At 71.1% G+C, this 55,492-nt stretch carries 51 protein-coding genes (2 of these 51 only partly in view); 25 read left to right on the forward strand and 26 right to left on the reverse strand.

Features of this window, described 5'->3' with window-relative positions:
• On the forward strand, window positions 1-159 hold the final stretch of the coding sequence (locus ACZ5K7_RS39535; RefSeq protein ID WP_468921768.1) for a flotillin family protein. It extends 1,332 nt beyond the left edge of the window; the window shows 159 of its 1,491 coding nt (coding positions 1,333-1,491); the start codon falls outside the window, past its left edge; its stop codon occupies window positions 157-159.
• Window positions 160-261: 102 nt separating this feature from the next.
• Here the strand turns inward: ACZ5K7_RS39535 and ACZ5K7_RS39540 are convergent, their stop codons facing one another.
• Window positions 262-675, reverse strand: a complete 414-nt coding sequence (locus ACZ5K7_RS39540) for a MarR family winged helix-turn-helix transcriptional regulator (RefSeq protein WP_351703788.1) — start codon at window positions 673-675, stop codon at window positions 262-264.
• A gap of 62 nt (window positions 676-737) precedes the next feature.
• Here ACZ5K7_RS39540 and ACZ5K7_RS39545 point away from each other — a divergent pair, with 62 nt between their 5' ends.
• Window positions 738-1,538 (forward strand): alpha/beta fold hydrolase, encoded by an 801-nt coding sequence (locus tag ACZ5K7_RS39545; RefSeq protein ID WP_351703785.1) that lies wholly within the window; start codon window positions 738-740, stop codon window positions 1,536-1,538.
• A 19-nt stretch (window positions 1,539-1,557) separates the two neighbouring features.
• Window positions 1,558-2,007, forward strand: a complete 450-nt coding sequence (locus ACZ5K7_RS39550; protein WP_351703782.1) for a type II toxin-antitoxin system PemK/MazF family toxin — start codon at window positions 1,558-1,560, stop codon at window positions 2,005-2,007.
• 89 nt (window positions 2,008-2,096) lie between these two features.
• Here ACZ5K7_RS39550 and ACZ5K7_RS39555 read toward each other — a convergent pair whose 3' ends face one another.
• Window positions 2,097-2,924 (reverse strand): TIGR02452 family protein, encoded by an 828-nt coding sequence (locus ACZ5K7_RS39555; RefSeq protein WP_468921772.1) that lies wholly within the window; start codon window positions 2,922-2,924, stop codon window positions 2,097-2,099.
• Between the two features lie 278 nt (window positions 2,925-3,202).
• Between ACZ5K7_RS39555 and egtA the strand changes: the two genes are divergently transcribed.
• Genes egtA through egtD form a run of 4 tightly spaced genes read left to right on the forward strand, consistent with a single transcriptional unit; the run spans window position 3,203 to window position 7,711 of the window.
• Window positions 3,203-4,531, forward strand: coding sequence for an ergothioneine biosynthesis glutamate--cysteine ligase EgtA (egtA, locus tag ACZ5K7_RS39560; RefSeq protein WP_351703776.1), 1,329 nt, complete (start codon window positions 3,203-3,205; stop codon window positions 4,529-4,531).
• Window positions 4,528-5,856 (forward strand): ergothioneine biosynthesis protein EgtB, encoded by a 1,329-nt coding sequence (egtB, locus tag ACZ5K7_RS39565; RefSeq protein WP_468921775.1) that lies wholly within the window; start codon window positions 4,528-4,530, stop codon window positions 5,854-5,856. The genes egtA and egtB overlap by 4 nt, the downstream gene beginning before the upstream one ends.
• Entirely contained in the window at window positions 5,856-6,752 is an 897-nt protein-coding gene (gene egtC, locus ACZ5K7_RS39570) for an ergothioneine biosynthesis protein EgtC (protein WP_468921778.1), read from the forward strand. The genes egtB and egtC overlap by 1 nt, the downstream gene beginning before the upstream one ends.
• Window positions 6,749-7,711: an L-histidine N(alpha)-methyltransferase gene (gene egtD, locus ACZ5K7_RS39575; RefSeq protein ID WP_351703767.1), complete on the forward strand. Its 963-nt coding sequence runs from the start codon at window positions 6,749-6,751 to the stop codon at window positions 7,709-7,711. The genes egtC and egtD overlap by 4 nt, the downstream gene beginning before the upstream one ends.
• 179 nt (window positions 7,712-7,890) lie before the next feature.
• Here the strand turns inward: egtD and ACZ5K7_RS39580 are convergent, their stop codons facing one another.
• Both ACZ5K7_RS39580 and ACZ5K7_RS39585 read right to left on the reverse strand, forming a co-directional pair.
• Window positions 7,891-9,153, reverse strand: a complete 1,263-nt coding sequence (locus tag ACZ5K7_RS39580; protein ID WP_468921781.1) for an extracellular solute-binding protein — start codon at window positions 9,151-9,153, stop codon at window positions 7,891-7,893.
• 136 nt (window positions 9,154-9,289) lie between these two features.
• Entirely contained in the window at window positions 9,290-9,781 is a 492-nt protein-coding gene (locus ACZ5K7_RS39585; RefSeq protein WP_351703761.1) for an FBP domain-containing protein, read from the reverse strand.
• 71 nt (window positions 9,782-9,852) lie between these two features.
• Between ACZ5K7_RS39585 and ACZ5K7_RS39590 the strand changes: the two genes are divergently transcribed.
• The 3 genes from ACZ5K7_RS39590 (at window position 9,853) to ACZ5K7_RS39600 (ending at window position 11,991) form a co-directional block, all read left to right on the forward strand.
• Entirely contained in the window at window positions 9,853-10,422 is a 570-nt protein-coding gene (locus ACZ5K7_RS39590) for a TetR/AcrR family transcriptional regulator (protein ID WP_351703758.1), read from the forward strand.
• A gap of 75 nt (window positions 10,423-10,497) precedes the next feature.
• A complete protein-coding gene (locus ACZ5K7_RS39595) occupies window positions 10,498-11,676 on the forward strand; it encodes a GDSL-type esterase/lipase family protein (RefSeq protein ID WP_468921785.1) in 1,179 nt (392 codons plus the stop codon).
• Window positions 11,677-11,775: 99 nt separating this feature from the next.
• Window positions 11,776-11,991, forward strand: coding sequence for a dodecin (locus ACZ5K7_RS39600; protein WP_351703752.1), 216 nt, complete (start codon window positions 11,776-11,778; stop codon window positions 11,989-11,991).
• Window positions 11,992-12,018: 27 nt separating this feature from the next.
• Here ACZ5K7_RS39600 and ACZ5K7_RS39605 read toward each other — a convergent pair whose 3' ends face one another.
• Window positions 12,019-12,510, reverse strand: a complete 492-nt coding sequence (locus ACZ5K7_RS39605; RefSeq protein WP_351703749.1) for a phosphatase domain-containing protein — start codon at window positions 12,508-12,510, stop codon at window positions 12,019-12,021.
• Window positions 12,511-12,640: 130 nt separating this feature from the next.
• Here ACZ5K7_RS39605 and rpmF point away from each other — a divergent pair, with 130 nt between their 5' ends.
• Window positions 12,641-12,811: a 50S ribosomal protein L32 gene (gene rpmF, locus ACZ5K7_RS39610; RefSeq protein WP_468921790.1), complete on the forward strand. Its 171-nt coding sequence runs from the start codon at window positions 12,641-12,643 to the stop codon at window positions 12,809-12,811.
• A 43-nt stretch (window positions 12,812-12,854) separates the two neighbouring features.
• Window positions 12,855-13,853 (forward strand): LLM class flavin-dependent oxidoreductase, encoded by a 999-nt coding sequence (locus tag ACZ5K7_RS39615; protein ID WP_468921792.1) that lies wholly within the window; start codon window positions 12,855-12,857, stop codon window positions 13,851-13,853.
• On the opposite strand, the gene ACZ5K7_RS39620 is transcribed toward ACZ5K7_RS39615, so the two are convergent.
• Entirely contained in the window at window positions 13,854-16,328 is a 2,475-nt protein-coding gene (locus ACZ5K7_RS39620) for an ATP-dependent Clp protease ATP-binding subunit (protein ID WP_468921794.1), read from the reverse strand.
• Window positions 16,329-16,491: 163 nt separating this feature from the next.
• On the opposite strand from ACZ5K7_RS39620, the gene ACZ5K7_RS39625 reads away from it, so the two are divergent.
• The 3 genes from ACZ5K7_RS39625 to ACZ5K7_RS39635 all read left to right on the forward strand — a co-directional run bounded on the left by ACZ5K7_RS39625 (window position 16,492) and on the right by ACZ5K7_RS39635 (window position 20,690).
• The gene (locus tag ACZ5K7_RS39625) at window positions 16,492-16,686 is read left to right on the forward strand and encodes an antitoxin (RefSeq protein WP_351703737.1); all 195 of its coding nucleotides are present in this window, start codon (window positions 16,492-16,494) and stop codon (window positions 16,684-16,686) included.
• A 244-nt stretch (window positions 16,687-16,930) separates the two neighbouring features.
• Window positions 16,931-19,267, forward strand: coding sequence for an ATP-binding cassette domain-containing protein (locus ACZ5K7_RS39630; protein WP_468921797.1), 2,337 nt, complete (start codon window positions 16,931-16,933; stop codon window positions 19,265-19,267).
• A 43-nt stretch (window positions 19,268-19,310) separates the two neighbouring features.
• Window positions 19,311-20,690: a DUF3500 domain-containing protein gene (locus tag ACZ5K7_RS39635; protein WP_468921799.1), complete on the forward strand. Its 1,380-nt coding sequence runs from the start codon at window positions 19,311-19,313 to the stop codon at window positions 20,688-20,690.
• On the opposite strand, the gene ACZ5K7_RS39640 is transcribed toward ACZ5K7_RS39635, so the two are convergent.
• From ACZ5K7_RS39640 to ACZ5K7_RS39660, 5 genes are all read right to left on the reverse strand, one after another.
• On the reverse strand, window positions 20,645-21,508 hold the full coding sequence (locus tag ACZ5K7_RS39640) for a lysophospholipid acyltransferase family protein (protein ID WP_468921802.1): 864 nt from the start codon (window positions 21,506-21,508) through the stop codon (window positions 20,645-20,647). The genes ACZ5K7_RS39635 and ACZ5K7_RS39640 overlap by 46 nt on opposite strands.
• Entirely contained in the window at window positions 21,508-22,281 is a 774-nt protein-coding gene (locus tag ACZ5K7_RS39645; protein WP_468921805.1) for a GNAT family N-acetyltransferase, read from the reverse strand. Before ACZ5K7_RS39645 ends, ACZ5K7_RS39640 begins: the two co-directional genes overlap by 1 nt.
• A gap of 308 nt (window positions 22,282-22,589) precedes the next feature.
• Window positions 22,590-23,339 (reverse strand): succinate dehydrogenase/fumarate reductase iron-sulfur subunit, encoded by a 750-nt coding sequence (locus tag ACZ5K7_RS39650; protein WP_351703725.1) that lies wholly within the window; start codon window positions 23,337-23,339, stop codon window positions 22,590-22,592.
• Complete coding sequence (locus tag ACZ5K7_RS39655; protein WP_351703722.1) at window positions 23,336-25,285, reverse strand: fumarate reductase/succinate dehydrogenase flavoprotein subunit; 1,950 nt, start codon at window positions 25,283-25,285, stop codon at window positions 23,336-23,338. Before ACZ5K7_RS39655 ends, ACZ5K7_RS39650 begins: the two co-directional genes overlap by 4 nt.
• A gap of 2 nt (window positions 25,286-25,287) precedes the next feature.
• Window positions 25,288-25,959: a succinate dehydrogenase gene (locus tag ACZ5K7_RS39660; RefSeq protein WP_468921877.1), complete on the reverse strand. Its 672-nt coding sequence runs from the start codon at window positions 25,957-25,959 to the stop codon at window positions 25,288-25,290.
• Between the two features lie 119 nt (window positions 25,960-26,078).
• Here ACZ5K7_RS39660 and ACZ5K7_RS39665 point away from each other — a divergent pair, with 119 nt between their 5' ends.
• Window positions 26,079-26,963, forward strand: a complete 885-nt coding sequence (locus ACZ5K7_RS39665; RefSeq protein ID WP_450972645.1) for a LysR family transcriptional regulator — start codon at window positions 26,079-26,081, stop codon at window positions 26,961-26,963.
• Between the two features lie 120 nt (window positions 26,964-27,083).
• Here the strand turns inward: ACZ5K7_RS39665 and ACZ5K7_RS39670 are convergent, their stop codons facing one another.
• The 6 genes from ACZ5K7_RS39670 to ACZ5K7_RS39695 form a co-directional block, all read right to left on the reverse strand.
• Window positions 27,084-28,001, reverse strand: a complete 918-nt coding sequence (locus ACZ5K7_RS39670; RefSeq protein ID WP_351703716.1) for a carbohydrate ABC transporter permease — start codon at window positions 27,999-28,001, stop codon at window positions 27,084-27,086.
• On the reverse strand, window positions 27,998-28,930 hold the full coding sequence (locus ACZ5K7_RS39675; RefSeq protein WP_450972644.1) for a carbohydrate ABC transporter permease: 933 nt from the start codon (window positions 28,928-28,930) through the stop codon (window positions 27,998-28,000). Before ACZ5K7_RS39675 ends, ACZ5K7_RS39670 begins: the two co-directional genes overlap by 4 nt.
• Window positions 28,927-30,303, reverse strand: a complete 1,377-nt coding sequence (locus ACZ5K7_RS39680; RefSeq protein ID WP_468921811.1) for an ABC transporter substrate-binding protein — start codon at window positions 30,301-30,303, stop codon at window positions 28,927-28,929. Before ACZ5K7_RS39680 ends, ACZ5K7_RS39675 begins: the two co-directional genes overlap by 4 nt.
• A 25-nt stretch (window positions 30,304-30,328) precedes the next feature.
• Window positions 30,329-31,426, reverse strand: a complete 1,098-nt coding sequence (locus ACZ5K7_RS39685; protein WP_468921814.1) for an enolase C-terminal domain-like protein — start codon at window positions 31,424-31,426, stop codon at window positions 30,329-30,331.
• 48 nt (window positions 31,427-31,474) lie between these two features.
• Window positions 31,475-34,684, reverse strand: coding sequence for a discoidin domain-containing protein (locus ACZ5K7_RS39690; RefSeq protein WP_468921880.1), 3,210 nt, complete (start codon window positions 34,682-34,684; stop codon window positions 31,475-31,477).
• Between the two features lie 277 nt (window positions 34,685-34,961).
• On the reverse strand, window positions 34,962-35,789 hold the full coding sequence (locus ACZ5K7_RS39695) for a FadR/GntR family transcriptional regulator (RefSeq protein ID WP_468921816.1): 828 nt from the start codon (window positions 35,787-35,789) through the stop codon (window positions 34,962-34,964).
• A 246-nt stretch (window positions 35,790-36,035) separates the two neighbouring features.
• On the opposite strand from ACZ5K7_RS39695, the gene ACZ5K7_RS39700 reads away from it, so the two are divergent.
• Entirely contained in the window at window positions 36,036-36,359 is a 324-nt protein-coding gene (locus tag ACZ5K7_RS39700) for an L-rhamnose mutarotase (RefSeq protein ID WP_351703832.1), read from the forward strand.
• A 25-nt stretch (window positions 36,360-36,384) separates the two neighbouring features.
• Here the strand turns inward: ACZ5K7_RS39700 and ACZ5K7_RS39705 are convergent, their stop codons facing one another.
• From ACZ5K7_RS39705 to ACZ5K7_RS39715, 3 genes are all read right to left on the reverse strand, one after another.
• Window positions 36,385-38,529, reverse strand: coding sequence for a putative bifunctional diguanylate cyclase/phosphodiesterase (locus ACZ5K7_RS39705; protein ID WP_351703701.1), 2,145 nt, complete (start codon window positions 38,527-38,529; stop codon window positions 36,385-36,387).
• Entirely contained in the window at window positions 38,526-39,338 is an 813-nt protein-coding gene (locus ACZ5K7_RS39710) for an SAM-dependent methyltransferase (RefSeq protein ID WP_351703698.1), read from the reverse strand. The genes ACZ5K7_RS39705 and ACZ5K7_RS39710 overlap by 4 nt, the downstream gene beginning before the upstream one ends.
• Before the next feature lie 346 nt (window positions 39,339-39,684).
• Entirely contained in the window at window positions 39,685-40,656 is a 972-nt protein-coding gene (locus ACZ5K7_RS39715; protein ID WP_351703695.1) for an SCO0930 family lipoprotein, read from the reverse strand.
• Between the two features lie 770 nt (window positions 40,657-41,426).
• On the opposite strand from ACZ5K7_RS39715, the gene ACZ5K7_RS39720 reads away from it, so the two are divergent.
• The 3 genes from ACZ5K7_RS39720 (at window position 41,427) to ACZ5K7_RS39730 (ending at window position 43,378) form a co-directional block, all read left to right on the forward strand.
• Window positions 41,427-41,555: a hypothetical protein gene (locus ACZ5K7_RS39720; protein WP_351703692.1), complete on the forward strand. Its 129-nt coding sequence runs from the start codon at window positions 41,427-41,429 to the stop codon at window positions 41,553-41,555.
• A 31-nt stretch (window positions 41,556-41,586) separates the two neighbouring features.
• A complete protein-coding gene (locus ACZ5K7_RS39725) occupies window positions 41,587-42,351 on the forward strand; it encodes a bestrophin-like domain (RefSeq protein ID WP_351703689.1) in 765 nt (254 codons plus the stop codon).
• Between the two features lie 229 nt (window positions 42,352-42,580).
• Window positions 42,581-43,378 (forward strand): hypothetical protein, encoded by a 798-nt coding sequence (locus ACZ5K7_RS39730; protein WP_468921822.1) that lies wholly within the window; start codon window positions 42,581-42,583, stop codon window positions 43,376-43,378.
• Between the two features lie 82 nt (window positions 43,379-43,460).
• On the opposite strand, the gene ACZ5K7_RS39735 is transcribed toward ACZ5K7_RS39730, so the two are convergent.
• A complete protein-coding gene (locus ACZ5K7_RS39735) occupies window positions 43,461-44,411 on the reverse strand; it encodes a hypothetical protein (protein ID WP_468921825.1) in 951 nt (316 codons plus the stop codon).
• Window positions 44,412-44,761: 350 nt separating this feature from the next.
• Here ACZ5K7_RS39735 and ACZ5K7_RS39740 point away from each other — a divergent pair, with 350 nt between their 5' ends.
• On the forward strand, window positions 44,762-45,436 hold the full coding sequence (locus tag ACZ5K7_RS39740; RefSeq protein WP_450972639.1) for a class F sortase: 675 nt from the start codon (window positions 44,762-44,764) through the stop codon (window positions 45,434-45,436).
• 55 nt (window positions 45,437-45,491) lie between these two features.
• Here ACZ5K7_RS39740 and ACZ5K7_RS39745 read toward each other — a convergent pair whose 3' ends face one another.
• Window positions 45,492-46,325, reverse strand: coding sequence for a polysaccharide deacetylase family protein (locus ACZ5K7_RS39745; RefSeq protein ID WP_468921828.1), 834 nt, complete (start codon window positions 46,323-46,325; stop codon window positions 45,492-45,494).
• 150 nt (window positions 46,326-46,475) lie between these two features.
• Window positions 46,476-49,748: a bifunctional lysylphosphatidylglycerol synthetase/lysine--tRNA ligase LysX gene (lysX, locus tag ACZ5K7_RS39750; protein WP_468921830.1), complete on the reverse strand. Its 3,273-nt coding sequence runs from the start codon at window positions 49,746-49,748 to the stop codon at window positions 46,476-46,478.
• A 126-nt stretch (window positions 49,749-49,874) separates the two neighbouring features.
• On the opposite strand from lysX, the gene ACZ5K7_RS39755 reads away from it, so the two are divergent.
• Entirely contained in the window at window positions 49,875-50,330 is a 456-nt protein-coding gene (locus ACZ5K7_RS39755) for a universal stress protein (protein WP_468921832.1), read from the forward strand.
• Here the strand turns inward: ACZ5K7_RS39755 and ACZ5K7_RS39760 are convergent.
• Window positions 50,266-51,519 carry an MFS transporter gene (locus ACZ5K7_RS39760; protein WP_468921835.1) on the reverse strand — a complete coding sequence of 418 codons (1,254 nt, stop codon included), beginning with the start codon at window positions 51,517-51,519 and terminating at the stop codon, window positions 50,266-50,268. The genes ACZ5K7_RS39755 and ACZ5K7_RS39760 overlap by 65 nt on opposite strands.
• Before the next feature lie 103 nt (window positions 51,520-51,622).
• On the opposite strand from ACZ5K7_RS39760, the gene ACZ5K7_RS39765 reads away from it, so the two are divergent.
• Both ACZ5K7_RS39765 and ACZ5K7_RS39770 read left to right on the forward strand, forming a co-directional pair.
• On the forward strand, window positions 51,623-52,573 hold the full coding sequence (locus ACZ5K7_RS39765; RefSeq protein ID WP_468921838.1) for a LysR family transcriptional regulator: 951 nt from the start codon (window positions 51,623-51,625) through the stop codon (window positions 52,571-52,573).
• Window positions 52,574-52,633: 60 nt separating this feature from the next.
• A complete protein-coding gene (locus ACZ5K7_RS39770; protein WP_468921841.1) occupies window positions 52,634-54,046 on the forward strand; it encodes an amino acid permease in 1,413 nt (470 codons plus the stop codon).
• Here the strand turns inward: ACZ5K7_RS39770 and ACZ5K7_RS39775 are convergent.
• A complete protein-coding gene (locus ACZ5K7_RS39775) occupies window positions 54,043-54,858 on the reverse strand; it encodes an alpha/beta fold hydrolase (RefSeq protein ID WP_468921844.1) in 816 nt (271 codons plus the stop codon). The two genes, ACZ5K7_RS39770 and ACZ5K7_RS39775, sit on opposite strands and share 4 nt — an antisense overlap.
• Window positions 54,859-54,956: 98 nt before the next feature.
• Between ACZ5K7_RS39775 and ACZ5K7_RS39780 the strand changes: the two genes are divergently transcribed.
• Entirely contained in the window at window positions 54,957-55,430 is a 474-nt protein-coding gene (locus ACZ5K7_RS39780) for a MarR family winged helix-turn-helix transcriptional regulator (RefSeq protein WP_351703660.1), read from the forward strand.
• Between the two features lie 6 nt (window positions 55,431-55,436).
• On the opposite strand, the gene ACZ5K7_RS39785 is transcribed toward ACZ5K7_RS39780, so the two are convergent.
• Window positions 55,437-55,492 carry the 3' portion of a CapA family protein gene (locus ACZ5K7_RS39785; RefSeq protein WP_468921847.1) on the reverse strand. 1,126 nt of this gene lie beyond the right edge of the window, so the window shows 56 of its 1,182 coding nt (coding positions 1,127-1,182); its start codon lies beyond the right edge, outside the window — the gene reads right to left on this strand; its stop codon occupies window positions 55,437-55,439.

Raw genomic sequence — 55,492 nt, forward strand, 5'->3', positions numbered from 1 at the left:
AAGGCGCTCACCATGGGCGGTACCGGACTGGGGCTGGCCCGCCAGCTGCTGGCGTCGATGAACCAGAACGGGCATGCCTCGAACGAGACTTCGCCGGTCCTCAACGGGGTCACGGCCCCGAAGACGCAGAAGGTGCCGGTGGAGCGGGACGGCGAGTAGCCGAGAGCGGAGGACAGGCGAGCAGCCGAGAGCGAGAGACCGGCGAGCAGCCGAGAGCGGAAGACAGGGGTGCCCCCGGCCTGGCCGGGGGCATCTCCGTGTTCACTCCTGCTCGTTGAGCCGCCGCAACAGCTCCAGCAGGGTGGTCCGCTCCGCCGCCGTCAGCCCCGCGAAGCATCCGGCGAGGACCTCGCCGGCCACCCCGTGCCCGGCCGCCAGCATCCGCTCGCCGTCCGGGGTCAGATGGTGCTGGAGGCGCCGCCCGCGGCCCGGCCGGCGTTCCACCAGGCCCTGCGCGGCCAGGCGACCCACCAGCGTGCCGAAGGCCTGCTCGCTCTGGAAGGTGGCGGCAGCCAGTTCGCGAGCCGAGGCGCCGGGCAACCGGTCGATGGCGCGCAGCGCGTCCCACTGCGCGAGGGTGGTGCCGACGGCCGAGAGCGCGCTGTCCATGGCCCGGTGCTGCCGGTACTGGGCCTGTTTCACCGCTCTTCCGAGAACTTGCAGGTCATCGTGCATGGGCCAAGTCTAACTCATGACTAAGCTTGTTTATATAAAGATGTTTAGTTAGAATCCTCGACATGACGACGAACCGCACCGCCCAGGTGTATCCCGATCTGCCCATCTCCCTGACCGAGGCCGGCTCCGGCCGTCCGGTGCTCGTTCTGCACGGAGGCGGCGGCCCCGCCACCGTCGCCGGTCTCGCCGCCCGCCTCGCCGAGTCCGGCCGCGTCCTCACCCCGGTCCACCCCGGCTGGGACGGAACCCCCCGCCCCGACTGGTTCACGAGCGTGGAGGACCTCGCCGTCGCCTATCTGCACCTGCTCCAGGACAGCGAGTCGAGCGACGTCCTGGTGGTCGGTTCTTCGCTGGGCGGCCAGCTCGCCGCCGAGATGGCGATACGCGACACGGCCGGGCTGATCAGCGGCCTGGTCCTGATCAACGCGGTCGGCGCGGACATCGAAGGCGAGCAGGTCACCGACTTCTTCGCGCTGGATCCGCGCGCCCAGGCCGAGCACTCCTGGCACGACCCGGACCGCTTCTACGTCGACCCGGCCACCCTTCCCGACGCCGAACTCGCCCGCCGCCAGGCCAACATGGCGACCATGCGACTGCTCACCGACGGCGGCCGGATGACCAGCCCGAAGCTGCTGCCCCGGCTGGGGCGGGTGGCGCAGCCGGTGCTGGTGATCTGGGGCGAGAGCGACCGTGTCGTCACCCCCGCCTACGGAGCCGCCTACGCGAAGGCCTTCCCCCAGGGCCGGTTCGAGCCGATCCCGGGCGCCGGCCACCTTCCGCACATCGAACGCGCCGACGTCACCGCCGAGTTGGTCGAGGCCGAACTGCGCCGTACCGGGACCCCGCCTGTTCTCGCAGGCTGAGGCCCCTTAGGGTGCCCTCGTGACTGCGCTTACCGACGACGAGAACATCCCCGGCCGTTACGGCCCCACCGCGACCACCGAGGCCGACCCGCGCGAGGTCGGCAGGGTGCGCACCGAATACTCCCCCGCCCACGACGGCGACCCCGATCCCGGTGAGATCGTCTGGACCTGGGTGCCCTTCGAGGAGAACGACGGGCGGGGCAAGGACCGGCCGGTGCTGGTCGTCGCCCGGGAGGCGGCCGGCACCCTGCTCGCCGTACAGCTGTCGAGCAAGCGGCACGACAACGACCGCGAGTGGGTGGCGATCGGCAGCGGCCCCTGGGACCGGTCGGGGCGCGACTCCTGGGTGGACGTGGACCGCGTGCTGCGGCTGCATGAGGACGGCATGCGCCGGGAGGCGTGCGCGCTGGACCGGGGCCGCTTCAATCTCGTACGCAACCGGCTGCACGAGCGCTACGGCTGGAAGTGAGCCGCTGGGCCTGTCCGGCGGATCATGCCGCGGACGCGGCGCCCGAGATGCGCTGTTGTTCTCCTGCGACCTGGTCCGCCGGACAGGCTCTAGACGTCGAGGGCGGCTTCCCGGAACACCTCGGTGAAGGCCGCCCGGACCACCGATCCCGGCGTACGGTCCAGGACCCCGAACACCACGTGCTCGAAGGTCCGGGCGAACCGTCCGTCGGGGCCCAGCAGCCCCTGGAAGGCGCCCGCGACCTGCCGGGGGTCGTTCTGGAAGACCCCGCAGCCCCAGGCGCCCAGGACCAGCCGCCGGTAGCCGTGCGCGGCGGCCACCTCCAGGACCCGCTCGGCCCGGGTGCCGAGGGCGCCCGGCAGTTCAACGGCGCGTTCCGGCGCCGTACGGCGGATCACGCCCGCGTTGGGCGCTGCGGACGTGAGGAATCCGGCGCGGTACGGCTCCGTGAGAAGACGGCCGCGATCGTCGCGGAAGACCGGAACGGCCGGGGAGTGGATCACCCGGTCCGAGTAGAACGGGTCGCGGTGGGCACGGTGGTGGTCGTAGAAGGCTCTGGCGTGCAGCTGGCAGGCGTAGAGCGCGGAGGCGCGGCACAGGGCCTCCTCCTGCGCCTGGGCGCCGTTCAGATAGCCGCCGCCCGGGTTTCGCGCGGAGGCGAAGTTCAGGACCGCGACCGGGGCTTCGGCCAGCCGACGGGCGGCCTCCAGGCTGCTCTCGCCGGTGACCTCGACGACCGTCCGCACCGCAGTGGTCGCCGGAACCGGTACCGGTTCCGGGCCGTGGATCCGCGTCCCGGCCTGTGCGGCCGCGATGTCCGCCGTCAGGAGGACCTCCCGGCCGTCGGCGGTCCGATAGGCCCCCGCCGCCACGATCTGCTCGGTCTCCTGGGCGATCCCGCGCAGGCGCGCACTCATGGCGCCACCCCCGTGGACGCCATGACCGCGGCCCGCGCGGTCTCCCCCGTCGTGCTCATGCAGGCATCCTGGGTGATGCTGGTGATGCGGCGCAACGGAGTTTCCCGCGCCCGAAACGGTTCTGGAACGTGCAGGGAAGCAGAGGTTACCGATCTAGAACGTCCCGATAGGTGCCCTTGTGCGAATCGGCGCGAAGGTCTTGGGTGGGACGGACGTGCCGTCCCGGACCCATCCACGGCCGGGCCGGCGGCATGGTGGAATCTCAGGAGGATCCCTACATGTCCGACTCGATATCCGACGGCGGCGACTGTACCGACGGCTCGGTGAAGACCGACTTCTCGGACGACCGCACCGCTGTCACCGAAGCCGAGGTGGAGGCCCTGGTCAAGGGCATCTGCTTCAAGACCGGCCCACCCCGCACGCTCGGGGTCGAAGTGGAATGGCTGGTCCACGAGCTGCGGCAGCCGCAGCTCACCGTCACACCAGAACGACTCGAAGCGGCCTACGCCGCACTGCGCACGGTGCCCCTGGGGTCGGCGCTCACCGTCGAACCCGGCGGTCAGCTGGAGCTGAGCTCGCCGCCCGCCGCCTCCCTGATGGAGTGCATCGGCACCGTCTCCGCCGATCTGGACGCCGTACGGGCGGTCCTGGCCGAGCTGGGTCTCGGTCTCGTCGGCGCCGGCCACGATCCCTGGCACCCGCCCCGCCGCTTCCTGCGCGAGCCGCGCTACGACGCGATGGAGGCCTGCCTGGACCGGACCGGCCCGGCCGGGCGCCACATGATGTGCAGCTCGGCTTCCGTACAGGTCTGCCTGGACGCCGGCCAGGAGGAGCCCGGCCCGCTGGGGCACACCCGCCGCTGGTGGCTGGCCCACCAGCTGGGCCCGGTCCTGGTGGCCGCCTTCGCGAACTCCCCCCTGGTGGGAGGCCGGCCCACCGGCTGGGTCTCCACCCGGCAGCTGCTGTGGATGGAGATCGGCGCGGGCCGCGCGGGAGCGCCCCCGCTGGCCGGCGACCCGCGCACGTCCTGGGCCCGGCACGTGCTGGACGCCCCGGTGATGTGCGTACGGCGGGACAGCGGCCCCTGGGAGGTGCCCGAGGGCCTCACCTTCCGGGAGTGGACCCGGTCGGGGTCGCCCACCGGCGCGGATCTCGCGTATCACCTCACCACGCTGTTCCCGCCGGTCAGGCCACGCGGTCATCTGGAGCTGCGGATGATCGACGCGCAGCCCGGCGACGACGGCTGGATCGTGCCGCTCGCGGTGACGGCGGCCCTGTTCGACGACCCGGAGGCCGCCGAGACGGCGTACCGGACGGTGAAACCACTGACCGAGCGGGCGGAGCCGCGGCCCGCCCCGCACAATCCGCTGTGGATCGACGCGGCCCGGACCGGGCTCGGCGACCCGGAGCTGCACGAGGCCGCCGTCGCCTGTTTCGCCGCGGCGCTGGAGGCCCTGCCCCGGCTGGGCGCGACCCCCGAGGTCGTGGCCGCCGTGGCGGCATACAACGACCGGTATGTCCGCCAGGGCCGCTGCCCGGCCGACGACCTACTGGACCCTCTGCGCGGCACATCGGGCCGCGCCCACGGGAAGGACATCCCCGCATGACCGCCCCCGAGACGGACATCGACATCGAGACCCTGCGGGACCGGGCCCTGAAGTCCCTGATCACGGCCCGGGACCGCACCACGCTCCTGACCAGCTGCGTGGAGGAGCCCGACCTCACCGCCCAGCACTCCCCGCTGATGTCCCCGCTGGTCTGGGACCTGGCGCACATCGGCAACCAGGAGGAGCTCTGGCTGCTGCGCAACGTCGGCGGCCGGGAGGCGATGCGTCCCGAGATCGACAGCCTCTACGACGCGTTCGAGCACCCGCGTTCCGAGCGGCCCACGCTGCCGCTGCTGGCGCCCGCCGAGGCCCGGCGCTATGCGGCCGAGGTGCGCGGGCGGGCCCTGGACCTGCTGGAGGGCTCGGCGTTCAGCGGCGGCACCAGGCTGACCGAGGCGGGGTTCGCCTTCGGGATGATCGCCCAGCACGAACAGCAGCACGACGAGACGATGCTGATCACCCATCAGCTCCGCACCGGCCCGCAGGCCCTGACCGCGCCGGACCCGGACCCGGCGCCGCCGTTCACCGGCCCGGCCGAAGTCCTGGTCCCCGGCGGCCCGTTCACCATGGGCACCTCCACCGAGCCGTGGGCGCTGGACAACGAACGCCCCGCGCACCGGCGGGAGGTGGCGCCCTACTGGATCGACACCACCCCGGTGACCAACGGCCGGTACCTGGCGTTCATCGAGGACGGCGGCTACGAGACCGAGCGCTGGTGGACGCCCGAGGGCTGGGCGCACATCCGGGAGCACTCGATCGTCGCCCCGCAGTTCTGGCACCGTGAGGGCGGCCAGTGGCTGCGGCGCCGGTTCGGGGTCACGGAGGTCGTGCCGCCCGAGGAGCCGGTGCTGCACGTGAGCTGGTACGAGGCGGACGCCTACGCCCGCTGGGCCGGCCGTCGGCTGCCCACCGAGGCCGAGTGGGAGAAGGCCGCCCGGCACCACCCCGGCGAGAACCGGTCCCGGCGCTACCCGTGGGGCGACGCCGAACCGGCGCCCGCGCACGCCAACCTCGGCCAGCGGCATCTGCGCCCCGCACCGGCGGGCAGCTACCCGGAGGGCGAGTCGCCGCTGGGCGTACGGCAGTTGATCGGCGACGTCTGGGAGTGGACGTCCAGCGACTTCCTCCCCTACCCCGGCTTCTCCGCCTTCCCGTACAAGGAGTACTCGGAGGTGTTCTTCGGCCCCGAGTACAAGGTGCTGCGCGGCGGCTCGTTCGCCGTGGACCCGGTGGCCTGCCGGGGGACGTTCCGCAACTGGGACTACCCGATCCGGCGGCAGATCTTCTCCGGCTTCCGCACCGCCCGTACCGCGGAGACCGTCTGATGTGCCGTCATCTGGCGTATCTGGGACCCGAGGAGCCGCTCGGCCGGCTCCTCGTGGAGCCCGGGCACTCCCTGTACCGCCAGTCGTGGGCGCCCCGGCGGCAGCGGTACGGGACGGTCAACGCCGATGGCTTCGGGGTGGGTTGGTACGCCCCGGAGGATCCGCAGCCGGCCCGCTACCGGCGCGCCGGACCGATCTGGGCCGACCCGTCCTTCGCCGACCTGGCCCGGGTGGTGCGCACCGGCGCGCTGCTGGCCGCCGTACGGGACGCGACCCTGGCGGGTGCGGACGGGGAGGCCGCGGCGGCGCCGTTCGCCGCCGGCCGCTGGCTGTTCAGCCACAACGGGGCGATCCCCGGCTGGCCGCAGGCCGTGGCGTCCCTCGTCCCGCTGCTGCCCCCGGTCGACCTGCTGTCGATGGAGGCGCGCACCGATTCGGCGTTCGTCTGGGCGCTGGCCCTGCACCGGCTGCGGTCCGGCACGGCACCGGGCACCGCTCTTGCCGAAACGGTTCTCCAGGTCGCCGAGGCGGCCCCGACCGCCCGGCTGAACCTCCTGCTCACCGACGGCGACACCATTGCCGCCACCGCCTGGGGCGACAGCCTCCACTACCTCTCGGAACCCGGCCACCGCACCGTCGTCGCCTCCGAGCCGTTCGACGACGACCCGCGCTGGCAGGAGGTCCCCGACCGCACGCTGCTCGTCGCGAGCCGCCGGGGCGTCACCCTCGCCCCGGTCGGAAACCCGGCCGGGAAACCGGCCGAGGACGGCCGCGCCCAGGACACCCGGATCCAGGCCGACCCGGTCGAGAACCCGGTCCAGGCCCCGGCGTCCTCCCCCACTCTCCACTCCGTTCGAGCGGGGGCACCCCCATCCCCGAAGGAGCCCTGTACGTGAGTCCCCTCCGTGTCACCCGCACCCTTCCCGAGGACGCGACGGACGCCGCGCTGCGCGCCGATGTCCTGAACGGCCTCACCGCCACCCCCAAGACACTGCCGCCCAAGTGGTTCTACGACGCCCGGGGCAGCGACCTCTTCGAGCAGATCACCGAGCTGCCCGAGTACTACCCGACCCGGGCCGAGCGGGAGATCCTGCTCACCCGGTCCGGCGAGATCGCCGCCGCGAGCGGTGCCCGCACCCTGGTGGAGCTGGGCTCCGGCTCCTCCGAGAAGACCCGCCTGCTGATCGACGCGCTCACCTCTCTCGAGGTGTACGTCCCGGTCGACGTCAGCGAGAGCGCGCTGACCCAGGCCGGGCAGGCGCTCATCGAGGAGCGGCCGACGCTGTCCGTGCACGCCCTGATCGCCGACTTCACCGGCCGGATGAGCCTGCCCGAGACCCCGGGGCCGCGGCTGCTGGCGTTCCTCGGCGGCACGATCGGCAATCTGCTGCCCGCCGAGCGGGCCCGGTTCCTGGCCTCGGTGCGGGGGCTGCTGACGCCCGGTGACACGCTGCTCCTCGGCACCGACCTGGTCAAGGACGAGGACGTGCTGGTCCGGGCGTACGACGACGCGGCCGGGGTGACGGCCGAGTTCAACAAGAACGTCCTGGCCGTCGTGGACCGGGAGCTGGGCGCCGACTTCGACCCGGACGCCTTCGAGCATGTCGCCCTGTGGGACGCGGACGAGGAGTGGATCGAGATGCGGCTGCGGTCGCTGACCGACCAGACGGTGAAGATCCCCGCGCTCGACCTCGCGGTCGAATTCGCAGACGGCGAGGAACTGCGCACCGAGGTCTCGGCGAAGTTCCGCGAGGAGGGCGTGCGCGGCGAACTGGCCGCGGCGGGCTTCGAGTTGACCCACTGGTGGACGGACGAGGCGGGCCGCTTCGCGCTGTCGCTGAGCACGGCCGGGTAATGCCGGTGACCTCGGTGGATGTGACTGCCGTCGACAGTTGTCACCTACCGAGGCCTGTAGTCACCGTGATCACCTCTCGGCAACAGTGCCTGAGACCGCCCGGGTGGTGAACCTGGTCAGCATCGGGTGCCGGCGCGCACACATACCGCCGGCGCCCGATGTCGATACCGCCGTGTTGCTCACCCGAAGTCCGGCGCGAGCAGTTCGGTGATCCGCCGGGAGGCGCGGCGGGCCTCGGTCGCGGGGTCCGACCCGCTGAGCACTTTGGTCATGTAGCCCTTGATCGGGTTGTCGGCCTCGACCGCCGGCCAGTCCGGGGTGTGGGGGGTCGCCCGTCCCTGCGCGGCTCCCGCCGCCATGGCGGCGACCCCCTCCGACCCGGCGACCGCGCCGGCCAGCGTGGTCTTGTTGGGCACGTAGTTCATCGTGCGGGCCAGTTCGGTGTCCCACTTGGCTCCGGCGAGGGCGCCGACGACGGCGGTCGCGTCGTAGGGCCGGTCGGTGTTCTGCGGTACGACGAGATCGGAGCCGCCGGTGAAGACCGCGCCGGGATGGTCGGCCGTGCGGCCCGGCACCGGGAAATAGCCGATCTTTTCCTTGAGTTCGGGGTTGTCCTGCACGATGGACTGGGCGAGGCCGGGCACCGCGACGATCTGTGCGACCTGACCGTCCGCGAACACCTGGCCCTGGGGCGGGTGTTCCTCGTCGGCGTCCACGGGCCCCTTGCCGAGGGCCTGGAGGCGCCGGTAGAAGTCCATCCCGCGCAGTGCGGCCGGGCTGTCCAGGGTGCCCTTCCAGCCGGCGTCCGTCTGCTGGGCGAGATCACCGCCCTCGTCCCAGACGAACCCGGAGAGCGTGTACCAGTCCTGTCCGGCCAGGTAAATTCCCTGGTTCCCGCCCGAGTTGAGCTTCTCGGTGTCGGCCAGCCACTCGTCGCGGTTCTTCGGAGGGGAGGTGATGCCGGCCTTCTCGAAGAGGTCCTTGCGGTAGATGACGACACGGTTGGCCGCGTACCAGGGGATGCCGTACTGACGCGATTCGTCCCGGCCGGGTTCGGCGAGGCCGGGCAGCCAGTGCTCCTTGCCCCAGTCCCGCATCGACTCCAGGGTGAGGTCGGTGAGCCGGCCGTCTTCGACGTACTGCGGGACCTGGGTGTTGCCGACCTCGATGACGTCGGGAGCGTCCGTGGAGTCGGACTTGAGCGCCTCCTGCACCTTGTCCACGATCCCGGTCCACTGCTGGATACGGATGTCGAGGCGGATGTCCTTGTGGGTGCGCTCGAAGTCAGCGGTGAAGCGGTGCAGGAACTCCTGCGACGCGCTGTTCTGCATCAGCCAGACCGTGATGGTGTGCCGCCCGCCCGATCCGCCCGGCAGGACGCCACAGGCGCTGAGCAGCGCGGCGGACACGCAGATGAGGGCGAGCGGGCGACGACGTCTCACGAGGGGGTTCCTGTTCTGTCTGGCGGACAGGGGAGAAGGCCCGACGTGGGGGAACGAGCACGGGTGCTCGTACGGGTGTACGGGATTTTGGTATGGACCAATGCGCAGGGTCAAGGGCCGCACCCGCAGGACCGGCTCAGGCAGTGACCCTGGCGACGAACGCCGCGAGGTTCGCGACGGTCCGTTGGATCTTCTCCTCCAGGGTGAGCGACTCGGGCAGGCGCGAACCGACGCCCGCATCCTTCCTGCCCCGCACGTACAGCGAGCAGGCGAGATCGCCGCATATGTAGACGCCGACGGAATTTCCCTGCTGTCCGGCCTTGCCCGCCTTCGCGGCGACCATCAGCGAGACGCCTCCGGTGTGGGTGGTCAGGCACATCGAGCACATGCTGCGCCGCGTCTGCCAGGACGTGGGGCCGGACGAGCGCAGGGCGAGCGCCACCGGGCGGCCGTCCAGCTCGACGACAAGGTAGGCCCGGTCGGGCGCCTGGGGGTCCCGCCAGCCGAGGAAGTCCAGGTCGCCCCACGGCCGGTCGGCCAGATCGTGGGGAACGGAGAGGCGCTTGGCCTCGCCCTTGGTGCAGTTCACGAAGGCCGCGCGGATCTCCCGCTCGTTCAGGGGTCTCATGAGCCGTAGGCTAATTTGCCTAAACCCTTTAGGCAAATGCATTATCGTTGTCGCCAGACAGGAGGAAGGCTATGGCTAGAGCAGGGCTGACCCCGGAGCGACTGACCGTGGCGGGGGCGGAGCTGGCCGACGAGGTCGGCTTCGACCAGGTGACCGTCTCGGCACTCGCCCGGCGGTTCGACGTCAAGGTCGCGAGTCTGTACTCGCATCTGAAGAACTCCCAGGAACTCAGGACCAGGATCGCCCTGTTCGCCCTGGAGGAACTCGCCGACCGGGTCGCCGACGCCTTGGCCGGGCGGGCCGGCAAGGACGCCCTGGCCGCCTTCGCGGACGCCTACCGCGACTACGCCCGGGAACACCCCGGCCGGTACGACGCCGCCCGGCTCCGGCTCGATCACGAGACCGCGGCCGCCAGTGCCGGGGTGCGGCACGCCCAGATGACGCGGGCGATCCTGCGCGGCTACGACCTGACGGAGCCGGACCAGACACATGCGGTCCGAATGCTCGGCAGCGTCTTCCACGGCTACGTCAGCCTCGAGCTCGCCGGGGGTTTCGAGCACAGCGCGCCCGACGCACGGGAGTCGTGGGCCTGGATGGTGGACTCCCTCGACGCTCTGCTGCGGACCCGGGCCACGTCCTGACCGGCGGCGGTCCGGGGCACCTCGCACCGCCCCCCTTCAGAACCATCCGGACACATTGATCAACAGGCTGAGGCGATGAGCACCGAACACGACTGGATCACCACACCTGTCACCGTGGACATCCTGCGCGGCTTCCTCGACGTGGAGGCGACCGCGCAGGGTCTGCTGCCGCACCGGCTGCCCGCCCGGGCGCGCCGGCAGATCCCCGACCACCAGCTGGCCATGGCCGAGGCCCAGCCCTCCGGCGTGCGGCTCGCCTTCCGCACCCGGGCCACCGCCGTCGAACTGGACACGCGGCCCACCAAACGGGTGTACCGCGGGTTCCCGGCCCCTGCGGACGGCGTGTACGACCTGCTCGTCGACGGCCGCCTCACGGCCCAGGCGACGGTGGCCGGCGGCAACGTGCACACGATCACCGACATGTTCACCCAGTCCTCCGAGCTGACGGAGGGGCCGGCCGGCACCGCCCGGTTCGCCGGTCTCCCCGCCGGTGACAAGGACGTCGAGATCTGGCTCCCGCACACGGAGATCACCGAACTGATCGCCCTGCGCACCGACGCCCCCGTCGAGCGGGCTCCGGAGAGCGGGCGCAGGGTGTGGCTGCACCACGGCAGTTCCCTCAGCCACGGCTCGAACGCCACGCATCCGACCGGCATCTGGCCCGCCCTGGCAGCCGCCCAGGGTGAAGTGGAGCTGGTCAACCTGGGGTTCGGCGGCGGTGCGCTGCTGGACCCGTTCACCGCGCGTGCGATGCGGGACACCCCCGCGGACCTGATCAGCCTGAAGATCGGCATCAACGTCGTCAACGCCGACGCGATGCGCCTGCGCGCCTTCGTCCCCGCGGTGCACGGCTTCCTCGACACCGTCCGCGAGGGGCATCCGACCACGCCGCTGCTGGTCGTGTCGCCCCTGCTGTGCCCGGTCCAGGAGGACACTCCCGGACCGCTCGCGCCCGACTTCGACGGCAAAACCCTGCGGTTCAAGGCGACCGGCGATCCGGCCGAACGCGCCGCCGGGCGCCTGACGCTCAACGTCATCCGTGCCGAACTCGCCCGGATCGTCGGACAGCGGGCGGCCGACGACCCGAACCTGCACTACCTCGACGGCCGTGACCTGTACGGCGAGCGGGATTACGCGGAGTTCCCGCTGCCCGACGAGGTCCACCCCGATCAGGCGGGGCACCGGCGCATCGCCGAGAACTTCGGGCGGCTCGCATTCGGCGCCGACGGCCCCTTCGCCGTCGAGACCGGCTGACCGGCGACCGGCGACCGGCGACCGGGGTCACGATCACCGACGCCTCGCGCTCCGCTCCCGGATGCGGCACCTTGGAGTGACGACGAGAGGAGCATCCCGATGCCGAACCACACCTACCGGGTCACCGAGATCGTCGGCACCTCGCACGAGGGCATCGACCAGGCCATCCGCAACGGTGTCGCACGCGCCGGCCAGACCCTGCGCAACCTGGACTGGTTCGAGGTGACCCAGGTCAGGGGCCAGATCGAGAACGGGCAGATCGAGCACTACCAGGTGGGCCTGAAGGTGGGCTTCCGCATCGACGACGAGGGCTGAGGGCCGCGGGACCCGTGGCGGGCGGGCTCAGGTCCGCCCCTCCCCCTCCTGGGCCTGCTCCAGCGCGGCCGAGCGGTCGGCCCAGCGGGCCCGCACCACGGTGAACCCGGCCCGTTCGGCGTCGTCGCAGACCAGCTCGTCGTCATCGACCAGGACGCGGACCTCACGCCGTTCCGCGAGGCGGCGCAGGATCTCCAGCTTGGTGTGCCGGGCAGGCCTGCGATCGGCGTTGCGCCGCATGTGCACGCGCCCCTCGGGCAGCCCGTGGGCGGCGAGCCAGTCCAGGGTGTCGCGCCGGCAGCGGTCGGGCCGCCCGGTGAGATAGACGATCTCGCACTCCTCCGCGGTCGCCACGGCCAGCGCGATCCCCTCGGCGAGCGGCGGATCGTGCGGCGCGGCCGCGAAGAACGCGTCCCAGTCCCGGGGCCTGCGCTCCAGGAACCGCTGCCGGTGCGCGGTGTCGGCGAGGGTGTTGTCGATGTCGAACACGGCGATCGGACGCTTGCTGCTGTCGGTCACGCGGCAACCCTAGTCGGGCACCGGCATCGATCCTGGGCGCCGGGTACCAATTGCTCATGGGATCCATTTTCATATAGCGTCCTCGGTGCCGTCAGTCGGCACCGCCACAGCAGCACCGAGGAGGATCCCCATGGCCGTACCCAAGCGGAAGATGTCGCGCAGCAACACCCGCCACCGCCGCGCCCAGTGGAAGGCGAGCACCCCGGCGCTCGTCCCGGTGGCCGTCGACGGTGTCCGGCACCTGGTTCCGCAGCACCTGGTCAGGGCCTACGAGCGCGGTCTGCTGCGCCCCGGGGACTGACCGGCGGCGGGAATCCTGGGGCCGCCGCGGTGTTGAACCCCCTGTGAACGCGCTGATCGCCCGGACCCGGTTCTCCGTCCTCGACCGCTCGCGCACCCGGGAGGGACACGCCCCCGGTGCGGCGCTGCGGGACACCGTGGCACTGGCGCGGGAGGTGGAGGCGCTCGGCTATCACCGGTTCTGGGTCTCGGAGCATCACGGGGTGCCCGGGGTCGCCGGTTCGGCGCCGACCGTGCTGGCCGCGGCCGTCGCCGCCGCGACCCGCACCATCCGGGTCGGCACCGGTGGTGTCATGCTGCCGAACCACCAGCCCCTGGTCGTGGCCGAGCAGTTCGGGGTGCTGGAGTCGCTGTTCCCCGGGCGGATCGACATGGGGCTCGGCCGGTCGGTGGGTTTCACCGACGGGGTCCGCAAGGCGCTGGGGCGCGACAAGGACGACGCCGAGGACTTCGCGGCGCAACTCGGCGAGCTGCTCGGCTGGTTCGAGGGCACCTCGCCGACCGGGGTGCGGGCCCGCCCGGCTCAGGGGCTGCGGGTGCCGCCGTTCGTGCTCGCGATGGGTGAGGGCGCCGACATCGCGGCTCGCGCCGGGCTGCCGATGGTCATCGGCGATCTGCGCAACCGGGAGAAGATGCGACGCGGCATCGACCACTACCGCGACCGCTTCCGCCCCTCCCCGTGGGCGGCCGAGCCCTATGTCGTGATCTCCGGGACCGTCGCCGTCGCCGGTACCCCCGAGGCGGCCCGCCGGCTGCTCGTCCCCGAGGCCTGGTCGATGGCGTACTCCCGCACCCACGGGACCTTCCCGCCGCTGCCCCCGGCCGAGGCGGTCGAGAGCAGGGCGATGACCGTGAAGGAGCGCGGCTTCTACGAGTCCGGGCTCACCGGGCACCTCGCCGGTACCGAGGAGCAGGTCGCGGACGAGCTGGAGTCGGTCCTGAAGGAGACGGCCGCCGACGAGGTCCTGGTCACCACCAGCAGCTACGACCGCCCGGCCCTGCTGGACTCCTACCGGCGGCTGGCCGCGCTGGTGCGGGCCTGATCAGCCGACCTCGGCCGGCTTGTCGGACCTGGTCACGATCTGGCCGTCGGCCGCGTCCACCACCGCCCGGTCGCCCGCCGTGAGCTGGCCGGAGAGCAGCAGGTCGGCGAGGCGGTCGTCGACCTCGCGCTGGATGGTGCGGCGCAGCGGACGGGCGCCGTAGTCGGGTTCGTGACCGAGGTTGGCCAGCAACTCAGCGGCAGCGTCGGTGACTTCGAGGCCGACCTCCTGGGCGTGCAGGCGGCGCCGGGTGTGCTCCAGCAACAGGTCGACGATCTGGCGCAGTTGGGTGCGGTCCAGGCCGCGGAAGACGATGATCTCGTCGATGCGGTTGAGGAACTCCGGCCGGAAGTGCTGCTGAAGGGCCGGCATCACGGCCTCACGGACCTTGGTGTAGTCCTCGGTGCCGGCGGCCAGGATGCGGTCGGCGCCGATGTTCGACGTCATGATGACGACGGTGTTCTTGAAGTCGACGGTGCGGCCCTGGGAGTCGGTGAGCCGGCCGTCGTCAAGCAGCTGGAGCAGGGTGTTGAAGACGTCCGGGTGCGCCTTCTCCACCTCGTCGAGGAGCAGCACGGCGTACGGCTGCCTGCGCACCGCCTCGGTGAGCTGACCGGCCTCCTCGTGGCCGACGTATCCGGGCGGGGCGCCGACCAGCCGGGATACCGTGTGGCGCTCCTGGAACTCGCTCATGTCAAGACGGATCATGCGGGTCTCGTCACCGAAGAGGGCGGCGGCCAGGGCGCGGGCCAGCTCGGTCTTGCCGACGCCGGTCGGGCCCAGGAAGAGGAAGCTGCCGACCGGACGGTTGGGGTCGCTCATGCCGGCCCGGGCACGGCGGACCGCGCGGGCGACGGCGGTGATCGCCTCGTCCTGGCCGACGACCCGCTCGTGCAGATGCTCCTCCAGCTTCATCAGCCGCTCCCGCTCCTCCTCGGTGAGCTGGGCGACCGGGATGCCGGTGGTACGGGAGACGACCTCGGCGATGTCCTCGGCGGTGACCTTGGGCGCGTGCTCCTCGGCCGTGCCCGCCTGCTCCAGTTCGGCCTCGGTCTCCCGGATCCGGTCGCGGACCTCCTTGGCGCGCTCGTACTCCTCGTCGGCGACGGCCTGGTCCTTCTCCCGGTTCAGGGCGGCGATCCGGTCCTCGATGTCCCGGGTGTCGGTGGCCGGGGTCTTCGAGCGCAGCCGGACCCGGGCGGCGGCCTGGTCCATCAGGTCGATCGCCTTGTCCGGCAGGAAGCGGGAGGTGATGTACCGGTCGGAGAACTCGGCCGCCGCGACGACCGCCTCGTCGGTGATGCGGACCTGGTGGTGGGCCTCGTAACGGTCGCGCAGGCCGCGCAGGATCTCGATGGTGTCGTCGACCGTGGGCTCGCCGACCAGGATGGGCGCGAACCGGCGTTCCAGGGCCGCGTCCTTCTCGATGTGCTTGCGGTACTCGTCGATCGTGGTCGCGCCGATCAGGTGCAACTCGCCGCGGGCGAGGGCGGGTTTGAGGATGTTGCCCGCGTCCAGGGACCCGTCGCCGCCCCCGCCGGCGCCGACGACGGTGTGCAACTCGTCCAGGAACAGCACCAGTCCGTCGCTGTGCTCGCGGACCTCTTCGAGGAGTTTCTTCAGCCGCTCCTCGAACTCGCCCCGGTACTTGGTTCCGGCCACCATCCCGGCCAGGTCCAGGGAGACCAGCCGCTTGCCTTCCAGGGTCTTGGGCACGTCCCCGCCGACGATCCGCTGCGCGATGCCCTCGACGATGGCGGTCTTGCCGACGCCGGGGTCACCGATCAGGACGGGGTTGTTCTTGCTGCGCCGGGAGAGCACCTCGATGGTCTGCTCGACCTCGTCGTCCCGCCCGATCACCGGGTCCAGACGCCCGGCCCGGGCGTCCTCGGTGAGATCACGGCCGTACTCGTCGACGGTCGGCGTGGTGCTGGGCTTCTTCCGCTCCGCCGCGCCCTCGACCGGCATCCGGGTCGGTTCCCAGCCGCTCTCGCCGAGCGTCCGCCCGGCCGTCGACTCCGGGTTCGCGGCGAGCGCGCGCAGCAGGTGCTCGGGGCCGATGTAGGAGGCGCCCTCGGCGCGGGAGATCTGGTAGGCGTCGAGCAGGGCGCGCTTGGCGGCCGGGGTGAGGGTGGTGGGCTCCGTCTTCTCACCGCCGCCGTGGCCGGCGGTGAGCCGCTCGCGGAGCTGGTCGGGGTCCGCGCCCGCCTCGGTGAGCAGCCGCCGGGTGGAGTCGTGCGTGGTGGCCGCGGCCAGCAGGTGCCTGGCGTCCAGTTCCTCACTGCCCTCGACGGCGGCGAGATCGCGGGCCTCGGCCACCAGCTCGCGCGCCCGTTCGGACAGCAGGCTGCCGATGTCGACGCGTTGCGGGCGGCGGGCCGGTGTGCCCGGTCCGGATCCGCCGAAGAAGCGGGACATCAGCTCGTCGAAGTCTTCGAAGGGACTGCGTCCGAATCCGAAACCGGGATTGCTCATGGGGCCCGGGCCTTTCTGCGGTCAGCTCTGCGATCGGCGGGATTCCGCGTCTTCCAACCTCGCACAGGCAGGCCGGGCCCGCACGGGGACGCCCGCCGAGATGCGGACCGGGCCGGGGCCGGTGACGCTGGTGGGGAAGCCTCAACCAGCGAGGAGGGCTGCGATGTCCATGCTGGACAAGCTCAAGGGGATGCTCAAGGGCCACGAGGACCAGGCCAAACAGGGCGTCGAACGGGGCGGCGACATGATCGACCAGCGGACCGGGAACAAGTACCAGTCCCAGGTCGACATGGGCCAGAAGAAGGCGGACGACTACATCGAGCAGGAGCGGAACCGGAACAACCCTCCGCATCCCTGACGGACCGCACGGGCTAGGGCCTGTCTGACAATTCCCGTCTGCCTAGCGACGCCATGCACGCACTCTCGCCGCACCGGGCGCAGACCCAAGTACGTCCAGTACGAGGGCCTACGCCCGGCACGCCGAGAGCACGCACCTGACGCCGCGAGGCCGCCCTCCGGGCGACGACGGGAATGGTCAGACAGGCCCTAGACTCGCGGGGTTTGTCCCTGCCCGGCGAGTCGTCCGTACGGAGTCTCCCCCGATGCACAGCTCCCACGATCCGTACGTCCGCGTCCGTGGCGCCCGTGAGCACAACCTCAAGGGCGTCGACGTGGACATCCCGCGGGACGTGCTGGCCGTCTTCACCGGTGTGTCCGGTTCGGGGAAGTCGTCCCTGGCGTTCGGCACGATCTACGCCGAGGCCCAGCGGCGCTACTTCGAGTCGGTCGCACCGTACGCGCGCAGGTTGATCCACCAGGTCGGGGCGCCGAAGGTCGGTGAGATCAGCGGGCTGCCGCCGGCGGTCTCGCTCCAGCAGCGCCGCTCGGCCCCGACCTCGCGCTCCTCGGTCGGCACCCTCACCAATCTCTCCAACTCCCTGCGCATGCTCTTCTCGCGTGCCGGGGACTATCCGCCGGGCGCCGAGCGGCTCGACTCCGACGCGTTCTCCCCGAACACGGCGGCGGGCGCCTGCCCGGAGTGCCACGGTCTGGGCCGGGTCCACCGTACGACGGAGGAGTCGCTGGTCCCCGACCCGTCGCTGTCGATCCGGGACGGCGCGATCGCCGCCTGGCCGGGTGCCTGGCAGGGCAAGAACCTGCGGGACATCCTGGACGCGCTCGGTCACGACGTGGACCGGCCCTGGCGCGACCTGCCGGCCGGGGAACGGGAGTGGATCCTCTTCACGGACGAGCAGCCGGTGGTCACCGTGCACCCGGTCCGGGACGCCGACCGCATCCAACGGCCGTACCAGGGCACGTACATGAGCGCCCACCGGTACGTCATGAAGACCTTCTCGGACTCCAGGAGCCCGGCGCTGCGGGCGAGGGCGGAGGGCTTCCTGACGAGCGCGCCCTGTCCGGTGTGCGGCGGCAGGAGGCTGCGGCCGGAGGCGCTCGCCGTGACCTTCGCGGGCCGTACGATCGCGCAACTGGCCGGGCTTCCCCTGACCGAGCTGGCCGGACTGCTCGGCGGCGGCCCGCCGTCGGAGACCGCGCGGGTGCTCACCGAAGACCTCACCGCCCGCATCGCACCGGTCGTCGAGCTCGGCCTCGGCTACCTGAGTCTGGACCGGTCGACCCCCACGCTCTCGGCGGGTGAGCTGCAACGCCTGCGCCTGGCCACGCAGTTGCGCTCCGGGCTGTTCGGTGTCGTGTACGTCCTGGACGAGCCGTCGGCCGGACTGCACCCGGCGGACACCGAGGCGCTGCTCACGGTGCTGGCGCGGCTGAAGGCGGCCGGGAACTCCGTCTTCGTGGTGGAGCACCACCTGGACGTTGTGCGCGGTGCCGACTGGCTGGTGGACGTGGGTCCGGGCGCCGGTGAGCACGGCGGCCGGGTGCTGCACAGCGGGCCGGTGGCGGAGCTGGCCGGGGTCGCGGAGTCCGCCACCGCCCGCTACCTGTTCGCGGCGGAGCCCGCTCCGGCACGTCGACTCCGCGCCGCCGAGGGGTGGTTGAAGGTCGGGCCGGTCACCCGGCACAACCTGCGCGCGGTCAGCGCCGAGTTCCCGCTCGGTGTCCTCACCGCCGTCACCGGAGTCTCCGGCTCGGGCAAGTCGACACTGATCGGCGAGATCACCGAGGAACTCGACGGGGTCGGCCGGCTGGTCTCCGTCGACCAGAGGCCGATCGGCCGCACCCCGCGCTCCAACCTGGCCACCTACACCGGCCTGTTCGACGTCGTACGGAAGGTGTTCGCGGCCACCGACCGGGCGCGGGAGCGTGGTTACGGCGCGGGGCGGTTCTCCTTCAATGTGGCCGGAGGACGCTGCGAGACCTGTCAGGGCGAGGGTTTCGTCAGCGTGGAGCTGCTCTTCCTGCCCAGCACCTACGCGCCCTGCCCGGAGTGCGGCGGGGCCCGCTACAACCCCGAGACGCTCGCCGTGCCCTACCGGGGCCGGAACATCGCCCAGGTGCTGGACCTGACCGTGGAAAGCGCGGCGGAGTTCTTCGCGGACATCCCGGCCGTGGCACGCAGCCTGCGCACCCTGCTCGACGTGGGGCTCGGCTATCTGCGACTGGGCCAGCCCGCCACCGAGCTGTCCGGTGGCGAGGCCCAACGGATCAAGCTGGCAAGCGAGTTGCAGCGCGGCCGGCGCGGCCACACCCTCTACCTCCTGGACGAGCCGACGACGGGACTGCATCCGGCCGACGTCGAGGTGCTGATGCGCCAGCTGCACGGGCTGGTGGACGCCGGGCACACGGTCGTGGTGGTCGAACACGACATGGCGGTCGTGGCGGGCGCGGACTGGGTGATCGACCTGGGTCCGGGCGGCGGGGACCGGGGCGGCCGGATCGTCGCGGCGGGCCCGCCGGCGGAGGTCGCGCGGGCCGAGGGCAGTGTCACGGGGCCCTATCTGTCCCGGTCCCTGCCCTGATGATCTTCAGGAATGCTTCAGGTTGCCCCTGGAGTTTGGGCGTATGCATGGACACCACCCCCGCACCCCCGAAGCCGAGCGCACCCGCCGCTGGTTCATGAACAAGGCGTTGCTCGCCGGCGGTGCCGCCGCGCTGGCGACCATGACCGGCTGCTCCAACGGCTCGTCCGACACGTCGAGTTCGGCCTCCGGCGCCCCCAGCGGCGGTATGCCCTCCGGCGGCCCCGGCGGCATGGGCCCTGGCCAGTCCGAGGTCAAGTACAAGGACTTCGTGGGCCTGACGACGGACGGCAAGGTCGTCGACGACCTGTACTCCATCCACTCCACCGACGTCTCCACGGACAAGGTCGTCAAGGCCGCGCAGGCCTTCCTCGACGGCCTCAGCACGAAGGAGCGCACCTCGTGCACCTTCGACGTGGCCGACGACGAATGGCTGGCCTGGAGCAATGTCGACGGCTACGAGCGCAAGGGCGTCCGGATGGGCGACATCACGGACACCAAGCGGGAGCTGGGCTATGCGCTGCTCGGCGCGGCGCTGTCCGCGAAAGGGCTCACCCAGACCCGCAACATCATGAAGCTGAACGCGTTCCTGGGCGACTACAGCGGCGGCAACCGGGAGACCCTCACCGAGGGCGCCTACTTCTTCACCTTCATGGGCACCCCGTCCACGAGCAAGCCGTGGGGTTTCCAGTACGAGGGCCACCATGTGGCGATCAACTACTTCGTCCTGGGCGACCAGGTCGTCATGACGCCGACCTTCATGGGCTCCGAGCCGACCTCGGCCACCTACCAGGGCGAGAAGATCACCCTGTTCAAGCCGGAGACCAAGGCCGGTCTGACCCTGGTCCGCTCCCTCACCGCCGCCCAGCGCGCCAAGGTGATCGACGCCGAAGTCAGCAAGTCCGGCACCGACATGAAGGCGGGCGCCGGCGCCGACAACCTCGAGCTCGCCTACCAGGGCCTGCCCGGCTCCGCACTCACCTCGGCCCAGCGGGACAAACTCCTCGACCTGGTCGGCGTCTACGTCGGCTACATGGACGACGGCCACGCCGGGGTGAGGATGAAGGAGGTGAAGGAGCACCTGGACCAGACGTACTTCTACTGGCTCGGCGGGACCAAGGACACCTCGGCCTTCTACTACCGGGTGCACAGCCCGGTCGTCCTCATCGAGTACGACGCCCAGTCGCCGCTGGCCTACGGCACCACGACCGGCGGAGGCAGCCAGCCCTCGGGGCAGCCCACTGGTCAGATGACCGGGCAGCCCACGGGTGGCATGCCCACCGGCCAGCCGGGCGGCGGCGGTGGCATGGGCGGTCCGGGCGGCACGCCGACCCAGCAGCACATCCACACCATCATCCGCACGCCCAACGGCGGCGACTACGGCGTCGACCTGCTCAAGCTCCACTTGGAGACCGACCACTGAGAGCCCTTGCCGGGGCTCACCAGAGCCGCGTGCGTCCAGGCCGGCCCGTGGGTCACCGGCTGGGCGGCGCGGGCGAGGGTGCGACGGTCCGGGTGGCGGCCGGCCGGTATCAGCGGTCGTATGTCCACCTCGGCCACCAGGCCGCGGGTCGACACCACTCGCCACAGGGAGGCCAGCAGCGTGTCCTCGCCGACATAGGCGGGCACGGTGCTGGCCTCGCCTGCTTCCAGCCGGTAGTGCAGCCGCACCGGCTGCACGGGCGCGCCGGCGTCCAGGGCGGCCTGGAACACGGCCCGGCGGAACCGGCCCTGGGCCCGGCCGCACCAGGTGCTGCCCTCCGGGAAGGCGACCACCGCGGCGCCCTCCCGCAGCGCGCCCGAGATCCGGCCGACCGTGTCCGGCAGTGCGCGCAGCCGGTCCCGGTCGATGAACAGCGCTCCGGCGCCGGCCACCAGCGCGCCGGCCACCGGCCACTCGCGGATCTCCTTCTTGGCGAGCATCCGCGCGGGCCGGACGGCGGCCAGCAGCGGGATGTCCATCCAGGAGATGTGGTTGGCGACAAGCAGCACCCCACCGGTGCCCGGGGCGCTGCCGGTGATCCGGACCCGGACCCCGGCGGCCCGGACGACCAGCCGGGAGAACCGGCGCACCCACTCGGTGGGGATCCGCCCGCCGAGCGGGAGCAGCATGATCGCGACCAGCATCAGGGTCACGACCGCGGCGAACCGCAGCACGGCGCGGGGAACCACCATGAGCGACCTCGCGGACTCCACGCACGCGCCGGGGGTGCAGGGCGCGCTGGGCAGCCAGACGCTCATCAGGCCGGGACGAGCGAGAGGAAGTGCCGCAGATAGCGCGCGTTGACCCGGCGCATCGACAGCAGGACGTACATGTCGGCTACCCCGAAGTCGGGGTCGTGCGCGGGCTCGCCGCACACCCAGGCGCCGAGGCGCAGGTAGCCGCGGAGCAGCGCGGGCAGTTCGGCACGGCCCTCCGGGGCCGGCCCCTCGGGCACCCACGGACGCAGCGGGCGTACCCGCAGTTCCTCCGGGGCGAGGTGCTTGGCCTGCACCCGCTCCCAGGTGGCGGCCGCGAGGGCACCGCCGTCGGCGAGCGGGACGGAGCAGCAGCCGGCCAGCCACTCGTGGCCGCGGTCCACCATGTACCGGGCTATGCCGGCCCAGATGAGGCCGATGACGGCGCCGTCGCGGTGGGCGGGGTGCACGCAGGAGCGGCCGACCTCGACCAGCCCGGGGCGGATGTCGGCGAGTGGGCTGAGGTCGAACTCGCCCTCGGAGTAGAGGCGGCCGGCGACGGCGGCGCGCTCGGGCGGCAGCAGTCGGTAGGTGCCGACGACTTCGCCGGTGAGGGCTTCCCGGATCAGGAGGTGGTCGCAGAACGCGTCGAAGGCGTCCACGTCCAGACCCGGTTCCGGCCCGTCGAGCCGGGCGCCCATCTCTCCGGCGAACACCTGGTAGCGCAGTCGCTGCGCGGCCCGGACGTCGTCCTCGTCACGGGCGAGCTGCACCAGATAGCCGGAGTCCCCGGGCGGGGCGGCGAGAGCAGGGGGTGAGGCGGGCATGGCGGTCATGGAGGTCTCCTGCGCCGAGCGGTAGCTGAGGAAATCTGCACCTGCTTTCTTCCTTGGCAGGCTGGACTCGGCGTGACGCGCGCGGGACCCGTGGATGTGCGGCTGCTGAATGCCGGGATTCGGTGGGTGGCTCACCCCCGCGCGTGTCCTTTTGGACGCGCTGAAGCAACGCTACCGTGACCCGGCCGCGCCATTGCACGCCCCTGGCGCGACGGTCGGTAACGGCGAAACGGGGCCGGGGAGCACCAGCCCCGGCCCCGCCCGTCCGCTCTTGTCGGCGAACGTTCATTTACGCGCCTCCTACGGCGCTACCGCTTTCCCGCCTTACGGGTGGCCCGCAGCCACTCCTTGTTCATGCTCGTGATGGACACCAGCGGGATCCCCTTCGGGCAGGCTGTCGCGCACTCCCCGGTCAGCGTGCAGCCGCCGAAGCCCTCGTCGTCCATCTGGGCCACCATGTCCAGCACCCGCGTCTCCCGCTCGGGCGCCCCCTGGGGCAGTACGTTCAGATGGTTGATCTTGGCGGAGGTGAACAGCATCGCCGCCCCGTTGGGGCAGGCCGCCACGCACGCCCCGCACCCGATGCACTCCGCGTGCTCGAACGCGAAGTCGGCGTCGGCCTTCGGCACCGCCGTGGCGTGCGCCTCCGGCGCGGCGCCGGTCGGCGCGGTGATGTACCCGCCGGCCTGGATGATCCGGTCGAACGCGGACCGGTCGACCACCAGGTCCTTGATCACCGGGAAGGCGGACGCCCGCCACGGCTCGATGTCGATCGTGTCGCCGTCCTTGAAGGACCGCATGTGCAGCTGGCAGGTGGTGGTCCGCTCCGGACCGTGCGCGTCCCCGTTGATCACCAGGGAGCACGCGCCGCAGATCCCCTCACGGCAGTCGTGGTCGAAGGCGACCGGGTCCTCACCGTTGAGGATGAGCTCCTCGTTGAGGGTGTCGAGCATCTCCAGGAAGGACATGTCGGAGGAGATGCCGTCCACCTCGTACGTGGACATCGCGCCGTCGGCGTCGGCGTTCTGCTGCCGCCAGACGCGCAGGGTGAGCTTCATGCGTAGCTCCGCTGGGTGGGGTGGACGTACTCGAAGACCAGGTCTTCCTTGTGCAGCACCGGGGCGTCCCCGGTGCCGGTGAACTCCCAGGCGGCCGCGTAGGCGAACTCGTCGTCCTTGCGGGCGGCCTCGCCGTCCGGCGTCTGGGACTCCTCCCGGAAGTGGCCGCCGCAGGACTCGGCGCGGTGCAGCGCGTCGAGGCACATCAGCTCGGCCAGTTCCAGGTAGTCGACGATGCGGTTGGCCTTCTCCAGGGACTGGTTGAACTCCTCGCCGGTCCCCGGCACCTTGATGCGCCGCCAGAACTCCTCGCGGATCTGCGGGATGCGCTCAAGTGCCTTGCGCAGTCCCGCGTCCGTCCGGGCCATGCCGCAGAACTCCCACATCACTTCGCCGAGTTCCCGGTGGAAGGAGTCGGGGGTGCGGTCGCCGTCGACGGAGAGCAGCAGGTTCAGCCGGTCCTCCGTCTCGGCCAGCACCTCCTGCACGACGGGGTGTTCGTCCGTCACCGCCTCCTGGTGGGGGTTGCGGGCGAGGTAGTCGTTGATGGTGGCCGGGAGGACGAAGTAGCCGTCGGCCAGGCCCTGCATCAGCGCACTCGCGCCGAGCCGGTTCGCGCCGTGGTCGGAGAAGTTGGCCTCGCCGACCGCGAACAGTCCGGGGACGGTGGTCTGGAGGTCGTAGTCGACCCACAGCCCGCCCATCGTGTAGTGCACGGCGGGATAGATCCGCATCGGCACCTGGTACGGATCCTCGTCGGTGATCCGCTGGTACATGTCGAAGAGGTTGCCGTACTTGGCCTCGACGGCCTTGCGCCCCAACCGCGCGATGGCGTCGGCGAAGTCCAGATAGACGCCCTGCCCGCCGGGTCCGACGCCCCGCCCCTCGTCGCAGACGTTCTTCGCGGCGCGGGAGGCGATGTCACGGGGGACGAGGTTGCCGAAGGACGGGTAGATGCGCTCCAGGTAGTAGTCGCGCTCGTCCTCGGGGATCTGGTTGGCGGGCCGGGTGTCGCCCTTGGCCTTGGGCACCCAGATCCGGCCGTCGTTGCGCAGCGACTCGCTCATCAGGGTGAGCTTGGACTGGTGGTCGCCGGTGCGCGGGATGCAGGTGGGGTGGATCTGGGTGAAGCACGGGTTGGCGAAGTAGGCGCCGCGCCGGTGTGCCCGCCAGACGGCGGTGGCGTTGGAGTTCATGGCGTTCGTCGACAGGTAGAAGACGTTGCCGTAGCCACCGCTCGCCAGGACGACGGCGTCCGCGAAGTAGGTGTCGATCTTCCCGGTGATCAGGTCCCGGGCCACGATCCCGCGCGCCCGCCCGTCGACCACGATCACGTCGAGCATCTCGGTACGCGGATGCATCTCCACGTTCCCGGCGGCGATCTGCCGGCTCAGCGCCTGGTAGGCGCCGAGCAGCAGCTGCTGCCCCGTCTGCCCACGGGCGTAGAAGGTGCGGGACACCTGGACACCGCCGAAGGACCGGGTGTCGAGCAGACCGCCGTACTCGCGGGCGAACGGCACGCCCTGCGCCACGCACTGGTCGATGATCTCCACGGAGATCTGCGCGAGCCGGTGGACGTTGGACTCCCGGGCCCGGAAGTCGCCGCCCTTGACGGTGTCGTAGAACAGGCGGTGGACGGAGTCGCCGTCGTTGCGGTAGTTCTTCGCCGCGTTGATCCCGCCCTGCGCGGCGATGGAGTGCGCGCGGCGCGGGGAGTCCTGGTAGCAGAACTGGACGACGTGGTAGCCCTGTTCGGCGAGGGTGGCCCCCGCGGAGCCGCCGGCCAGACCGGTGCCGACGACGATCACGGTGTGCTTGCGCCGGTTGGCGGGGTTGACCAGCTTGGCCTCGAAGCGGCGGGTGTCCCAGCGCTCGTTGACCGGTCCGGAGGGGGCCTTGGCGTCGGCGAGCGCTTCGCCGGTCGTGTAGTTCACGTAGTCGGTCATGTTCAGCTCACCACTCCGGTCATGACACCCACGGGTACGGCGATGAAGCCGGCCGTGAGCAGCAGCGCGAGGACGTTGGCCGTGGCCTTGAGGACGCGGTCGCGGGTGCGGCTGCCGACGCCGAGGGTCTGGGCGGCGCTCCAGAAGCCGTGCCGGACGTGCAGGCCGAGCGCGAGCATCGCGACGATGTAGATGACGTCGCCGTACCAGGTGGAGAAGGTGTCCACGACGTTCTGGTACGGGTGGCCTTCCTGGAAGCCGCCGGAGTGCACGGTGCCGGTGGTCAGGTCGAGGATGTGCCAGACGATGAACAGGGCGAGGATGATCCCGCCCCAGCGCATGGTGCGGGTCGCGTAGCTGGCCCGGGGCCGGCTGTGCACGTACTTCGTCGGGCGCGCCCTGATGTCACGGCGGCTGAGCTGGTACGCGGACGTGGCGTGCGCGACCACGGCGACGACCAGGACGATCCGGATGAGCCAGAGCGTCCACTCGTAGTGCATGAAGGGTTCGCCGACGGTGCGCAGCCAGTGGGCGTAGTGGTTGAACTCGCCCGCCCCGAAGTAGATCTTCAGGTTGCCGATCATGTGCACGACCAGGTAGAGCAGCATGATCAGGCCGCTGACGGCCATCACGGTCTTCTTGCCGACGGAGCTGTCCCACATCGTGCGTGCCATGGACGGCCGTCGGTCCGTCCGCGTTGCCAGAGCCATGCTCAGGACGGTAGGGCCCGGACACCCGATCGGTCCAAGACATGGTCCGGCTCGATTCCATAGCCAGAAGCTATCGTGTCATCATGCAGTTCCAGCAGCTTCAGTACTTTGTCGCCGTCGCCGAGACCCGGCACTTCACCCGGGCCGCCGAGCTGGTCCATGTCGCCCAGCCGTCGCTGTCCCAGCAGATCAGGGCGCTGGAGCGGGAGCTGGGGGCGGATCTCTTCCTGCGGGCCCGGGGCAACATCACCCTCACCGACGCGGGCGAGGCACTGCTGCCGCTGGCCCGGCGGATCCTCGCGGACGCGGACACCGCCCGGCACGAGGTGCAGGAGCTGGTGCAGCTGCGGAGCGGGCGGGTGCGGCTGGGGGCGACGCCGAGCCTGTGCACCGGGTTGCTGCCGGACGTGCTGAGGTCCTTCCACGACCGGTATCCCGGGATCCAGCTGCTGATCGAGGAGAGCGGCTCCCATGACCTGGTACGGGAGCTGGCACGCGGGGCGCTGGATCTGGCGCTGATCGTGCTGCCGCTGCCGCCGGCGTCACCCGCGCTGACCACGGTGGAGCTGCTGCGGGAGGACCTGGTGGTGGTGTCCTCACCCGAGGCGACGGCGCCCGGGCGGGGAAGGGGCGGGGTGAAGATCTCCGACCTGGAGGGGGAGCGGCTGGTGATGTTCCGGCACGGGTACGACCTGCGGGAGCTGACCGTCGCGGCGTGTCGCTCCGCCGGGTTCGAGCCGGGTTTCGCTGTCGAGGGGGGTGAGATGGACGCGGTGCTGGGGTTCGTGCGGGCGGGGTTGGGGGTGGCGGTGGTGCCTCGGATGGTCGCTGCCCGGTCGGGACGGGGGTTGCGGGTCACTCCGTTGGCCAAGCCGGGGTTGCATCGGACCATCGCGTTGGCTCATCGGAGTGATGTTGCCCCGCCTCGGGCGGCACGGGAGCTTCAGAGGATGTTGTTGGAAAGGTGACGGCGCGTGGTCGGGTGCGGGTGCGTCGGGGCTGGTCGCGCCCACGCGGCGGAGCCGCAAATCGAAAAAGCCCCGCGCCCCGGACGGGGCGCTCTGGGCGGGCGCCTTTCGAAGGACCGCTCATTCCTTCGTCGATCCCGCCAGCATCCCTGACACCAAGGTGCGTTGAGAAAAGAGGAACAGGACCAGGACCGGCAGGATCGCGATGATGATGGCCAACGCCAGTTCGGGGATGGTGACGTTCAGGCCCGCGCCTGCCACCGGGTTGAACGACGGGGTGGAGGTGAGGAGTTGGTTCAGGCCCACCTGGACGGGGAACTGCTTGCTGTTCGGGAGGACCAGGTAGGGGAGGAAGAAGTTGTTCCAGTTGCCTACGAAGCTGAAGAACGCGACCAGGCCGATCACCGGCTTCGCCAGCGGTAGCGCGATGCGGGAGAAGAGCTGCCACTCGGTGCAGCCGTCGATCCGAGCGGCCGACAGCAGGTCCCTGGGCAGGCTGCTGCCGAAGTAGATGTACACGAGGTACACGCCGAACGGGTAGAAGGAGAAGGGCAGGATCACCGACCAGACGGTGCCGATCAGGTGGAAGCGGTTGAGCTCCAGGAAGACCGGCAGCACCAGGGTGGCCTGCGGCATGATCATGGTGACCAGGGTGATCACGAGGAGCGTCCTGCGGCCCCTGAACTTCGTCAGGGCCAGGGCGTAGCCGGCCGGGACGCTGACGGCGAGGGTCAGGACGAGGGAACCGCCGGAGTAGATCGCCGAGTTCTTCAGCCAGGTGAGCATCGCGCCGTCCTGGAACGCGAAGAGGTGCCGCCAGGCCGCGCCGATCTGGTGGAACGAGCCGAAGGACAGCGGGTTGTCGCGGACCATCTCCCCCGCCGTCTTGGACGGGGCGAGCAGCAGCCAGACCACCGGCAGGACGAAGAACACCAGAAGGAAGGCCAGCAGGACGGCCACGACCAGGAAGGAGAGGGCCCGGGACGGGCGGACGCCGCGCCGGGTCGCCGCTGCCGGGGAGAGAGTTGATTGCGTCATGACTCATCCAACTTGAACAGGTTCGAGCGGGCGACCAGCAGGCCCGCGGCCAGCAGTCCCACGGCGAGCAGGACGACGGAGATGGCGGCGGCGCCGTTGAAGTCGCCCTGCTGGAAGGCGTACACATAGGCGAGCTGGTTGGGCGACCAGGTGGGGCTGACCCGGCCGAGGCTGGCCGTCTGGAGCAGCTGGGGCTCGACGAACAGCTGGGTGCCGGTCGCGAACGCCATGATGGTCATGTAGACGATCCACTGCCGGATCATCGGGATCTGGATGTGCCAGGCGGTCCGCCAGGGACCCGCGCCGTCCATCCGGGCCGCTTCGAGGACCTCGTCGGGGATGTTGTTGAGCGCCCCGTACATCACCACCATCCAGCCGCCCGCGCCGGTCCAGAAGGCGATGAGCATGAGGATCCACGGCAGGTTGGCGGGGGCGAGGACGGCCGCGAAGGTCTGCATGCCCATGCTCTTCAGCAGCCAGGACACCGGGCTGACGTCGGGATCCAGCATGAACAGCCAGACCAGGACGCTGGCCACGCCGGCGAGGGCGCCTGGGATGTAGTAGAGGAAGCGGAAGAGGGCGGAGGTGCCGGGGCGGACCCGGCTGCGCAGGATCACCGCGACCAGGACGACCAGGACCACGAGCGCGACCAGCCACAGCAGCAGGTAGATCAGCATGTGGCCGAAAGCCGGCCCGAAGCGGTAGTCCTGGACCACCTTCACGAACTGGTTCAGGCCGGTGAACTGGCCCCGGTCGTTGGTGAACGCCAGGTAGAAGGAGTAGCCGGTCGGGACGACGCCGAAGGCGAGCAGCAGCAGCGCGTAGCCGGCGACGAAGAAGTAGCCCGCACGGCCGCGGCCGCCGCGCCGCGGCAGGGTGCCGCGGCGCGGGGAGGAGACGGCGACGCGCTCGGTCTCCAGCAGGGTCACTGGTTCTCCACCTTGTATCCGTGCGCCTTGGCCTCGTTGCCGATCTCCTGCTGCCAGGCCGGCAGCGTGTCGGTCAGGCTCTTTCCGGCGGTCAGCGCGGGCAGGACGACACTGGACCAGGCGGTGGCGTCCGAGAACCTGGTGTTCGACCAGCCGGTCCACACCTCGTCGGCGGCCTGCTCGAACGCGCCGCTGACGTCGCCGGCGAAGTAGTCGCTGTTGGCCGGGTTCTTCAGCCAGGCCTGCGCGGCCTTGGTGTAGGCGGGGTAGGTGGGCGCGGACGCCTGGTTCTCGTCGGACGTGGTCAGCCAGGTGACCAGGTCCGTGGAGGCCTTGAGGTTGGCGCTGTGCGAGGACACCATCCACACCCCGCCGCCGACGTTGCCGGTGGCCGCCTTCGTCTCGCCCTTCCAGGTGAGCGGGGGTGCCGCGGCCATCTGCTTGGCCGGGGCGTTGAAGGCCGCCTTGAAGAGGTACTGGCCGTACCAGGACGGGCCGTACGCCATCAGGACCTTGCTGCCGCTCTCCTTGGCGAAGCCCTGGCTGAAGAAGCCCTTCGTGGTGACGGCCTTGGCGTCGATCAGGCCGTCCAGGAGCTTCGCCGTGCGGGTGCAGTTCGGGTCCTGCAGGTCGGTGCGCAGGGTGTCCGGCTTCACCAGGTCGAACGCCGGGCACTGCCCGGACCAGAAGTACGACTCGTGGGAGTTGGTGTCGCCGACCGAGCCGACGAGGTAACCGGGGTGCTCCTTGGCGACCTTCTTGCCGAGGGCCTCGTACTCCTCCCAGGTGGTGGGGACCTGGTAACCCCACTTGTCCATGAGGGACTTGTTGTACCAGAGGACGACCTGCGCGATGTCGTTGCGCAGGCAGTAGGTGTGGCCGTTGAACTGACAGGGCGTCAGGGAGCCCTTGGCGAAGCCGTCCAGGGTGTTCTGCGGGACGAGCTTGTCGTCCAGCGGGGCGGCGAACGGCTGCACGCCGGGCTTGGTCGGCTCGGAGGCCCAGGTGACGTCGGTGGGCGAGCCGAACACCACGTCCGGCCAGCCACTGCCGGTCCGGTCGAAGAGCTGCACCTTGGACTGGAGGTAGGTCGAGCCGTCGGCCCCGCCGTCGTACGTGACGATGTCCATCTTCACGTCCGGGTGGGCCTTCTGGTACTTCTGCACCGACGGCAGGCGGGTGGAGTCCGTCCACACCGTGATCTGCGAGCCGTCCTTCTGCGTGGCCGGCTTGAACGTCGACTGGTCGGAGGAGGAGGACTGCGCGGTGGTGTCGGCGCTGGCGCAGCCGGCCAGCAGCGCCGCGGTGGACAGCGAGAGCGCGGCGGCGGCCGTACGCAGAACGCCCGCTCTCTTGGAGACGGAAGACCTCATCGTCTTGCCTTTCTGTTCTTGCCGGTCAGCGCGGCTGTTCGACGAACGGCAGGAGTTCGCTGCCGTAGCCGAGGTCGAGGGGAAGGGCGATGCCGGGTCCCGTGGGGGCGTGGACCAGGCCCCGGTCGTCCACGTGGCGTTCGCGCACGACCGTCGTGGCGGTGACCAGGGACTCGTAGTAGGTGGTGTTGGAGATGGCCATGCACAGGTGGTGGTTGGGGATGTCCGAACCGTGCACCTCGGCGCGCAGCCGGTAGGCGTCGGCGAGGTGGGCGGTGCGCATGGCGCCGGTGATGCCGCCCCGAAGGGTGGTGCCGGCCCGGACGCCGAAGGTGGCGGCGCCGGCCCGGATGAAGTCGGCGGAGTTCATGTGGGCCCCGTCGGAGGTCTCGGCGACCAGCAACGGGACGTCGACGGCCGCGGCGAGCTGCTGGTACGCGGAGACGCTGAACTCGCGCATCGGCTCCTCGTACCAGAGGTAGTCCGCCTCGGAGAGGGCCCGCCCGAGGCGGATCGCGTCCGGCAGATCGAAGCCGGCCGAGCCGTCGTACATCAGGGGCACGTCCGGGCCGACGTGCTCGCGCAAAGCGAGGCAGAGGTCGGCGTCCCGGCGGGCGTCGCCCCAGGCGTGCAGTTTGATGCCCCGGTAGCCGAGGTCCAGGCACTGGTCGGCGACGTCGAGGAACTCCTCGGTGGTGGCGAACGTCGACGTGGAGGCGTAGGCGGGAATGGATTCGCGGAAGCCGCCGAGCAGCCGCCAGACCGGCTGGCCGTGGTAGCGGCCGGCCAGGTCCCACAGGGCGATGTCGATCAGGCCCAGGGTGGGAAGCGGGAGTTCGTGGATCCGGTCCAGCTCCCACACCCGGTGCCACAGCCACTCCCGCTGGAACGGGTCGGCCCCGACCAGTTCCTCGCGGAAGACCCGGTCCACCAGCTCGGTGAGCGTGGTGAAGGCTCCCGGGCGGGCGAACAGGGCCACCCCCTCGGCCCCCTCATCCGTGCCGATGCGCAGCACCGCGCCGTCGCCGACCGGAGCACTGCCGCTCAGACCCTCCCGCCAGCGGAAGGGCGGGCTGGCCGCCGGAACGTCGATCCGGTGTACTTCGACATGGGTGATCTTCATCCTGGCTTTCGTTTCTGTGGGTGCGGGGACGGCTCTTCGGCTGACCGCTCAGAAGCCGCCGTACGCCTGGAGCTCGTAGACGCTGCCGCCGTTCCAGCTGGAGCCGGTGACGGTCAGGCGCAGGTAGCGGGCGGTGACGGGCTCGTCGGCGAAGGAGTAGTTGGTCTGCGCGACGGTGTCGGCCGCGGTGTGGTCCTCGAAGGTCGACCAGTTCGCGCCGTCGGTGGAGTACTCCAGGCGGTATTTGTAGCCGCCCGCCTTCTCGAAGGTGGTGACGACGGCGGAGACGCTGGTGTCCTTGCCGAGGTCCACCTGGAGCCAGGACGGGTCGGGCAGGCCGAGGCCCTGCGCCCAGCGGGTCGCCAGGTCACCGTCGAACGCCTTCGCTGGAACGTGTCCTTCCGAGTCGGAGGACGCCGTCGCCGTCCTGTTCAGGGCCAGGTCGTCGTCCGGCGGGGTGGTGACCTCAGCCGCCGCACTGGGGTCGGAGGCGTTGAGCTCCGCGTCGCGGGCGACGACGGTGAAGGAGTACTTCGTCCCGGGCTTCAGGCCCGAGACCCGGTACGTCGTGTCACCGGTGACGGCGATCCGCGTGCCGTCCTGGTAGACGACGTAGCTGGTCACGCCGGTGTCGTCGGTGGCGGCGGGCCAGCTGACATCCACCAGGCTGGGCAGCAGCGCCTTGGCGGTGGGCCGGCCGGGGCTGCTGGGGGCGGTGTGGTCGGCGCCGGGTGCGCGGGCGGTGCCGTAGACCTGGAAGTCGTAGATGCTGCCGCCGTTGCCGCTGGAGCCGGTCACGGTGAGCCGTACGAAGCGGCCGGTGACCGGGGTGCCGGTGTCGGCGTAGTCGGTCTGCGCGGTGGTGCTGTCGGCGGTGTGGTCCGCGAGGGTCCCCCAGTGGACCTCGTCGGGCGACACCTCGATGCGGTACTTGTAGCCGCTGCTCTTCTCGAAGGTGGTGATCGCGCCGGTCACGTCGTACGACGCTCCCAGGTCGACCTGGATCCAGGACGGGTCGGGCAGGCCGAGGCCCTGCGCCCAGCGAGTGGAGAGGTCGCCGTCGACCGCCTTGGCCGGGACGTTGCCCTCGGAGTCGGAGGACGCGGTGACCGGCTTCTTCAGCGCCAGGTCCGAGCCGTCGGGCATGGTGACCTTCAGCGACCTGCTCGGCGCGGACTCGTTGCCGGCCGCGTCACGGGCGGTGACGGTGAAGGTGTACGTCTGACCCGCCGTCAGGCCGGAGAGACGTACCGAGGCCTTGCCGGAGGCGCTGACCAGCTTGCCGTCCCGGAAGACCGAGTAGCCGGTGACCCCGGTGTCGTCCGTGGCGGCGCTCCAGCTGAGGTCGGCCACGGTCGGGAAGTCGGTGACCGAGGCCAGGTCGCCGGGTGCGGTGGGCGCCTGGTGGTCGGTGACCGCGGGGTCCGGGTCGAGATGCTGGTACGGCTTCTCCAGGCCGGCGTTGTCCACGATCGAGGCGGGCAGCTGGTCGCAGGAGCCGACCGTGGTGTTGCCGCTGACGTCGTTGTTCTGGCTCAGGTACTGGACGCTGAAGGCGGGCTGGGTGGTGTAGTTGCCCGTCGCCGCGTTGTCCTGGGCGTGGTTCATCAGCAGCCACTGGAAGGCGACGTCACAGAACGCGTTGCCGGTGTTCTCCCAGTGCCGGCTGCCCTCGTCGTGGTAGACGGCGCCGTAGGCGGGGGCCGGGACGCCGTGGATGTAGTTGCCGGTCACCTTGCCGCCGGGGTCGCTGCTGAGCGTGTAGATCGCTCCGCCGTCGGCCTGCGACTGCATGATGTCGCTGATCTCGTTGTCGCTGACGACGTTGTCACGGCTGATCGTCGGGGTGTCCGAGACCGGGATGCCGGCGTTGTTCGGATAGGCCGAGTTGCCGCCCTGGTCGGTCAGGCCCCAGCCCCAGCCGACGGAGATGCCGCTGTAGGGCAGGTCGTGGACCTTGTTGTGGGTGATCACCGTGGAGTCGGTGTAGCCGGCCAGGATGCCCAGCGAGCCGTTGTACTGGTCGGCGACCTTGGTGACGACGTTGTCGTTCACCAGGGTGTCCTTGGTGATGTCACGGGGATCGTCCGGGTGGGCGTCGCCCCAGGTGACTCCGCCGATCTGGATGCCGGTCGCGGCGATCTGGCGGAAGATGTTGCCGGTGATCGTGGTGTGCTGGGTGCCGGTGTTCAGGTTCAGGCCGACGGCGCCGAGGTGCGTGAAGGTGTTGCCGGTGAACTCGATGCCCTGGCCGTGGCTGACGTTGACGGCTCCGGGCGTCTTCTTCCAGTTCAGGCGCGTGGAGTCGAAGGTCGGGTTGTCGTCACCGACCATCCGGAAGCCGGCCTGGCCCTCGATGAGCCCGTCTGCCGAACTCGGTTCGAGCCAGGTGGAGTAGGAGAAGGTGATGCCCTGGAAGGACACGTTCGCGACGGGGTGGTCGCGGGTGCCGTTCAGGTCCACCAGGTCCTGGACCACGGGGACGGTGACGTCCGCGGTCTTCATGTTCTCGCCCTGCTCGGGCATGTAGTAGATCTCGCCGGCGCTCTTGTCCAGGTACCACTCCCCCGGGCTGTCCAGCAGCTCGCGGGCGTTCTCCAGCCAGGTCGGGTTCTGGATCTCCTGGCCCTGCTGGAGGTTGGCGTTGTGCCAGCACGGCTGCCGCATCGTCATCGTGGTGCCGGAGATCGACTCCACCGGGCAGCGCATCAGCTTCCAGCCCCAGGAGCTGACCACTTCGAGGTCCGCGGGGTGCTTGTAGGCGCTGATACTGCTGTCGGTGAAGGTGTAGCCGGTGGCCGTCTTGCTGAAGCCCGAAGGGTTCTTCCCGCTGCGGGCGCGGGTCCGCAACTCGCCGTTCACGTACAGCTGGCGGGTGTCGAGGCCGGTCAGCTTCGCCTTGTAGACCTTGCCGTCGGCGTCGGCCTTGGTCCAGCCGGTGACCTGCTTGCCGCCGCTGACCACCGGGTGTGCGCCGGGCGCGGCCTCGTAGACGATCCGCTGCCCGTCCCGGCCGGAGTCCTGGGCGGTGAGGGCGAAGGTACGACTGAGCCGGTACGTGCCGGACAGCAGCCGGACGTGGATGTCGCCGTCGGCCTTGCTCTTGGCGTCGCGCACGTAGTCCCGTGCGTGTTCCAGGGTCTTGAAGGGGTGGTCGGCGCTGCCCCGGCCGGTGTCCTTGCCGGTCGGGGAGACGTAGACGGTGAGCCCGGACGCTTTCGGAGCCGCCTGGGCGGGGGCGACGGCCAGGGGGGCCATCGCCAGGGCGACGGGCAGGGCGGCTATGAGGGTTCTCGGCAGGGGCACGGCTCTGGCCCTGCGCGCAGACAGAAGAGACACGGAGATCCAATCGTCTGAGGGATGAAGCATCGGAACCGGGTCGTCCGCCCGGTTCTGGGGGTGCCGACGGGCGCCGTACGGGTGCGGGCCTGTGGGGGCTCCCCGCACCTCTGAAGGGGCGCCAGGTGCACGCCCCTGAAAGGGGCGCGGGGAACTGCGCGACCAGCCCCCACCGGGCCGCACCGCGTCGACCGGCCTACGACACCGATGTCCGCGGCGGAAGGCCGGAGTCCCCGGGACCGCTGTCCGACGACGGCCGCGCGGTTGCCCCGGGGGCGGCGCGGTCGCCGAGGTTGAACAGCCGGTCGCGGATCTTCCGCTCGAACTGGCTCTGCGTGGTGGCGATGTGCTCCACCATCAGCTCGCTCGCGAGATCGGCCTCCCCCGCGGCGACCGCCTCCGCGATGGCGAGATGCTGTCGTGCGGCGACCTCCAGCGAGCCGGGGGCGTCGCCGTGGAAGAGCAGCACGTCGGACTGGGACGCGAGGCGCCGTACCCCGGCGACGCTCGACCGCAGGAAGACGTTGTGCGAGGCCGCGCCCACCGCGTCGTGGAAGGCCTCGTCGGCCCGGGCGAAGGCATGTCCGTCGTTCTGCTGGGCCGCCGTCAGTGAACTCCCCGCGCCCTCCCGGATGGTGCGGACCTCGATGGGGGTGGCGAGGCCGGCGGCCCGGCGGGCCGTCTCCGACTCGATCACCGTGCGGTAGTCGAGGAGCATCAGGACGTCTTCCATGCTCGTCGGCCGGAAGTGCGACAGCTGGTCGTCCACCAGCCCGCCGGACACCTCCGCGACGAAGATGCCCGCACCCCGCCGCACGCTCAGCCGGCCGATGGCGGCGAGGACCTTGACGGCCTCACGCGTGACGTTGCGGGACGCCCCCAGGATCTCGGCCAGGCCCGCCTCCGTGGGGAGCCGGTCACCCGGTCGCAGGTTCTGTTCGGCGATGTGCTCCAGGAGTTGTTCGGCGACCAGCTCGTACCCCGGCCGGTAGGGACCGTCGGAGACCGGTGACGGATCGGCCACGGTGTACCCCCTCATCGATGTTCGGATTAATCTGGTTCATCGGCGGTGGTCACTATGACATCCGCGTTACACGGAGGGAAGATGTCGGACGGAACTGGCTTCAAGTGCCTGATGAGGCAAGGGGATACCGCCCGTAGGCGACATCCCCCGGACCATTGCGCGGGAAGGATCTGATCCTTAGGGTCCTGCCCGTCGGATGAAACTGATTCTTCGCCGTTCGTCTCTCAGGAAGGAGAGGTGAGTCAGATGCAGCGCTTCGCCGCCGTCATCCGGTTGCGCCCGGAGAAGGAGTCGGAGTACCGCGCACTGCACGCCGCCGCGTGGCCGGGCGTGCTGGCGGCCCTCAAGCGTGCCGGGATCGGCAACTACTCGATCTTCCTGCGGGACGGGCTGCTGTTCAGCTACCTCGAGTACTCGGGGACCGACTACGCCGCCGACACCGCGCAGATCGCCGCCGACCCGGTGACACGCGAGTGGTGGGCCCTGACCGACCCATGTCAGCAGCCGCTGGACACGGTGGCCGAGGGTGAATGGTGGGCCCCCGCCGAGGAGGTCTTCCACCTCGACTGAGGGCCCACGAAGGGACGCCGGGCCGTCAGCCCGTCGCGTCCACCAGCGCCAGGTCGTGCAGCCGCTCCGGTGGGCCGGGACGGGCGTAGTACCAGCCCTGGGCCGTGTCGCAGCCCAGTATCCGGAGTTGTTCCGCCTGGGCACCCGTCTCCACGCCCTCCACCGTGACCGCGAGGTCCAGGCTGTGGGCCAGGGAGACGATGCCCTCCACGATCTTGAGGTCGACCGGGTCCGCCGGGAACTGCTGCATGCTCTGGGTGAAGGAGCGGTCCAGTTTGAGGATGCTCACCGGGAGGCGGCGGAGGTTGGCGAGGTTGGAGTAGCCGGTGCCGAAGTCGTCCAGGGCGATGTCGACGCCCATCTCGGCGAGCCGGCGCAGGGGCTTGAGGAGGTCGTCGTCGGCGCCGATCAGGGCCGACTCGGTGACCTCCAGGCAGAGCGCGTCGGGGGCCACTCCGGTCCGCTCCAGGATGTCCACCGTGTCCTGGACCAGGCCGGGGTGGCTGAGCTGGCACGGCGACAGGTTGACGTTGATCCGCAGCGGGCCGGCGCCGGCCTGCTCGCCGTAGCGTTCCCCCCATTCGCGGGCCTGGCGGATCGACTCCTCCAGGACCCAGCGGCCGAGCGGCACGATCAGGCCCGTGTGTTCGGCGAGCGGGATGAACCGGTCGGGGCCGAGGACGCCGTGCTGCGGGTGCAGCCAGCGGACCAGCGCCTCGGCCCCGCGCACGCTGCCGTCGCCGAGGTGGACCAGCGGCTGGTACTCGATGAAGAACTCGTTGCGGTCCAGGGCCGCGGGGAGCGCGGTGGTCAGGCCGTGCCGCGTGATGGCGCGGGCGTCGGCCTCCGGGTCGGCCAGCTCGAAGCGGTTGCCGCCCGCCGACTTGGCCCGGTACATCGTGATGTCGGCGCTGCGCAGCACCTCGGCCGGGGTCCGCTCGCCCGCCGGGCCCTCGACGATGCCGATGGAGCCCCGGACCATGAGTTCGCGGCCGTCGATGCTGATCGGGGTCACCAGGGCGTTCATGATGCGGTCGGCCAGGTCGTCGACCTCGCGTTGGGTGGCCGGTCCGGTGGTCAGCGCCACGAACTCGTCGCCGCCGAGCCGGGCGACCATCTCGCCGGGCGCGGTGGCGCAGGACTGCAGCCGGTCGGCGACCTCCACCAGCAGCCGGTCACCCGCCGAATGGCCGAGGCTGTCGTTGATGGTCTTGAAGCCGTCCAGGTCGAGGTAGCACAGCCCGAAGCGCTGGCCCTGACCGGCGGCCAGGACCTTCTCCAGGCGCTCGAAGAACAGCGTGCGGTTGGGCAATCCGGTGAGCGCGTCATGGGTGGCCTCGTAGCGCAGCCGCAGGTTGAGCAGCCGGCGCTCGGTGGTGTCCTCCATGAGGGCCAGCTGGTACTGCGGGTCGCCGTCCGGGTCCCGGAGCAGGGAGACGGTCAGGTTGGTCCACAGGACCGTTCCGTCGGAGCGGTTGAACGCCTTCTCGACGTGGTAGTGCTCGCGTTCGCCGCGCACCAGCTCCTCGTAGAGCCGCCAGGTCTGCGGCGCGTCCTCGGGGTGCGCCCACTCCATGACCTTGCGGCCGCGCAGGGTCTGCTCGGAGCCGCCGAACATGCGCAGCAGCGCACCGTTGACCTGAAGGACGTTGCCCTCCAGATCGGCGATGCAGATTCCTATCGCCGCGCCCTCGAAGACGGCGCGGAAGCGGGCCTCGCTGGCGTGCAACGCCTGCGCGACCACACCCTGGGCCCGCAACGCGGCCTGCGCGATGGCCTCCTGCTCGGCCAGCGTACGCTCACGCAGCGCCTGGGCGAACCCGGCGGCCATCGCGTGCTGGATCCGCGAGGAACGCATCCGCAGCTCGTCCTGGGGGCCGTCCGCACCGCAGTACAGGGCCAGATAGGCGTCGACGCAGTCGAGGGTGCGGGTGAGCGCCTCGGGGTCGGTGCAGTGCGCGTCGATCAGCGCGGCCCCCACCTGCCGGGTCTCCTCGGCGTCGAAGCCGTGCGCCAGCAGCACCTCGCTCAACCGGCGTGCCAGCGGGAGGAGTTGCTCTTCGAACTCCGGCCGGGTCAGGGACGTCGAGGTCACCGGGAACACCGCCCGGCTCCAGATCGTCGCGAACCGGCGCAGTCTGTCCTCCGGGCCGTCCGGCTCCGCGATCACGCCGCGATCCCCACGCCGGCGAATCCGGAGAAGGCATACGGATCCTCGTCCTCCGGCGCCGACTCCGGCCGCCAGTGGGGCATCGGCACCAGTCCGGGTTCCACCATGTCGTACCCCTCGAAGAACCGTGCGATCTCGTCGCGCGAACGCATGATGAGCGGGTTTCGAATGTCCTTGTATACGTCCACGGCGCTCTCGGCCCGCTCGGGAGGCAGCGGGATTCCCTCGTACGAGGCATGCGTGAGGATCAGCAGGCTGCCGGGCGCGAGCGCTTCGCGCAGCTGTACCACTGTCCCGTAGGGGTCGTCCGCGTCTTCCACGAAGTGCAGTATGGCAACGAGGAGCAAGGCGACTGGCCGATTCAAGTCGATAAGGCGGCTCACCTGAGGGCTCGACAGGATCTCCTGGGGCTTGCGGAGGTCCGCGGCGACCACGTCCGCCTCCTCGTTGCCCGCGAGCACGGCCTGGCTGTGGGCCACGGCCACCGGGTCGTGGTCGACATACACCACGTGTGCGCCGGGGTGCGCCGTCTGGGCCACCTCGTGGACGTTGCCGAAGGTGGGGATGCCGGAGCCGATGTCCAGGAACTGGTCGATGCCGGCCTCCACGGCGTAGCGGACGGCGCGCCGCATGAAGGCACGGTTGGCCTGCATGATCTTCGGCAGGCCCGGCAGGTACGTCATCGCCTTGCGGGCCGCTTCCCGGTCGACCTCGAAATTGTGCGAACCGCCCAGGTAGTAGTCGTAGATACGCGAAACGCTCGGCACCGAGATGTCGATGCTCCGTGGGGCCCAGGCGGGACGCTCCATGTATCTCTCCAAGGCTGAGACGATCCGGTGTTCGAGCTGAGGCTACTGATCGCCTGCGAACTGGGCGAGTAGAACCGGAAATTGACCGTCCGTTCCCGGTCACTACCTGGGAATTCCGGGTGCGCTTTGGGGGTGTTCGGGCAGTCCGCCGGATGCGGGTGCGACGCAGAGCACATACGGGTGCGGCACAAAGCACAGGAGCCCGCCCCCTCCGTGCGGTGCGGAGGGGGCGGGCGGTCGTGCGCCGTTGTGTCGTCGTCCGGGACTCTCGCTGGCCTCTGCCCTCCCTTCCGCGATGCGCGAATGTGGACTTGGGCGGGGCGATCAACCCTGGGGAGGTGATCCCTTACTTGCTCGGCGCGCCGACCAGCTTTCCTTCGGGCGAGACGGCGTACCAAGTGCCGCCGACACCCTGACCGTTGGTGTCCCCGGCCTTCGCGTCACCGGAGAACGTGTAGATCGGCCAGCAGTCGACCGTCATCTGCTTCTGGCCGTTGTCGGGCCGGGTGAAGCCCATCAGGCCCTTCTTCTCGATGCCCTTGGTGTCGTTGGTCGCGACCTCATCGACGGCCGGCCACTTCGCCAGGCAGTCACCGGTGCAGTTCGAGACGGACTTGGGCCATGCCTTGTCCTTGATGAAGCGGTAGACCGTCATGCCGTTCTTGTCGACGACGATGTCACCGAGCTTGGCGTCCTTGCGGACGGACAGGCCGGGCAGGTCGGCCAGGGTGGCCTTCTTGCCGTCGGGGGCCAGCGCGAACCACTTGCCGCCCACGCCCTGGCCGTTCACGTCACCGGCGTTGACGTCCTTGGCGTAGCGGTAGACCGGCCAGCCGCCGACGGTCAGCTGCTTGGTGCCGTCGGTGCGGGTGACCTCGCCGAGCAGCGCCTTGTCGATGCCCTCGCCGGCCGAGGCGTCGTCGGCGGGCACCGGCGGCCAGGTGGTGGCGCAGTCGCCATCGCAGTTCGACTTGGGAGGGTTGGCGGTGTCCGCGTCGAATCGGTAGAGGGTGAGGCCACTGCCGTCGGTCAGCACCTTGCCCAGATCGGGGTTGCTGGCGACAGTCAGCTTGCCCGCGGGGGCGACGGCGGCCGGAGAACTGGAAGCCTGACTGCCGTCCGCGCCGTAACCGTTGCCGGCACCGGTGGAGGGGCTGGTCACACTGCCCACGCTGCCGACACCGGCCGGGGCCGTGGCACCCACGTTCTGGGCCGCCGAGGACGGAGTGGTCACGTTGTCCTGACCGCATCCCGTCGTCAAGGCAAGCACGCCTGCGGCCGTGGCCACCAGAGAGGCGCTCCTCCAGGAGGTCTTCATCTTCAACTCCCCATACATCGCCTGGATATTGCAGCGCCTGTGTTCCGCCGCACGACACCAGGTACGGACGCCGGGGGCCGAAGTGTTCAACGGCCGCACAGATTTCTTTCCGGACACTGTGCCGCCGGTGCCCGTCCCGCACGGACGTACGCTTCGAGCCAACCGACGGGGCGTGTGATTCAAACCGGTTTACGCCATCCGTCCCCCGTTCGGGCCAATCCCTCCGCACTCCGGCGTGCGACGGCACTCGACGCCTCATGATCTCGGTCGTGCATGCACCCGAAGCGACCCGACTCGCGCCCGTCCCGAGGGTGTTGGCTCTGCTGACACTCACCTGGACCCTGGTGGGCTGCCCGGTCGGCACGGCGTCGGCCGACGCCTGCGCCTACGCCTCGACGGGCCCCGACGGCGTTCACGCGGTGGCCGTCGCCGGCGGCTCCTGGCCCACTCCCCCGCCCTGCCCACCTCCCACACCGCCGCCCTGCCCCACGCCGACACCCACGCCCACCCCCACGCCGACGCCCCCACCGCCTCCGAAACCGACCCCCACACCCAAGCCCACGCCCAAGCCCACGCCGACACCGAAACCCACTCCGAAGCCACCGCGCCCCACCCCGCCGGCCCCGGAGCCACCGCCGCCACCGCCGCCCCGGCGGGCGCCGGCTCCGAAGCCCGCGCCCACCCCGCCACCGGCTCCCCAGCCCAAGCCGAGGCCGACGCCCACCCCGACCCCGTCGCCGAAGCCCACCCCGCGGCCCTCACCGACCCCGGTGACCTATCCGCCGTACCACATCCAGTCGACCGGGACGACGGCCCCGAACCGTACCTCTCCGGTCACCTACGTCCTGCTCATCGCCGTACCCGCCATCGTCGCCATCGCCGCGTTCCGCGCGCGCTGACGGCCGGCCCGCTGATTTCTGGAGGCTTCCGTTGCCGGATTGGCTTGTTCTCGTCCTCGCGATGCTCGCGGCCTGTGCCGTGGTGGTCATCATCACCCTCGTCCGGCACAAGAGGGCGGCGGAGGACGAGGATCCCTCCGAGACGCCGGACGTCATCGAATACATGACCATGTGGATCGGCGTCATCTACGCCATCGTCCTCGGTCTGGCGGTGGCCGGGGTGTGGGAGGCCCGCAGCGCCGCCCAGGACCATGTGCAGTCGGAGGCGCAGGCGCTGCACGAGATCTATGAACGGGTACGGGTCTATCCGCCCGACGCCCGCGACCGGATCCGGGCGGACGTCGAGGCCTACGCCCAGCAGGTCGTCGGCAAGGAGTGGAAGGAGATGGCCGACCACGGCCGTCTCACCCCGCGCGGCGCGGATCTGCTCGCGAAGATCCGTCAGGACGTCACCGACTACGAGCCGAAGACCGACTTCCAGGCACAGGCCTACCAGCCGCTGGTGGACCAGGTGGCCGCTCTCGACCAGTCGCGCAGCGCCCGGGCCGACGCGACCGGGGCGACCATGCCGAACGTGGTGTGGTTCGGGCTGCTGACCGGAGCCGCGGTCACCATCGGCATGGTCTTCGCGCTGCAGATCAGGCGCACCCGGCGCGAACTGATCCTGGCCGGGCTGTTCTCCGCGACCATCGCCTTCATGCTGTTCCTGATCTGGGACTTCGACGAACCGTACAGTCGGGGCATCACCGCGACGGCGCAGCCCTTCCTGAACCTCTTCCCGCACATCAGGGGTTAGGGTCCCGGACCGCCGGGGGCCGTCCGTGGGGACATCCCGCCGCACCACGCCGCGGGTGTCCCCCGGATGCCGCATCCACATCCCCCGGTCGGCCCATCTGCCTCCCCCGTTCGCACTACCGCGTTCGCGCGCGTGTGCGGATGTTCCTAGCGTTCCGAACATCGAGGTGCGTTTCCGGCGCGAGCGGAACAGGTCCGCGGACAGCTCCTCGGGGACCGGAGGAACGCCCATGCACGTCATACGCCTCGCTCCGGCCGCGCTGTTCGGCGTCGGTGCCCTCGTCCTCGGCGCTCCGGCCGCCCTCACGGACGACCAGGGGGACGGGAGCCGTGACAGCGGCCGGCGCGCCTCCTTCGACGTCCACGTCACGCCGTCCACCGTCTCGGCCGGCGGCCGGGTCAGCCTGCGACTGAACCGCGGCGACGGCTGCCGCGGTGCCGCGACGGTCAGCTCGGACGTGTTCGACACGGTCCGGATCCCGGAGGGACGGGACTCGGTGGCGGCCACGGTCCACCGGGACGCGAGAACACAGGCCTCGTACCGGGTGACGTTCGACTGTGACGGGACCAGGGGGTCGACCGAACTCAGCATCGCGGGCAGCCGGTCGGAGGAACACGGCGACGGCGGTACGGACAGCCTCGCGGCCGGCCAGTCCGAGGGGCGTACCGACGGACGCACGGACGTCCAGTCCGACAGCCACAGGGACGAGCACGCCGATGACCAGTCCGGCAGCCACACCGACGGGCACGCCGACGACCAGTCCGACGGCAGCACCGACGAGCGCACGGACGGCCGTACCGACGGCGGTGTCGACGGGCAGACGGACAGCCGTACCGACGGGCGTGAGGACCTCAACCCGCAGCCGCTCCCGCTCGATCGCGGTGTGCGGGCCGGTGCGGGCGGCAGCGTCGGCGGGTTCGATCCGAAGGCGATCGGCCTCGGCGCCGCGCTGGTGGTGGCCTCGGTCGGCACGGCGTACCACCTCGCGCGCCGGCGGACCGGCGAGGACGGCGAGGACGGTGCCTGAATCACCTCCCGGCCCGCAGCCCGACCGTGCGGATCTCCGCCCCGGTCCGGCGCGGGGCCGGGGCGAAGACGGCCCGCACGGTTCAGAGCCGCTTCTCGTGCCGACGGCGCAGCCAGAACCCGCAGCCGGCGAGCACGGCCGCGCCCACCAGCCCACCGCCGATCGCCATGTCGGCCGGGGTGGCCCCGCTGGAGACGCTGCCGCCGAGGCCGCCCCTGACCCCGCCGAGCACGAAGAACGCGGACGGCCGGGTCAGGGTCCGCCCGTCGCAACGGACCGTCAGGTCGTACGGGCCGGGGCGGGCGTTCCGGTTGATGGTGGCGACACCGCGCGCCATGTCGCCGCCGAACGGGAACAGCGTGGCCGTCCCGAAGGCGCGGGAGCTCATGGTGCCCCTGCGGCAGCCGTTGACGGTGACGGTGAGGCGGGCGCCGCTCGTGATCGCCCTGGGCTGGGCGAGGATGTTGCGTACCCCGAAGCCCCGGCCGCGGAACCCGTCACCACCATTACCGCCGCCGAACCCGTCGTCACCGTTCCCGCCGCCGAACCCGTCGTCACCATTGCCGCCGCCGAACCCGTCGTCACCATTGCCGCCGCCGAACCCGTCGTCACCGCGACCGCCGAAGCCTTCGCCGCCCCGCCCGCCGAAGCCTTCGCCGCCCCGCCCGCCGAAGCCTTCGCCGCCCCGGCCGCCGAAGCCGTCCCCGCCTCGACCGCCGAAGCCGTCCCTGCCCCGGCCGTCCCCACCACGGCCGAAGCCGCCCGCGCCGAACCCACCGACGCCGTACCCGGGAACGACGACCCCGGGTACCGCCGCGATGCCAGGGGCGACCCCGACGCCGGGCGCGACACCGACGCCGGCTCCGGGGGCGACGCCGGTCCCGGGGGCGACGCCCGTCCCGCCGACGATCGGGGCTTGGGTGTTGGCCGGGCCGCCGCCGTTGCCCAGGCCGTCCGCGACGGCCATGGGGGCGGCGGCTCCGAGCACGGCGACCACCGTGCACGCTGCCGCGAGGGCACGTGAGTTTCGCATCTCTTCCTCCGCGGAAGGCGCCCCGGGAACCGTCCCCGGTAGATCGGCGAGAAAGCACCTCCCGAATAGACCCTCAGATGCCTTGAACACGCCCGCATTTCGAGAATGGTCCGTCCTGGTGAGGGGACACGCCGAGCGAAAAGCACACAATCGGATATTGCCGCAGGTCACGGACCGTCAGAAAAATCCTGGTAACGGCAACTCGGATGGCGCACCGGAATGGGCGCGGGCCACCCGTTCGCCCGTTGCCCCGTCGCCGCTCGCGCGCGCGGGACTTAGCGTTTTCCCATGCGCGCTACGGACCTGCGCGCCACGGACATCGCGGCGGCCGCGTCGAGAGGGGATGGCGAATGTCTGCGTCCGAACTTTCCGAGCTGGCCGAAGAGGAGGAGCGGCGGCGGAAACGGGCCCCCTGGGGCGTGATAGCGCTTGTCCTGCTGACCGGTCTGGCGCTCATCCGCAACGGTTCGGGGGAGTTCGACGTCGGTCCGCCGCAGCCGGCCTCGGCCGCCGCCCCGGACAGCCGTAGCACGGTCCCGGACACCTTCGCCACCGCGCCCGCCTCGCTGCCGTACTCGGCGGCGGACCGGATCAGGATCCCCGCGATCCGGGTCGACGCGCCCGTGATGCCGGTGGGCCTGGACGCGGACGGCTGGGTCGCGGCGCCGCCACCGGACGACCCCAATCTGGCCGGCTGGTTCACCGGTGGCGTCTCGCCCGGCGAAAAGGGCACGTCCGTGATCGTCGGCCATGTCGACAACACGAAGGGCCCGGCGGTGTTCTACGGTCTCGGCTCCCTGAAGAAGGGAAACCGGATCGAGATCGGCCGCACCGACGGAAGGACCGCGGTGTTCGAGATCTACGGCATCGAGGTCTTCGCCAAGGCCGATTTCCCCGGCGATCGGGTCTACGGCTCCAAGGGCACGCCGGAATTGCGGGTCATCACCTGCGGCGGCGGCTTCTCGAAGCAGAACGGTTACGACGGGAACGTGGTGGTCTTCGCCCGCCTGATCGAGGCCCGCTGAGGCGGACCCCGCCGGGCGGGCCGAGGCCCGTTCGCGTCAGCGGGCCGGATCCTGTTCAGGTCCGGCGGCGCGGCACGGTCAGGTGGTAGCCGTTGTCCAGGAGATAGGGCAGATACTCGCGCAGGGCCTGGACGCTCTGCGAGCGGTCGCCCCCGGCGTCGTGGGAGAGGACCACGACGCCGGAGGCGGCGCCCTTCTCGATCGTGTCGACGATGGTGCGGGTACCCGGGGTCGTCCAGTCGGTGCTGTCGACGGTCCAGGCCATGGGTTCCATGCCCATCTCGGCGCCGAGTTGGAAGGCCGCGCGGTTCCATGCGCCGTAGGGGGCGCGAAACCACTGGGGGCGTTCGCCGTAGGTGTCCTCGATGGCGTCACTGGTGCTCTCCATCTCGTCGCGGATCTCACGGCGCTTCAGGGTGGTCAGCAGCGGATGCGTCCAGGTGTGGTTGCCCACGACATGGCCCTCGGCGGCCATCCGCGCCACCAGCTCCCGGTTCTGGACGATGCACTCCCCGCACAGGAAGAACATCGCGCGCACGTCGTACTTGGCGAGGGTGTCCAGGATGTGCGGGGTGTAGGCCGGGTTGGGGCCGTCGTCGAAGGTGAGCATCATGCGCCGGCCGCTGCCGGAGATCCGCATGATGGGTCTCCTGCGGACCTTGAGCTTGCGCGGCTCGGTCGGCGGCGGACCGTAGCCGGTGAGCGGCTGGAGCCGGAAGACGGAGGACTTGAGCGCCTGACGAACCGGCGGTCCGGCGGCCGGGGCGACGGTGCCCGCGGCCTCCTCGCCCTCGCTCGCCAGCACGATGCCCGTGGTGCCCGCGGCGCCCAGAGCTGCGGCGCCGGCGAGCAGCAGCCGGCGTCGGGTGAACAACTGATCCTTCTGCATGACTCATCAGTCGCCCGGCCGGGCTTGGGCGCACCACTTAGACACCGGTGCGGCGGCGCGAAAACACCCGCACGGACCAGCGTGGGGAGGTTTCGGAAAGAAACGGTCAAGTACCCCGGGGCGACGGCGTGTCCGGGAACCGGGGAGGCCTCAGCGGTGGCGGACCAGCGGGAAGGGCAGCGTCTCGCGGATCGTCAGGCCGGTGAGGAACATGACCAGCCGGTCGACGCCGATGCCGAGTCCGCCGGTGGGCGGCATCGCGTATTCGAGGGCGTCCAGGAAGTCCTCGTCGAGCTCCATCGCCTCGGGGTCCCCGCCGGCGGCGAGCAGCGACTGGGCGGTCAGCCGGCGGCGCTGTTCGACGGGGTCGGTCAGTTCGGAGTAGGCGGTGCCGAGTTCGGTGCCGAAGGCGACCAGGTCCCAGCGTTCGGCGAGCCGCGGGTCGGCGCGGTGCTGCCGGGTGAGCGGGGAGACATCGGTGGGGAAGTCCTTGTAGAAGGTGGGCAGCCGGGTCCGCCCCTCCACAAGGCGTTCGTACATCTCCAGCACCACATCGCCGGGCCCGTCGTCGGCGGTGTAGGGCACCCCCGTCCGGTCGCAGTACCGGTGCAGCCGCAGCAGTTCGGTGCCGGGGCCGATCTCCTCCCCCAGCGCCTCGGAGATCGCCCCGTACACGGTCCTGACCGGCCAGGTGCCCGAGATGTCGTACTCCCGCCCGTCCTTGCGGGCCACCGGGGAGCCGAAGGCGGCGGTCGCGGCGCCCTGGATCAGTTCGCGGGCCAGGTCGAGCATCACGTCGTAGTCGGCGTACGCCTGGTAGGCCTCCAGCATGGTGAACTCGGGGTTGTGCTTGTAGGAGACGCCCTCGTTGCGGAAGGTGCGGCCGAGTTCGAAGACCTTCTCCAGGCCACCGACGCACAGCCGTTTCAGGTACAGCTCCGGGGCGATGCGCAGACAGAGGTCGAGGTCGTAGGCGTTGATGTGGGTGGTGAAGGGGCGGGCGTTGGCGCCGCCGTGGATCTGCTGGAGCATCGGGGTCTCGACCTCCAGGTAGCCGCGGTCCAGGAGGCCCTGGCGCAGTGCCTGTACGGCGGTGGAGCGGGCGCGTACCACGGCGCGGGCGGCGGGGCTGGTGGCGAGGTCGAGGTAGCGGCGGCGGACCTTGGCCTCGGGGTCGGCGAGGCCCCGGTACTTGTCGGGCAGGGGCCGCAGGCACTTGGCGGTGAGCTGCCAGTCGGTGACGAAGACGGTGGGCTCGCCCTTGTCGCTGAGGCCGGCCCGGCCGGTGGCGGTGATCTGGTCGCCGATGTCGGTGTCGGCGGTGAAGCGGGCCAGGGCGGGGCCCGACCGGTCCCGGGTGAGGGCGAGTTGGCGGTCGCCGGACCAGTCGCGCAGCGTCACGAAGACGATGCCGCCGAAGTCCCGGACCAGCATGACCCGCCCGGCCACGGTGACCGTCTCGCCGTCGCGGATGCCGGCGAGGGCGCGGGTGGGCCGTACGGTCGCCACCGGGTAGGGGTCGACGCCCGCCGCGCGGAGCCGGTCCAGCTTGCCGCGCCGGACCCGGAACTGGTCCGGCAGGACCTGCCCGGGGGCGCCGGACCCGGCCTCGTCCCCTCCGTCGAGACCGGGCACCGGCGAAGACCGCTGCGCCTCGACGGGCGGCGGCCCGGTCTTCGGGTGCCCCTTTCCCCAGAGCTTGCGCAAGGAAGGGACGGAGACGAACCCTTCGGCGATTCCGGAGGCCAGGCCGATGCGGGCCAGAGAGCCGGCCTCGCCATAGCAGAGGAAGCGCGGGTACCACTCGGGGCGGTACTTGGCGTTGGAGCGGTACAGGGCCTCCAGCTGCCACCAGCGGGAGAAGAAGAGCAGCAGCCGGCGCCACAGGCGCAGCACCGGTCCGGCGCCGATGCGGGCGCCCTCCTCGAAGACCGAGCGGAAGACGGCGAAGTTCAACGAGATGCGGCGGACGCCCAGTTTGGGGGCGGCCACGCACAGGTCGGCGACCATGAACTCCATGACCCCGTTGGGGGCGGCGCGGTCACGGCGCATCAGGTCGAGGGAGACGCCCTCGCCGCCCCAGGGCACGAAGGAGAGCAGGGCGAGCAGCCGGCCGTCCTCGGCGAGGGCCTCGACGAGCAGGCAGTCGCCGTCGGCGGGGTCGCCGAGCCGGTCCAGGGCCATGGAGAAGCCGCGCTCGGTCTCGGTGTCGCGCCAGGCGTCGGCCTTGTCCACGACCTCCTCCATCTCGGCCTCGGTGAGGGTGGCGTGGCGGCGGACGCGGGTGGTGGCGCCGGAGCGCCGGACCCGGTTGACGGCCTGCCGGGTGACCCGCATCTCGCGGCCGCCGAGGTCGAAGTCGGCGACGTGCAGGATCGCCTCGTCGCCGAGTTGCAGGGCGCCGAGGCCGGCGCGGACATAGGCCTTGGCGCCGCCCTCGGAGGCGCCCATCACCGCGGGCACCCAGGCGTGCCGGCGGGCCACGTCCAGCCAGGCGGCGACGGCGTGCGGCCACGCCTCCGGGTCGCCGACCGGGTCGCCGCTGGCCAGGCAGACGCCGGCCTCGACCCGGTAGGTGACGGCGGCCTTGCCGCTGGGCGAGAAGACCACGGCCTTGTCGCGCCGGGTGGCGAAGTAGCCGAGGGAGTCCCGGTCGCCGTAGGCCTTGAGGAGGGCGCGGACACGGGTCTCCTCGTCGCCGTGCAGGGCGGCTTCCAGGCGCTGTGAACGGAACAGGGTGGCGGCGGCGTTGAGCAGGGCGAGGGCGCCGAAGAGGCCGAGCAGGAAGGCGACGGAGCGGGGCGGGCGGCCCCCGTAGCTGCCGCCGTCGGCCAGGCCGCCGCAGACCCGGTCGGCGGCCCAGGCCAGGTGCTGGCCGTGCGGGAGCGAGCCGGGGAAGAGCGAGACCAGGCCCCAGCCGGCCAGGATCGCCACGACCAGGCCGACGACGAGGACGGTGAGGGCGCGGCGTACGGCGGCCCGGCGGGAGGCGGCGTAGAACTCGCGTCTCGCCACGATCAGCAGGGCCAGGGCGAGTCCGCACACCAGCAGTGAGCTGAAGGGGTACCAGTCGAAGCCGAAGGCGACCGTCAGGATGTCCGCCAGCACCAGCAGCCCGAGGTAGATCACCACCAGCCACCAGGCGACCTTCTTGCGGGCGGCGGTGGCGCCGGCGAGCAGGAACAGGAAGACGGCGTAGGCCAGGTTGGGGCTGACGGGCACCACGACGGCGTTGAGGAAGTGCACGACCGGGCGGAGCAGTGTGCGCAGCGGGGCGATGAAGGAGAGCAGGGCGCACAGCAGGGCGAGGGCGCCGAAGAAGGTCCCGAAGGCCTCCGGCACCCAGGTGAGCCGCCCACCGCCGGACGGGCGCGGCGACCCCGCGGTCTGCTTCCCCGGGGCGGGCTGCACGGCGGCACTCATGCTCCGACTGTAGGAAGCACCGGCCCACCTCGCCCGTCGAGCGGCCTGCGGCCAACTGGGCGCCCCGGTTGCCCGGCGAGGAGCCCCGGCAGCCATGGGACCTGCGATTTCCGATAGCCTCGGGACGTGGCGGAACAACACCAGTTCGAGCGGGGCACGGACGGCCCCAAGGTCATCGTCGTCGGTGTCGACGGCTCGGACTCCTCGTGGCGCGCGGCCTCCTACGCCGGTGGTCTGGCCCGGCGGCAGCACGCGCTGCTCGCCGTCGTGTACGTGCAGCCGATCCTGGCGGCCGGGGCGGCGCTCGGGGCGCCGGTGGCGGAGACGACCGACGAGATCGCGGAGGACCTGGTCACCCAGGTCAGGGACGCGGCCGAGCGGCTCAAGGGGATATTCGAGGTGCGCTGGGAGTTCCACACCTTCCGCGGCGACGCCTACAGCGGACTGGTGAAGGCGGCCGACGAACTGAAGGCGGACGCGGTCGTGGTGGGCGCCTCCGAGCAGGCCGGCCACCGGTTCATCGGCTCGGTGGCGATCCGTCTGGTGAAGGCGGGACGGTGGCCGGTGACGGTGGTGCCGTAGCCGGGGCCGAGGCACGCGGGAGCAGCGCCGGGGTCGCGAGCAGCAGGACCCCGGCGGCCCCGATCGCCGTACGCGGCCCGACGAGGCCGGCCAGTACCCCCCACAGGGCGGTCAGCGTGGCGATGGAGGCCTTGGTGCTGACCGACCAGGCGGACAGGGTACGGGTCGTCCGGTCGTCGGGGGTGTGGTCGAGGCGGTGGGTGGCGAGCACCGGGTTGAAGACTCCGGCGGAGGTTATGAGCCCGAGTTCGGTGACCATTATCAGCAGGAGCCCGGGCAGTCCCGGCCGGACGAAGGCCAGTCCGACGGGCCACAGGGCGCGCAGCACGGCCGAGGTGTGCAGGACCCGGCGCTGTCCGTAGCGGGCGACGAGCGGGCGGGCCAGGCGGGAGCCGATGAGTCCGCCGAGGCAGGGCACGGCGAAGGCGAGGCCGTACTCCCAGGGCGGGAAGCCGAGCGGGCCGAGCATCAGGACGGCCAGCAGGGGTGCGGAGGCCATGATCAGGCCGTTGACCACGACCACGTTGAAGAACAGGGGCCGCAGCTCCGGGCTGGTGAGGATGTACCGCCAGCCGTCGAGCAGATCCGCGGCCCGCAGACCTTCGGCGGCTCTGGGCCGGGGGCTCGGCTCGTCGTCACCGACGGCCCGGATGCCCAGGGCCGACAGCAGGAAGCTGGCCGCGTTCGCGACCACCGTCGTGATCGGGCCGAACACGCCGATCGCGGCGCCGCCGAGCGGCGGTCCGAGGACGGTGGCGGTCCACATCGTGGATTCGAAGCGGGCGTTCGCGGTCAGCAGCCGGTCACGCGGTACGAGCGACTTCAGGAAGGCCCCGGAGGCCGCGTTGAAGGTGATGTCGGCGGCCGCGACCACCACGGAGACGACTATCAGCTGACCGATGTCGAGGGCGCCGAGCGCGTAGGCGGCGGGGACGCTCAGCAGCGCGGCGCACCGGACGAGGTCCATCCCGGCCATCACCGGCCGCTTGCGCCGGAACTCCACCCAGGGGCCGAGCGGCACCGCGACCACGGCGCCCACCGCGGGCCCGGTCGCGGCGAGCAGTGCCACCTGGGCCGCGCTCGCGTGCAGCACGAGGACCGCGATCAGCGGGAACGCGTCGAACGCGAGCCAGGTCCCGAACACGCTGACCGAGTAGGCGGCCCACAGCCACCGGAACCGCCGCCCCATGCACAACCTCCCATTGCCCGGGACCATGAAATCGGCCGGGTGGCCTCGGGAGCAAACAACCCGCGACCAGCGAGCCACAACCAGCGGTTGTACGGTGGCGCCCATGGACCTCACCGCCGTGCGCACCTTCGTCGCCGTGGCCGACTCGGGGCAGTTCCAGGAGGCCGCGGCGGTGCTGGCGGTCACCCAGCAGGCCGTGTCCAAGCGGATCGCGACGCTGGAGAAGGAGCTGGGGGTGCGACTGTTCACCCGCACCGCGCGGGGCGCCGGCTTGACCATCGACGGCCAGGCCTTCCTGCCGCACGCGCGCGAGCTGCTGCTCGCCGAGGAGCGCGCGACCGCCTCCGTAGGGTCCGGGCGGCGCCCCCTGCGGGTCGACGTGGTCGGCGCGCGGCTCGCCCCGGCGGCGCTGCTGCGCGGCTTCCACGAGGCACACCCGGAGACCGCCCTGGACGTCGTCACGCTCTTCGACGTGGACTCGGCGCTCACCGCCCTGCGCTCCGGTGCGATCGACGCGTCCTTCCGGGCCGTCGCCATGCCCGGCCGCCCGCTGCCCAGAGGCGTCGAGGCGGCCCGGGTGTACGACGAGCCGGTCCAGCTGCTCACCGGCCCCGGGCACGCCCTGGCCGGCCGTCGCACGGTCTCGCCCGGGGAGCTGGCCGGCCACCGGATCTGGATGCCGGGCATCGTGGAGGGCACCGAGTGGGCCGCCTACTACACCTCCCTCGCGGCCGAGTTCGGCCTCACCATCGACTCCTCGGGCCCCAACTTCAGCGGGGCGGTGCAGGACGCGGTGGCCGCCTCCGACACCCTGGCGACGCTGGTCAGCGAGGGGACCCGGCTGGTCTGGCCGGAGGGCCACGACCTGCGCCGTGTCCCGCTGCTCGACCCCACCCCGGTCTACCCGCACTCCCTGGTCTGGACCGCCGCCAACCCGCACCCGGCGCTGGCCGCCCTGCGCGCCCATCTCGCCGGCACCCGGCCGCCCCGTCCCGCGACCCGGAGCTGGGTGCCCGGCTGGGCCGAGAGCGTGCGTGGCGTCTTCCGTCCGTGACGCCCCTGAGCCATCATGATCCGCCGTCAGCCGTTCGCGATCGGCGAAGAGGTGAGGCACATGGCCAAGCTCCGTATGGGTGAAGGAATTCTCCGTCGCAAACCCATCGAACACATCGAGGAGACCGAGGTCGGCGCGGGGCCCCAGCTCGACAGATCGCTCGGGCTGGGGCAGCTGACCGCGATCGGGGTGGGCGGCATCATCGGCGCGGGCATCTTCACCCTCGCCGGCACGGTCGCCAACGGCACGGCCGGTCCCGCCGTGCTGCTCTCCTTCCTCATCGCCGGCCTGGCGAGCGCCTGCGCCGCACTGTCGTACGCCGAGTTCGCCGGGATGATCCCGAAGGCGGGTTCGGCGTACACGTACGGCTATGCGGTGCTCGGCGAGTTCGCGGGCTGGTTCATCGGCTGGGACCTGCTCCTCGAGTACACCGCGATCGTGGCGGTGGTCGCCATCGGCATCTCCGGGTACTTCGGCTTCCTGGTCGAGGAGATGGGCGCGGAGCTGCCACGGTGGATGCTGGGCGCGCCCGGCACCGGGGCCGGCCACCGGGTCGACCTGTTCGCCGCGGTGCTCTGCCTGCTGATCGCCTACCTTCTCAACCTCGGCATCCGCAGCGCGGCCCGCTTCGAGACGGTCGTGGTGGTGCTCAAGGTGCTGGTGGTGCTGCTGGTGATCGGCGTCGGGGTGTTCCACATCAACTCGGCGAACTACCACCCCTTCTTCCCGTTCGGCGTCAGCGGGGCGTTCACGGGCGCGGCCACGGTGTTCTTCGCGGTCTTCGGGTACGACGCGATGTCCACGGCGGCCGAGGAGTCGAAGGACGCGCAGCGGCACATGCCGAAGGCGATCATCTACTCGCTGGCGATCTCCATGGTGCTGTACGTGGCGGCCTGTCTGGTCCTGACCGGCATGCAGAACTACAAGGACATCGACCCGGAGAGCGGCTTCTCGACCGCGTTCAAGTCGGTGGGGCTGAGCGGGCTCGCGGACGTGATCGCGGTGGGCGCGATCATCGGCATCCTCACCGTGATGTTCACCTTCATGCTGGGCGTGACCCGGGTCTGGTTCTCGATGTCACGGGACGGGCTGCTGCCCGGCTGGTTCGCGAAGACGCACCCGACGCGGCACGTGCCGACCCGGGTGACCTGGATCGTCGGGGCCGCCTCGGCCCTGCTCGCCGGGTTCGTGCCGATCGGCGAGGCGGCCGAACTCACCAACATCGGCATCCTGCTGGCGTTCGTGGTGGTGTGCGTGGCGGTGATCGTGCTGCGCTACCGGCAGCCGGATCTGCCGCGTGCCTTCCGTACCCCGTGGATGCCGTTCGTGCCGGCGCTGGGTGTCGTCTTCTCGGTGTGGCTGATCACGTTCCTGGCGTGGCAGACCTGGGTGCGGTTCGCGGTCTGGTTCGTGATCGGGTGCGTGATCTACTTCGGCTACTCGTACAAGAGGTCCCGGCTGGCCGGGCGTTAGAGGGCCCGGAGGAAGTCGAGCAGGAGGGCGTCGAAGACGTCTGGGCGCTCCAGGTTCGGGTAGTGGTCGGCGCCTTCGACGATCTCGGCGCGGCCGTCGGGGACCTCGCGGGCCAGGCGTTCGGCGGCGGCGAGCAGATCGGCGGGCTCCAGGCCGCCGTTGATCGTGAGGACCGGGACGTCGATCTTCGGGACCCTGGGCCAGGAGTCGGTCACCCGCACATGCCAGTCCGTCTCGCCGGGCGTGTGCTTGGAGAGGGTGTGGCGGGCCATCTCCCCGAGCCGGCGTGGGATCTCCGGGTCGAGGGCGTCGAGGTCGCGGTGTGCGCCCGCGGCGACCCGCAGGAAGGCGTCGAGCCAGCCCTCGATGTCGCCGGCGCCCAGGGTGCGGGCGTACTCGTCCTGGAGTCCCTTGTGCCAGCTGTCCGTGTACCGGAAGTCGCCGGTCGCCGCCCCGCAGGTGACCACCGCGCGGACCAGCTCGGGGTGTTCCAGCACGGTGTCGGTGGCGATGACCCCGCCCATCGACACGCCGACCAGGACGGCGGGCCCGGCGTCGAGGTGGCGCAGCAGTTCGGCGAGGTCGTCGGCCCAGCGGAAGGGCTTGCTCGCGTTGGCGGAGGCGCCGTGGCCGCGGACGTCGGGGGCGATCACCCGGTACCCGGCGGCGAGGGCCGGGATCTGGCCGGCCCAGAAGCGGTGGTCGACGTATCCGGCGTGGAGCAGGACCACCGGGTCGCCGGAGCCGGTGTCGAGGTAGGCGAGGTCGCCGTCGGAGGACGGGAAGTAGCGGACGTCCGCAGCACCATTCATGACAACCAAGGTGTCATCTTCGAGGGTTTTTGACAACTGGGTTGTCATGACGACTTTGACACCCGAGGTGTCACCACGGCTCGGTGCATGATGGCCGGGTGAACGACATCGACAAACCCCTCGCCCCCGACGAACTCGGCGAGCGCATCACCGAGGTGTACGACCTCATCGGCCCGCTCTACCGGCGCGCCTTCCGCAAGATCGAGCTGGGCGAGCAGATCGAGGGGGCCTCCGTCGGTGTGCGCTCCGTGCTGGACCTGCTGCGCCGGTTCGAGCCGATGACGGTGCCCCAGATGGGCCGGATCATGGCGCTGAGCCGGCAGTTCGTGCAGCGCATGGTGAACGACGCGGTGGCGCACGGCTGGGCCGAGGTCATCCCCAACCCGGCGCACCAGCGTTCCTCCCTGATCCGGCTCACGGACGGCGGCCGGACCACGATCACCGCGATCCTCGCCCGCGAGCACGCCCTGAACCGGCAGGTCGGCGGCGGTCTGACCGACGCCGAGATCACGGCGTGCGTGCGGGTGCTGAAGGAGCTGCTGCGGACGTTCGACCACGTCGACGTGGAGTGAGTGCCGCTACTCCCCCATCACCAGCCCGTCCTTGGCGGCCCCGCGGCCGAGCACGGTGTCCC

Source organism: Streptomyces sp. NPDC031497 (assembly GCF_055580905.1).

What these genes read in the sequence shown, in the direction of transcription:
- ACZ5K7_RS39540 (WP_351703788.1), bottom strand. Translation starts at nt 675, where the DNA reads ATGCACGATGACCTGCAAGTTCTCGGAAGAGCGGTGAAACAGGCCCAG.
- ACZ5K7_RS39545 (WP_351703785.1), top strand. Translation starts at nt 738, where the DNA reads ATGACGACGAACCGCACCGCCCAGGTGTATCCCGATCTGCCCATCTCC.
- ACZ5K7_RS39555 (WP_468921772.1), bottom strand. Translation starts at nt 2,924, where the DNA reads ATGAGTGCGCGCCTGCGCGGGATCGCCCAGGAGACCGAGCAGATCGTG.
- egtA (WP_351703776.1), top strand. Translation starts at nt 3,203, where the DNA reads ATGTCCGACTCGATATCCGACGGCGGCGACTGTACCGACGGCTCGGTG.
- egtB (WP_468921775.1), top strand. Translation starts at nt 4,528, where the DNA reads ATGACCGCCCCCGAGACGGACATCGACATCGAGACCCTGCGGGACCGG.
- egtC (WP_468921778.1), top strand. Translation starts at nt 5,856, where the DNA reads ATGTGCCGTCATCTGGCGTATCTGGGACCCGAGGAGCCGCTCGGCCGG.
- ACZ5K7_RS39585 (WP_351703761.1), bottom strand. Translation starts at nt 9,781, where the DNA reads ATGAGACCCCTGAACGAGCGGGAGATCCGCGCGGCCTTCGTGAACTGC.
- ACZ5K7_RS39590 (WP_351703758.1), top strand. Translation starts at nt 9,853, where the DNA reads ATGGCTAGAGCAGGGCTGACCCCGGAGCGACTGACCGTGGCGGGGGCG.
- ACZ5K7_RS39595 (WP_468921785.1), top strand. Translation starts at nt 10,498, where the DNA reads ATGAGCACCGAACACGACTGGATCACCACACCTGTCACCGTGGACATC.
- ACZ5K7_RS39600 (WP_351703752.1), top strand. Translation starts at nt 11,776, where the DNA reads ATGCCGAACCACACCTACCGGGTCACCGAGATCGTCGGCACCTCGCAC.
- rpmF (WP_468921790.1), top strand. Translation starts at nt 12,641, where the DNA reads ATGGCCGTACCCAAGCGGAAGATGTCGCGCAGCAACACCCGCCACCGC.
- ACZ5K7_RS39620 (WP_468921794.1), bottom strand. Translation starts at nt 16,328, where the DNA reads ATGAGCAATCCCGGTTTCGGATTCGGACGCAGTCCCTTCGAAGACTTC.
- ACZ5K7_RS39625 (WP_351703737.1), top strand. Translation starts at nt 16,492, where the DNA reads ATGTCCATGCTGGACAAGCTCAAGGGGATGCTCAAGGGCCACGAGGAC.
- ACZ5K7_RS39630 (WP_468921797.1), top strand. Translation starts at nt 16,931, where the DNA reads ATGCACAGCTCCCACGATCCGTACGTCCGCGTCCGTGGCGCCCGTGAG.
- ACZ5K7_RS39635 (WP_468921799.1), top strand. Translation starts at nt 19,311, where the DNA reads ATGCATGGACACCACCCCCGCACCCCCGAAGCCGAGCGCACCCGCCGC.
- ACZ5K7_RS39640 (WP_468921802.1), bottom strand. Translation starts at nt 21,508, where the DNA reads ATGAGCGTCTGGCTGCCCAGCGCGCCCTGCACCCCCGGCGCGTGCGTG.
- ACZ5K7_RS39645 (WP_468921805.1), bottom strand. Translation starts at nt 22,281, where the DNA reads ATGACCGCCATGCCCGCCTCACCCCCTGCTCTCGCCGCCCCGCCCGGG.
- ACZ5K7_RS39650 (WP_351703725.1), bottom strand. Translation starts at nt 23,339, where the DNA reads ATGAAGCTCACCCTGCGCGTCTGGCGGCAGCAGAACGCCGACGCCGAC.
- ACZ5K7_RS39655 (WP_351703722.1), bottom strand. Translation starts at nt 25,285, where the DNA reads ATGACCGACTACGTGAACTACACGACCGGCGAAGCGCTCGCCGACGCC.
- ACZ5K7_RS39660 (WP_468921877.1), bottom strand. Translation starts at nt 25,959, where the DNA reads ATGGCACGCACGATGTGGGACAGCTCCGTCGGCAAGAAGACCGTGATG.
- ACZ5K7_RS39665 (WP_450972645.1), top strand. Translation starts at nt 26,079, where the DNA reads ATGCAGTTCCAGCAGCTTCAGTACTTTGTCGCCGTCGCCGAGACCCGG.
- ACZ5K7_RS39670 (WP_351703716.1), bottom strand. Translation starts at nt 28,001, where the DNA reads ATGACGCAATCAACTCTCTCCCCGGCAGCGGCGACCCGGCGCGGCGTC.
- ACZ5K7_RS39680 (WP_468921811.1), bottom strand. Translation starts at nt 30,303, where the DNA reads ATGAGGTCTTCCGTCTCCAAGAGAGCGGGCGTTCTGCGTACGGCCGCC.
- ACZ5K7_RS39685 (WP_468921814.1), bottom strand. Translation starts at nt 31,426, where the DNA reads ATGAAGATCACCCATGTCGAAGTACACCGGATCGACGTTCCGGCGGCC.
- ACZ5K7_RS39690 (WP_468921880.1), bottom strand. Translation starts at nt 34,684, where the DNA reads ATGGCCCCCCTGGCCGTCGCCCCCGCCCAGGCGGCTCCGAAAGCGTCC.
- ACZ5K7_RS39700 (WP_351703832.1), top strand. Translation starts at nt 36,036, where the DNA reads ATGCAGCGCTTCGCCGCCGTCATCCGGTTGCGCCCGGAGAAGGAGTCG.
- ACZ5K7_RS39710 (WP_351703698.1), bottom strand. Translation starts at nt 39,338, where the DNA reads ATGGAGCGTCCCGCCTGGGCCCCACGGAGCATCGACATCTCGGTGCCG.
- ACZ5K7_RS39715 (WP_351703695.1), bottom strand. Translation starts at nt 40,656, where the DNA reads ATGAAGACCTCCTGGAGGAGCGCCTCTCTGGTGGCCACGGCCGCAGGC.
- ACZ5K7_RS39730 (WP_468921822.1), top strand. Translation starts at nt 42,581, where the DNA reads ATGCACGTCATACGCCTCGCTCCGGCCGCGCTGTTCGGCGTCGGTGCC.
- ACZ5K7_RS39735 (WP_468921825.1), bottom strand. Translation starts at nt 44,411, where the DNA reads ATGCGAAACTCACGTGCCCTCGCGGCAGCGTGCACGGTGGTCGCCGTG.
- ACZ5K7_RS39740 (WP_450972639.1), top strand. Translation starts at nt 44,762, where the DNA reads ATGTCTGCGTCCGAACTTTCCGAGCTGGCCGAAGAGGAGGAGCGGCGG.
- ACZ5K7_RS39745 (WP_468921828.1), bottom strand. Translation starts at nt 46,325, where the DNA reads ATGCAGAAGGATCAGTTGTTCACCCGACGCCGGCTGCTGCTCGCCGGC.
- lysX (WP_468921830.1), bottom strand. Translation starts at nt 49,748, where the DNA reads ATGAGTGCCGCCGTGCAGCCCGCCCCGGGGAAGCAGACCGCGGGGTCG.
- ACZ5K7_RS39760 (WP_468921835.1), bottom strand. Translation starts at nt 51,519, where the DNA reads ATGGGGCGGCGGTTCCGGTGGCTGTGGGCCGCCTACTCGGTCAGCGTG.
- ACZ5K7_RS39765 (WP_468921838.1), top strand. Translation starts at nt 51,623, where the DNA reads ATGGACCTCACCGCCGTGCGCACCTTCGTCGCCGTGGCCGACTCGGGG.
- ACZ5K7_RS39770 (WP_468921841.1), top strand. Translation starts at nt 52,634, where the DNA reads ATGGCCAAGCTCCGTATGGGTGAAGGAATTCTCCGTCGCAAACCCATC.
- ACZ5K7_RS39775 (WP_468921844.1), bottom strand. Translation starts at nt 54,858, where the DNA reads ATGAATGGTGCTGCGGACGTCCGCTACTTCCCGTCCTCCGACGGCGAC.